At 60.0% G+C, this 55,782-nt stretch carries 57 protein-coding genes (2 of these 57 running past the window's edge); 20 read left to right on the top strand and 37 right to left on the bottom strand.

Going from position 1 to position 55,782, the window contains the following annotated elements:
- Both sfsA and map read left to right on the top strand, forming a co-directional pair.
- On the top strand, nucleotides 1-656 hold the 3' portion of the coding sequence (gene sfsA, locus MF268_RS16845) for a DNA/RNA nuclease SfsA (protein ID WP_238372032.1). 49 nt of this gene lie to the left of the window's left edge; only the last 656 of its 705 coding nucleotides appear in the window; its start codon lies off the left edge, out of view; its stop codon occupies nucleotides 654-656.
- Between the two features lie 65 nt (nucleotides 657-721).
- Nucleotides 722-1,534, top strand: coding sequence for a type I methionyl aminopeptidase (gene map / locus MF268_RS16840; protein ID WP_238372031.1), 813 nt, complete (start codon nucleotides 722-724; stop codon nucleotides 1,532-1,534).
- Nucleotides 1,535-1,555: 21 nt separating this feature from the next.
- Here the strand turns inward: map and rsmD are convergent, their stop codons facing one another.
- Nucleotides 1,556-2,110, bottom strand: a complete 555-nt coding sequence (gene rsmD, locus MF268_RS16835; RefSeq protein ID WP_238372030.1) for a 16S rRNA (guanine(966)-N(2))-methyltransferase RsmD — start codon at nucleotides 2,108-2,110, stop codon at nucleotides 1,556-1,558.
- Nucleotides 2,107-3,318, bottom strand: a complete 1,212-nt coding sequence (locus MF268_RS16830; protein WP_238372029.1) for an NAD(P)/FAD-dependent oxidoreductase — start codon at nucleotides 3,316-3,318, stop codon at nucleotides 2,107-2,109. Before MF268_RS16830 ends, rsmD begins: the two co-directional genes overlap by 4 nt.
- A 90-nt stretch (nucleotides 3,319-3,408) precedes the next feature.
- Between MF268_RS16830 and MF268_RS16825 the strand changes: the two genes are divergently transcribed.
- Entirely contained in the window at nucleotides 3,409-3,897 is a 489-nt protein-coding gene (locus MF268_RS16825) for a peroxiredoxin (protein ID WP_238372028.1), read from the top strand.
- Between the two features lie 60 nt (nucleotides 3,898-3,957).
- On the opposite strand, the gene MF268_RS16820 is transcribed toward MF268_RS16825, so the two are convergent.
- The 7 genes from MF268_RS16820 to MF268_RS16790 all read right to left on the bottom strand — a co-directional run bounded on the left by MF268_RS16820 (nucleotide 3,958) and on the right by MF268_RS16790 (nucleotide 10,639).
- Nucleotides 3,958-4,800 (bottom strand): mechanosensitive ion channel family protein, encoded by an 843-nt coding sequence (locus MF268_RS16820; protein WP_238372027.1) that lies wholly within the window; start codon nucleotides 4,798-4,800, stop codon nucleotides 3,958-3,960.
- Nucleotides 4,800-5,099 carry a 4a-hydroxytetrahydrobiopterin dehydratase gene (locus tag MF268_RS16815; protein WP_238372026.1) on the bottom strand — a complete coding sequence of 100 codons (300 nt, stop codon included), beginning with the start codon at nucleotides 5,097-5,099 and terminating at the stop codon, nucleotides 4,800-4,802. Before MF268_RS16815 ends, MF268_RS16820 begins: the two co-directional genes overlap by 1 nt.
- On the bottom strand, nucleotides 5,096-6,283 hold the full coding sequence (locus MF268_RS16810) for a GNAT family N-acetyltransferase (RefSeq protein ID WP_238372025.1): 1,188 nt from the start codon (nucleotides 6,281-6,283) through the stop codon (nucleotides 5,096-5,098). Before MF268_RS16810 ends, MF268_RS16815 begins: the two co-directional genes overlap by 4 nt.
- A gap of 50 nt (nucleotides 6,284-6,333) precedes the next feature.
- Complete coding sequence (locus MF268_RS16805; protein ID WP_238372024.1) at nucleotides 6,334-7,101, bottom strand: glycerophosphodiester phosphodiesterase family protein; 768 nt, start codon at nucleotides 7,099-7,101, stop codon at nucleotides 6,334-6,336.
- Nucleotides 7,098-7,556 carry a RidA family protein gene (locus MF268_RS16800; protein ID WP_238372023.1) on the bottom strand — a complete coding sequence of 153 codons (459 nt, stop codon included), beginning with the start codon at nucleotides 7,554-7,556 and terminating at the stop codon, nucleotides 7,098-7,100. The genes MF268_RS16805 and MF268_RS16800 overlap by 4 nt, the downstream gene beginning before the upstream one ends.
- 63 nt (nucleotides 7,557-7,619) lie before the next feature.
- Nucleotides 7,620-8,918 (bottom strand): HlyD family type I secretion periplasmic adaptor subunit, encoded by a 1,299-nt coding sequence (locus MF268_RS16795; protein WP_238372022.1) that lies wholly within the window; start codon nucleotides 8,916-8,918, stop codon nucleotides 7,620-7,622.
- A complete protein-coding gene (locus tag MF268_RS16790; RefSeq protein WP_337926814.1) occupies nucleotides 8,915-10,639 on the bottom strand; it encodes a type I secretion system permease/ATPase in 1,725 nt (574 codons plus the stop codon). The genes MF268_RS16795 and MF268_RS16790 overlap by 4 nt, the downstream gene beginning before the upstream one ends.
- A gap of 203 nt (nucleotides 10,640-10,842) precedes the next feature.
- Between MF268_RS16790 and MF268_RS16785 the strand changes: the two genes are divergently transcribed.
- Both MF268_RS16785 and MF268_RS16780 read left to right on the top strand, forming a co-directional pair.
- Nucleotides 10,843-11,658, top strand: a complete 816-nt coding sequence (locus tag MF268_RS16785; protein WP_238372021.1) for an MlaA family lipoprotein — start codon at nucleotides 10,843-10,845, stop codon at nucleotides 11,656-11,658.
- Nucleotides 11,651-12,259: an MlaC/ttg2D family ABC transporter substrate-binding protein gene (locus MF268_RS16780; RefSeq protein WP_238372020.1), complete on the top strand. Its 609-nt coding sequence runs from the start codon at nucleotides 11,651-11,653 to the stop codon at nucleotides 12,257-12,259. The genes MF268_RS16785 and MF268_RS16780 overlap by 8 nt, the downstream gene beginning before the upstream one ends.
- 60 nt (nucleotides 12,260-12,319) lie before the next feature.
- On the opposite strand, the gene MF268_RS16775 is transcribed toward MF268_RS16780, so the two are convergent.
- Nucleotides 12,320-14,551, bottom strand: a complete 2,232-nt coding sequence (locus tag MF268_RS16775) for a transglycosylase domain-containing protein (RefSeq protein ID WP_238372019.1) — start codon at nucleotides 14,549-14,551, stop codon at nucleotides 12,320-12,322.
- 252 nt (nucleotides 14,552-14,803) lie between these two features.
- On the opposite strand from MF268_RS16775, the gene MF268_RS16770 reads away from it, so the two are divergent.
- Entirely contained in the window at nucleotides 14,804-15,142 is a 339-nt protein-coding gene (locus MF268_RS16770) for a P-II family nitrogen regulator (RefSeq protein ID WP_088631613.1), read from the top strand.
- 29 nt (nucleotides 15,143-15,171) lie between these two features.
- The gene (locus tag MF268_RS16765) at nucleotides 15,172-16,500 is read left to right on the top strand and encodes an ammonium transporter (protein ID WP_238372018.1); all 1,329 of its coding nucleotides are present in this window, start codon (nucleotides 15,172-15,174) and stop codon (nucleotides 16,498-16,500) included.
- A gap of 220 nt (nucleotides 16,501-16,720) precedes the next feature.
- Here the strand turns inward: MF268_RS16765 and MF268_RS16760 are convergent, their stop codons facing one another.
- From MF268_RS16760 to MF268_RS16740, 5 genes are all read right to left on the bottom strand, one after another.
- Nucleotides 16,721-17,905 carry an amino acid aminotransferase gene (locus tag MF268_RS16760; protein WP_238372017.1) on the bottom strand — a complete coding sequence of 395 codons (1,185 nt, stop codon included), beginning with the start codon at nucleotides 17,903-17,905 and terminating at the stop codon, nucleotides 16,721-16,723.
- The gene (gene sseA, locus MF268_RS16755) at nucleotides 17,905-18,762 is read right to left on the bottom strand and encodes a 3-mercaptopyruvate sulfurtransferase (RefSeq protein WP_238372016.1); all 858 of its coding nucleotides are present in this window, start codon (nucleotides 18,760-18,762) and stop codon (nucleotides 17,905-17,907) included. The genes MF268_RS16760 and sseA overlap by 1 nt, the downstream gene beginning before the upstream one ends.
- Nucleotides 18,763-18,792: 30 nt before the next feature.
- Nucleotides 18,793-19,458, bottom strand: a complete 666-nt coding sequence (locus MF268_RS16750; protein WP_238372015.1) for a glutathione S-transferase family protein — start codon at nucleotides 19,456-19,458, stop codon at nucleotides 18,793-18,795.
- Entirely contained in the window at nucleotides 19,459-19,935 is a 477-nt protein-coding gene (gene smpB, locus MF268_RS16745; protein WP_238372014.1) for an SsrA-binding protein SmpB, read from the bottom strand.
- A 157-nt stretch (nucleotides 19,936-20,092) separates the two neighbouring features.
- Nucleotides 20,093-20,911 (bottom strand): sulfotransferase family protein, encoded by an 819-nt coding sequence (locus MF268_RS16740; protein ID WP_238372013.1) that lies wholly within the window; start codon nucleotides 20,909-20,911, stop codon nucleotides 20,093-20,095.
- A 241-nt stretch (nucleotides 20,912-21,152) separates the two neighbouring features.
- Between MF268_RS16740 and MF268_RS16735 the strand changes: the two genes are divergently transcribed.
- On the top strand, nucleotides 21,153-22,730 hold the full coding sequence (locus MF268_RS16735) for a DUF5928 domain-containing protein (RefSeq protein WP_238372012.1): 1,578 nt from the start codon (nucleotides 21,153-21,155) through the stop codon (nucleotides 22,728-22,730).
- 12 nt (nucleotides 22,731-22,742) lie between these two features.
- Here the strand turns inward: MF268_RS16735 and MF268_RS16730 are convergent, their stop codons facing one another.
- Complete coding sequence (locus MF268_RS16730; RefSeq protein WP_238372011.1) at nucleotides 22,743-22,916, bottom strand: hypothetical protein; 174 nt, start codon at nucleotides 22,914-22,916, stop codon at nucleotides 22,743-22,745.
- A 370-nt stretch (nucleotides 22,917-23,286) separates the two neighbouring features.
- Here MF268_RS16730 and MF268_RS16725 point away from each other — a divergent pair, with 370 nt between their 5' ends.
- Nucleotides 23,287-24,357 (top strand): NAD(P)H-dependent flavin oxidoreductase, encoded by a 1,071-nt coding sequence (locus tag MF268_RS16725; protein ID WP_238372010.1) that lies wholly within the window; start codon nucleotides 23,287-23,289, stop codon nucleotides 24,355-24,357.
- Between the two features lie 231 nt (nucleotides 24,358-24,588).
- Here the strand turns inward: MF268_RS16725 and MF268_RS16720 are convergent, their stop codons facing one another.
- From MF268_RS16720 to MF268_RS16685, 8 genes are all read right to left on the bottom strand, one after another.
- The gene (locus MF268_RS16720) at nucleotides 24,589-25,263 is read right to left on the bottom strand and encodes a DUF1523 family protein (protein WP_238372009.1); all 675 of its coding nucleotides are present in this window, start codon (nucleotides 25,261-25,263) and stop codon (nucleotides 24,589-24,591) included.
- A 9-nt stretch (nucleotides 25,264-25,272) separates the two neighbouring features.
- Nucleotides 25,273-25,548, bottom strand: a complete 276-nt coding sequence (locus MF268_RS16715) for a hypothetical protein (protein ID WP_238372008.1) — start codon at nucleotides 25,546-25,548, stop codon at nucleotides 25,273-25,275.
- Nucleotides 25,548-26,894, bottom strand: coding sequence for a DUF6638 family protein (locus MF268_RS16710; RefSeq protein ID WP_238372007.1), 1,347 nt, complete (start codon nucleotides 26,892-26,894; stop codon nucleotides 25,548-25,550). The genes MF268_RS16715 and MF268_RS16710 overlap by 1 nt, the downstream gene beginning before the upstream one ends.
- Nucleotides 26,891-27,802 carry a hypothetical protein gene (locus tag MF268_RS16705; RefSeq protein ID WP_238372006.1) on the bottom strand — a complete coding sequence of 304 codons (912 nt, stop codon included), beginning with the start codon at nucleotides 27,800-27,802 and terminating at the stop codon, nucleotides 26,891-26,893. Before MF268_RS16705 ends, MF268_RS16710 begins: the two co-directional genes overlap by 4 nt.
- Nucleotides 27,799-29,733, bottom strand: a complete 1,935-nt coding sequence (locus tag MF268_RS16700; RefSeq protein ID WP_238372005.1) for an ATP-binding protein — start codon at nucleotides 29,731-29,733, stop codon at nucleotides 27,799-27,801. The genes MF268_RS16705 and MF268_RS16700 overlap by 4 nt, the downstream gene beginning before the upstream one ends.
- 73 nt (nucleotides 29,734-29,806) lie before the next feature.
- A complete protein-coding gene (locus MF268_RS16695) occupies nucleotides 29,807-30,928 on the bottom strand; it encodes a hypothetical protein (protein ID WP_238372247.1) in 1,122 nt (373 codons plus the stop codon).
- Between the two features lie 38 nt (nucleotides 30,929-30,966).
- Nucleotides 30,967-32,043, bottom strand: a complete 1,077-nt coding sequence (locus MF268_RS16690) for a coiled-coil domain-containing protein (protein WP_238372004.1) — start codon at nucleotides 32,041-32,043, stop codon at nucleotides 30,967-30,969.
- A 116-nt stretch (nucleotides 32,044-32,159) separates the two neighbouring features.
- Complete coding sequence (locus tag MF268_RS16685) at nucleotides 32,160-32,612, bottom strand: MarR family winged helix-turn-helix transcriptional regulator (RefSeq protein WP_238372003.1); 453 nt, start codon at nucleotides 32,610-32,612, stop codon at nucleotides 32,160-32,162.
- A gap of 103 nt (nucleotides 32,613-32,715) precedes the next feature.
- On the opposite strand from MF268_RS16685, the gene MF268_RS16680 reads away from it, so the two are divergent.
- Nucleotides 32,716-33,144, top strand: coding sequence for an organic hydroperoxide resistance protein (locus MF268_RS16680; protein WP_238372002.1), 429 nt, complete (start codon nucleotides 32,716-32,718; stop codon nucleotides 33,142-33,144).
- A 174-nt stretch (nucleotides 33,145-33,318) separates the two neighbouring features.
- Here the strand turns inward: MF268_RS16680 and MF268_RS16675 are convergent, their stop codons facing one another.
- Together MF268_RS16675 and MF268_RS16670 are read right to left on the bottom strand one after the other, a co-directional pair.
- On the bottom strand, nucleotides 33,319-34,527 hold the full coding sequence (locus tag MF268_RS16675) for a M24 family metallopeptidase (RefSeq protein ID WP_238372001.1): 1,209 nt from the start codon (nucleotides 34,525-34,527) through the stop codon (nucleotides 33,319-33,321).
- A 182-nt stretch (nucleotides 34,528-34,709) separates the two neighbouring features.
- A complete protein-coding gene (locus tag MF268_RS16670; protein ID WP_238372000.1) occupies nucleotides 34,710-35,504 on the bottom strand; it encodes an alpha/beta hydrolase in 795 nt (264 codons plus the stop codon).
- Nucleotides 35,505-35,589: 85 nt separating this feature from the next.
- Between MF268_RS16670 and MF268_RS16665 the strand changes: the two genes are divergently transcribed.
- Nucleotides 35,590-37,065, top strand: a complete 1,476-nt coding sequence (locus tag MF268_RS16665; protein WP_238371999.1) for an NAD-dependent succinate-semialdehyde dehydrogenase — start codon at nucleotides 35,590-35,592, stop codon at nucleotides 37,063-37,065.
- Nucleotides 37,066-37,122: 57 nt separating this feature from the next.
- Here MF268_RS16665 and MF268_RS16660 read toward each other — a convergent pair whose 3' ends face one another.
- From MF268_RS16660 to MF268_RS16630, 7 genes are all read right to left on the bottom strand, one after another.
- Nucleotides 37,123-37,659: a PRC-barrel domain-containing protein gene (locus MF268_RS16660; RefSeq protein WP_238371998.1), complete on the bottom strand. Its 537-nt coding sequence runs from the start codon at nucleotides 37,657-37,659 to the stop codon at nucleotides 37,123-37,125.
- Between the two features lie 221 nt (nucleotides 37,660-37,880).
- A complete protein-coding gene (locus tag MF268_RS16655) occupies nucleotides 37,881-38,351 on the bottom strand; it encodes an Hsp20 family protein (RefSeq protein ID WP_238371997.1) in 471 nt (156 codons plus the stop codon).
- A gap of 150 nt (nucleotides 38,352-38,501) precedes the next feature.
- Entirely contained in the window at nucleotides 38,502-38,921 is a 420-nt protein-coding gene (locus MF268_RS16650; protein WP_238371996.1) for a hypothetical protein, read from the bottom strand.
- Nucleotides 38,918-39,730: a trypsin-like serine peptidase gene (locus tag MF268_RS16645; RefSeq protein ID WP_238371995.1), complete on the bottom strand. Its 813-nt coding sequence runs from the start codon at nucleotides 39,728-39,730 to the stop codon at nucleotides 38,918-38,920. Before MF268_RS16645 ends, MF268_RS16650 begins: the two co-directional genes overlap by 4 nt.
- Nucleotides 39,731-39,793: 63 nt before the next feature.
- Nucleotides 39,794-41,185 (bottom strand): glycolate oxidase subunit GlcF, encoded by a 1,392-nt coding sequence (gene glcF, locus MF268_RS16640; protein ID WP_238371994.1) that lies wholly within the window; start codon nucleotides 41,183-41,185, stop codon nucleotides 39,794-39,796.
- A gap of 72 nt (nucleotides 41,186-41,257) precedes the next feature.
- Nucleotides 41,258-42,379, bottom strand: a complete 1,122-nt coding sequence (locus MF268_RS16635) for an FAD-binding protein (RefSeq protein WP_238371993.1) — start codon at nucleotides 42,377-42,379, stop codon at nucleotides 41,258-41,260.
- 76 nt (nucleotides 42,380-42,455) lie between these two features.
- Complete coding sequence (locus MF268_RS16630; RefSeq protein ID WP_238371992.1) at nucleotides 42,456-43,904, bottom strand: FAD-linked oxidase C-terminal domain-containing protein; 1,449 nt, start codon at nucleotides 43,902-43,904, stop codon at nucleotides 42,456-42,458.
- Nucleotides 43,905-43,985: 81 nt separating this feature from the next.
- Between MF268_RS16630 and MF268_RS16625 the strand changes: the two genes are divergently transcribed.
- On the top strand, nucleotides 43,986-44,696 hold the full coding sequence (locus MF268_RS16625; protein WP_238371991.1) for a DUF599 domain-containing protein: 711 nt from the start codon (nucleotides 43,986-43,988) through the stop codon (nucleotides 44,694-44,696).
- A gap of 137 nt (nucleotides 44,697-44,833) precedes the next feature.
- Nucleotides 44,834-45,073 carry a hypothetical protein gene (locus MF268_RS16620; protein ID WP_337926813.1) on the top strand — a complete coding sequence of 80 codons (240 nt, stop codon included), beginning with the start codon at nucleotides 44,834-44,836 and terminating at the stop codon, nucleotides 45,071-45,073.
- Nucleotides 45,074-45,139: 66 nt separating this feature from the next.
- Here MF268_RS16620 and rlmH read toward each other — a convergent pair whose 3' ends face one another.
- The 3 genes from rlmH to MF268_RS16605 form a co-directional block, all read right to left on the bottom strand.
- Nucleotides 45,140-45,610, bottom strand: coding sequence for a 23S rRNA (pseudouridine(1915)-N(3))-methyltransferase RlmH (gene rlmH / locus MF268_RS16615; RefSeq protein WP_238371990.1), 471 nt, complete (start codon nucleotides 45,608-45,610; stop codon nucleotides 45,140-45,142).
- A 33-nt stretch (nucleotides 45,611-45,643) separates the two neighbouring features.
- A complete protein-coding gene (gene rsfS, locus MF268_RS16610) occupies nucleotides 45,644-45,997 on the bottom strand; it encodes a ribosome silencing factor (RefSeq protein ID WP_088631949.1) in 354 nt (117 codons plus the stop codon).
- Nucleotides 45,998-46,184: 187 nt separating this feature from the next.
- Nucleotides 46,185-47,558, bottom strand: a complete 1,374-nt coding sequence (locus tag MF268_RS16605) for a mechanosensitive ion channel family protein (protein ID WP_420485441.1) — start codon at nucleotides 47,556-47,558, stop codon at nucleotides 46,185-46,187.
- A gap of 340 nt (nucleotides 47,559-47,898) precedes the next feature.
- Between MF268_RS16605 and MF268_RS16600 the strand changes: the two genes are divergently transcribed.
- The 7 genes from MF268_RS16600 (at nucleotide 47,899) to MF268_RS16570 (ending at nucleotide 55,106) form a co-directional block, all read left to right on the top strand.
- Nucleotides 47,899-48,504, top strand: a complete 606-nt coding sequence (locus MF268_RS16600; protein WP_238371989.1) for a VPLPA-CTERM sorting domain-containing protein — start codon at nucleotides 47,899-47,901, stop codon at nucleotides 48,502-48,504.
- Nucleotides 48,505-48,762: 258 nt separating this feature from the next.
- Nucleotides 48,763-50,169 (top strand): 3-isopropylmalate dehydratase large subunit, encoded by a 1,407-nt coding sequence (leuC, locus tag MF268_RS16595; protein ID WP_238371988.1) that lies wholly within the window; start codon nucleotides 48,763-48,765, stop codon nucleotides 50,167-50,169.
- Between the two features lie 37 nt (nucleotides 50,170-50,206).
- Nucleotides 50,207-50,737 (top strand): HdeD family acid-resistance protein, encoded by a 531-nt coding sequence (locus MF268_RS16590; RefSeq protein ID WP_238371987.1) that lies wholly within the window; start codon nucleotides 50,207-50,209, stop codon nucleotides 50,735-50,737.
- Between the two features lie 321 nt (nucleotides 50,738-51,058).
- Entirely contained in the window at nucleotides 51,059-51,895 is an 837-nt protein-coding gene (locus MF268_RS16585) for a VPLPA-CTERM sorting domain-containing protein (protein WP_238371986.1), read from the top strand.
- 184 nt (nucleotides 51,896-52,079) lie between these two features.
- Nucleotides 52,080-52,685: a 3-isopropylmalate dehydratase small subunit gene (gene leuD / locus MF268_RS16580; protein ID WP_238371985.1), complete on the top strand. Its 606-nt coding sequence runs from the start codon at nucleotides 52,080-52,082 to the stop codon at nucleotides 52,683-52,685.
- A gap of 505 nt (nucleotides 52,686-53,190) precedes the next feature.
- The gene (locus MF268_RS16575; RefSeq protein ID WP_238371984.1) at nucleotides 53,191-54,024 is read left to right on the top strand and encodes a hypothetical protein; all 834 of its coding nucleotides are present in this window, start codon (nucleotides 53,191-53,193) and stop codon (nucleotides 54,022-54,024) included.
- Nucleotides 54,024-55,106: an endonuclease/exonuclease/phosphatase family protein gene (locus MF268_RS16570; protein WP_238371983.1), complete on the top strand. Its 1,083-nt coding sequence runs from the start codon at nucleotides 54,024-54,026 to the stop codon at nucleotides 55,104-55,106. The genes MF268_RS16575 and MF268_RS16570 overlap by 1 nt, the downstream gene beginning before the upstream one ends.
- Here MF268_RS16570 and MF268_RS16565 read toward each other — a convergent pair.
- On the bottom strand, nucleotides 55,059-55,782 hold the 3' portion of the coding sequence (locus MF268_RS16565) for a Rossmann-fold NAD(P)-binding domain-containing protein (protein ID WP_238371982.1). Its footprint extends 182 nt past the window's final position; 724 of the gene's 906 nt are visible here — the last part of the coding sequence; the start codon falls outside the window, past its right edge; its stop codon occupies nucleotides 55,059-55,061. The genes MF268_RS16570 and MF268_RS16565 overlap by 48 nt on opposite strands.

Here is a 55,782-nt window from a genome sequence, read left to right as displayed (position 1 = left end):
AACGCTTCCTTGCCGATTGCCAGCTTGAGGACGGGCGCGAGATCACGGCCCATTGCGCCAACCCCGGCTCTATGATGGGGCTGGCCGAGCCGGGCGTGAAAATCTGGCTCGAACCCAATGACGATCCGAAAAAAAAGCTGAAATACGGCTGGCGTCTGGTGGATCACGAAGACGGCAATTTCACCGGCGTCGATACATCCGTGCCGAACCGCGCCCTGCGCCACGCCCTTGAGGCGCGCGAAATCCCGGAACTGGCCGCCTACGAAACCGTCCGGCCCGAGGTGAAATACGGCAAATCCAGCCGCATCGATTTCCTGTTATCCGGCGCCGGCCTTCCCGATGCCTATGTCGAGGTGAAATCCGTAACGCTGTCGCGCCAGCTGGGACTTGCCGAATTCCCCGACAGCGTGACCGCGCGGGGCGCCAAACATCTGGCCGAACTTGCCGATATGGCGGCTGAGGGGCATCGCGCGATCATGTTCTACCTGATCCAGCGCACCGACTGCACGTCTTTCGATCTGGCCCGCGATATCGACCCTGCTTATGCAGCTGCTTTTACCGCTGCGCGTGCCTCGGGTGTTGAAATTCTTTGCTACGATTGCGATATCACGCCTCAACATGTGTCGCTTGGTCGCTCTGTGGCCGCCGTGACCTGACGGCCATTGGATTTTAAGGACGGGTCGTTATAATCGAAACTATCCAAAAGGATGGAGAGCCCTTGTTGAAGAACGAACATCGTGGCCGCCTGACCAAGGACGGGATCCGGATCTACGAAACCGCCGATTTCGCCGGAATGCATACGGCTGGCGCGCTTGCCGCGCAGATCCTTGACGACATTGCCGAGCATGTGACCGTTGGCCAGACGACCGAAGAGCTTGACCGCCTGATCACCAAGATGGTCGAGGACGCGGGCGCGACCTCGGCGACCATCGGCTACAAGGGCTATCAGCATGCAAGCTGCATTTCAGTAAACCACGTGGTCTGCCACGGTATCCCCGGCCCCAAGACACTGAAGGATGGCGATATTCTCAACATCGACGTGACCGTGATCGTCGATGGCTGGTACGGCGACACCAGCCGCATGTACGTGGCGGGCAAACTGCCGCGCAAAGCGGAACGTTTGATCGACGTCACCTACGAGGCGCTGATGCGCGGAATCGAGGTGGTCAAGCCAGGCAATACCTTTGGCGATATCGGTCACGCGATCCAGACCTTTGTCGAAGCCAACCGCATGAGCGTCGTTCGCGATTTCTGCGGTCACGGGCTTGGCCGCGTGTTCCACGCGCCGCCGAACGTGTTGCACTATGGCCGTCCCGGCAATGGCGCGGTTCTGGAACCCGGCATGTTCTTTACTATCGAACCGATGGTCAATCTGGGCCGCCCGGAAACCAAGACTCTGGCCGATGACTGGACTGCCGTGACTCGCGACAAATCGCTGTCGGCGCAGTTCGAGCATTCGATTGGCGTCACCGAGGACGGTTGTGAGATTTTCACAAACTCGCCGGGCAACAAGTTCCACCCGACCTACGGTTAAGCCGCTGACGGCGCGTCCGGTTCAGGCCGCGCCGTACCATAACAACGTGACATGTGTATCGCCGTATTTTCGGCGGTCATGCAGATCGAACCCCTCTGGGGCCTCCTGCGGGCTACTTTCTTCCCAGACAATCAGCGCGCCGTCGGCGATCCATCCACCGGCGCTCGCCGACGCCAGCGCCTTTGCTCCCAGTCCCTGACCATAGGGCGGATCGAGAAAGATCAGATCGCAAGGCGCATTGGCATCGGGCAGCTGTGTCGCATCCTGCCGGATCAGCCGCGTCTCTTCCCCGGCGCCGAGCAGGGCGATGTTCTTGCCAATCAACCCCTGACCGACCCGGCCTTTCTCTGCGAAAGTCACATGCTCCGCCCCCCGCGACAATGCCTCAAGCCCCAACGCCCCGGTCCCGGCAAAGAGGTCCAGCACCCAGGCACCGTCGAGCACGTCCAGCGAGGTCAGCACCGAGAACAGGCTTTCGCGCACCCGGTCGGTGGTCGGTCGCAGATGCGCCCCGGCATCGCCCTTGCCCACCGGGGTCAGCGCGCGGCCGCGATACCTGCCCGCGATGATCCTCACGCTTTCAACAGGGCCTTCATGTCGGTTGCCGGGTCGGCGATGACATCGGGCGAGGGTGATTTGCCCGCGTCGATCAACCGCTTGCCGATCATGTAATTGCGTGGGTCGTTCATCGCGTCCACGGCCAGCAATTCATCGCCATTGTAATACCAGAAGGACACGGTTTTACCGTCGCCTGCCCGCGTGATGATCCGGTCATAGCCTGTATTCAGCCCGGCAATCTGCAATTTGACGTCGTACTGGTCAGACCAGAACCACGGCTGTGGCACGTATTCAACTGTATTGCCCAGCAGGTTGCCCGCGACGCATTCCGCCTGATCGATGGCATTGGGCACGCTTTCCAGCCGGATACGCTCGCCCTTATAGGGAAAGGACGCGCAATCCCCGGCGGCCCAGATGCTTTCATCCGAGGTCCGGCCAAACGCATCGGTCTTGATCCCGTTGTCAAGGATCACCCCGGCCATCTCGGCAAGCTGGGTCGACGGCGCAATGCCGACACCCACAACCACGAAATCCACCTCGAGCGTGGTGCCATCGGCCAGCACCGCCCCGGTAACCTTGCCATTCTCGCCGGTCAGTTTTTCCAGCCCGACACCCTCGAGGATCTTCACGCCGTGTCCGGTGTGGAGATCGCGAAAAAAATTGCTCGTCTCGGGCGCGGCGACCCGTTGCAGGATACGGTCGGCCATCTCGACCAACGTGACCTGTACACCGAGCTTGGTCGCGACCGCCGCCGCCTCAAGCCCGATATAGCCGCCACCGACGATTAACGCGCGTTTGCCCTCGCTCACCATCGGCGCCATCGCATCGACATCGGCCAGCGTCCGCACGACAAAGACTCCGTCCAAGTCGCCGCCAATCGATGAGGGCAGGCGGCGCGGGTCCGATCCGGTGGTCAGCACCAACTGGTCATAGGGGATGACCTCGTCACCCAGATGCACGGTCTTCCCGTGTCGGTCGATGGCGGTAACCGGCTGACCCAGCTTCAGCGTCACCTTCTGGTCGTCGTAAAAGCTTTCGGGTCGCAGAAACAGCCGCTCAAGCGCCATGTCGCCCAGCAGATAGGCCTTGGAAAGCGGCGGGCGCTGATAGGGAACAACCGGTTCCGCCCCGATCAGGGTGATATCGCCGTCAAACCCGTCCTTGCGCAGCTTGGCCACCAGAGAGGACCCGGCCTGACCGGCTCCGATAACAACGATATGGGTCATGCGCCCGACCTTTCGATACTGCTTCGTCATCTTGTCGGCGCACCCTATATGGGCCACAAGGTAAATAGCAAATCCAACAGGGGAAACATCATGACCATTTCCAAAGGCGACAAACTTCCCGATGCAACGCTGACCCGGATCGGTGCCGAAGGCCCGGAGCAGATTCCGCTGGCCGACAAGGTAAAGGGGCGCAAGGTCGTGATCTTTGCGGTGCCCGGCGCGTTCACCCCGACCTGCCATTCCGCCCACGTGCCCAGCTTTATCCGCACCAAAGAACAGTTCGATTCCAAGGGTGTCGACGAGATCATCTGTGTCTCCGTCAACGACCCCTTCGTGATGAAAGCATGGGACGACGCCACTGGCGCAGGCTCGGCAGGGATCACCATGCTTGCCGACGGAACCGGCGAATTCACCAAGGCCCTCGGGATGAGCTTTGACGTCGCTGCGGTAGGTCTCATGGGCCGCTCAAAGCGCTACGCCATGCTGGTCGAAGACGGCACGGTCAGCATCCTGAACGAGGAACTCGGCACCGGATGCGAGATTTCAGCGGGCGAAGGTCTGCTGGATTCGATGCAGTAAGCAGCAAATGAAAAAGGCGCGTCCCTAACGGCGCGCCTTTCTTTATTCGGAAAGGGACTCTCAGCTTTCCTGAACGATCGTTCTTGTCGGGAACGGAATATCGACCCCGGCAGCATCCAGCGCCTCTTTGACCTTGCGTTTGATATCGGCCTGATACTGGAAATACACCGCGCTGTCGCACCATGCCCGGGCCAGGAAATCGACCGAGGAATCCCCAAGGTTGTTCACTTGAAGGAACATCTCGGGCGAATCATGGGTGCGTTCATCGCCCATGATGGTCTCGCGGATCACGGCTTCAGCCTGTTTCAGATCGGCGCCATAACCAACGCCGAACGTCCATTCGGCCCTTCGGGTTGGGTAGATCGAATAGTTGACGATGGTGCTGCCCCAGACCTCGGAGTTCGGCACGATGATCTGGACGTTTCCAAGGCTGGCCAGTTCCGTATAATTGAGGGTGATCGTCTTGACCGTCCCCATCTGGCCGTTGATCTCGACGAAATCGCCGGTCTTGATCGGGCGGAAAAAGATCAGCATCACACCCGCCGCCACGTTCGACAGCGTGCCCTGCAAGGCCAGACCGATGGCAAGACCGGCAGCACCGACTGCGGCCACGATAGAGGTGGTCTGCACGCCGAATGTGTTCAGCACGAAAATGAACGTAAAGGCGAGGATCGTGTAACGCAGGATCGACCCGAAGAAATCGAACAGGGTTACATCAAGATGCGCATAGCGCTCGCCGATCTTGCGGATGCGGGTATGCGCCCACGATGCAATGAACCAGCCAATGATCAGGATCACGACGGCAGACAGCACCGATCCCGCAATTGACGCCAGAAAATTAAGTGTCAGAACGTCACCCACGGTGGTGCCGTTCCAGATTTCAGTCCCAAGTATTTCTTCCATTAAACCTCTGCCAAGCTGTCCATTTTCCGCGCTAATTTCACGTCGAGCGAGCTTAGTCCCTCGACATCATGCGTGGTTAGTACAACTTCCACGGTCTTGTAAACATTGCGCCATTCCGGGTGGTGGTTCCACTTTTCCGCCCAGAAGGCGGCCTGGGTCATCCAGCCAAAAGCCCCGACAAAGTCATCGAAAGTGAAGGTTTTCTCGATGGCGTCCCGGTCTTCGCACATGGCCCAGCCCGTTTCGAACAAGGGGGTCAGCAAGGTTTTGCGGGTTTCTTCCGAAAGCTTTTCGGTCATTCCTGTTCTTCCACTTCTATCTTCCTGAACGGTCCGTAATCCGTCAGAATTTCGATCTCTTCGGCCACCGCTTCACGCTCGGCATCGAGATAGTCCTTGATGGCGCGGGCAAAGCCCGGATTGCCGACCCAGTGCAGCGAATGGGTCTCGCAGGGCAGATACCCGCGCGCCAGTTTATGCTCGCCCTGCGCGCCCGCCTCGACCCGTGGCAGCCCGTTCTCAAGGGCAAAGTCGATGGCGCGATAATAGCACAGTTCGAAATGCAGGCAGGGGTGATGCTCGACGCAGCCCCAGTAGCGGCCAAACAACGTCTTGCGCCCGATAAAGTTCAGCGCTCCCGCGACGTAACTTCCGTCACGCTCGGCCAGCACAAGGGCGATGTCATCGCGCAGGCTCTCCTGCGCGAGGGTGAAAAAGCGCCGCGTGAGGTAAGGAGAGCCCCATTTTCGGGCGCCGGTGTCCTGATAGAACTTCCAGAACGCGTCCCAGTGCTCGGGTTGGATCTCGTCGCCGGTATAGGTTCGGATCGTCCCGCCAAAGGCATTGGCCTGCGCGCGTTCCTTGCGGATGTTCTTGCGCTTGCGCGACGACAAACTTGCAAGAAAACCGTCGAAATCACCAAATCCCTGATCCAGCCAGTGGAACTGCTGGGTGCTCCGAGGCATCAGCCCCATCTGCTCACCGGCGTCGGCCTCGTCTGCGGTACAAAAGGTGACGTGCAGCGACGATACCTCGTTATTGTCGGCAAGCTGCACCGCGCCCTGCACAAGGGCGGACATGCCGACCTCGCGGTATTCGGGACGCACCAAAAACCGTCGCCCGGTCGCGGGGGTAAAGGGCACCGCGATCTGCAGCTTGGGGTAATACCGCCCGCCGGCGCGCTCATATGCATGCGCCCAATTGTGATCGAAGATATATTCGCCCTGGCTGTGTGACTTCAGGTACATCGGCGCGACCGCAATCAGCTCGCCATCCAGATGTGCGGCAAGGTAATGCGGCTGCCACCCCGTTCCGGTCCCGACCGAGCCGCTATCTTCCAGCGCCTTCAGAAATCGATAAGTCGTGAACGGATCGTCCGGCGCGCCGCCATCCGCCGCCTCGGGGCAGGCACAGGCATCCCAGTCCTCCGGCGCGATCTGCGCAAGGGAGTTCAGGACATGAATTTCGATTTGCGCCTGGTCCATGGTCTTTCCGTCGTTCCCCAGCTCCTAATGTGTAGCAGCGGCGCGGGGGATCAAGACGGCATCCGGGCCGCGTAGGTTTCAAAAGTGATGTTATCGGCACGCTTGCGCGCTTCTGCCTCCGCTTCGGGCGATCTGATGGTCCAGCACAGCACCGGCACCCCGGAGTCGTGCAGCGCCCCGACACGCGGACGGGACAGATCCTTGGCCTCGTGGCTGATGAAACAAGCCCCGACCCGATCAAAATCCGGGATCTCGCGCAAATGCGCGCAGGTTTCCGCCGTCAGCGGCCAGTCCTGCGGATCATAGCCCGAGGTCGTCAGCCCGCGCGGCACATCCGGCGCGAGCCGCGCCATTTCGGCCATGCTGTGCGGGTTGAACGACATCACTGCCAGCGGACCTTCATAGCCCTGCAATGCCTTTGCGGCTGCCGCTTCAAGGGCGCCGGTGTTGGGTCCCATCGCCCCATCCTGATCCTTCAGCTCGACCAGAAGCGGCACCTGACCTGCGACGATCTCAAGCACCTCGGCAAACCCGGGAACCGTCTCACCGTCGCCATTGCTAAGCGCAATCTGCGCCATTTCCTGGGCAGAGTGCTGGCGCACGGTGCCGGTCGCACAGGTCAGGCGCTTCAGCTCGTAGTCGTGAAAGACAACAGCCTGCCCGTCGGCGGTCAGTTGCAGGTCGATCTCGATCCCATAACCTGCGTCGATTGCGGCGCGAATGGCCGCACGGCTGTTTTCGGGCCGCCCTTGCGTCTTGTCATGATAGGCGCGGTGGGCGATGGGCAGGCGCAGGAACGCCTCTGGCAAGGTTGTCATTTGATCTGAAAGATGCCTTCGATTTCAACAGCCACGCCCAGCGGCAGGGAAGCGGCGGATACGGCGGAACGGGCATGTCGCCCGGCATCGCCCAGCGCTTCGACCATGAAATCGGAACAGCCGTTGATCACCTTGGGCTGATCGGTGAAATCTGCGGTCGAATTGACGAAACCAGTCAGTTTCACCACCCGTACCAGCCGGTCCAGATCGCCGCCACAGGCCGCCCGAACCTGCGCCAAAAGACTGATCGCGCAGAGTTTTGCCGCCGCGGCCCCTTCTTCGGCACCAAGATCCGCGCCCAGCTTGCCCTTCACCGGCCCGTTTGCATCCTGAGAGATCTGTCCCGAGACATAGACGATGTCACCGGTCTGAACGTAGGGCACGTAATTCGCTGCCGGGGCAGGGGCGTCGGGCAGGGTCACGCCCAGTTCTGCAAGTCTGCTTTCAATGCTCATCTCGGGTTCCTTTCAGGCGGTATTCGTCGCGCACGCTAACCGCAGCCCTGCGCGACGAAAAGCCTATTCTCGGAACGCCTTGATGAAATAATCCGCCAGCGGTTTGATGAAATACCACATGGGTGAGCGTTCCTCGGTACGGATAAAGGCCTCGACCGGCATGCCCGGCAAAAGGACCGTCCCGACCGGCAGCCGTTCCTGCTCGCCCTCGTTCAGCGCGATCTCGGTCCGGTAGAATGAAAACTGGCCGTTCTGATCTTCAAAGGCGTCGGCGGAAATCTTGGTGACCGTTCCGAAAACCTCGGGGGTTTCGCGCTGGTCCAGCGCCGAGAAACGCAGTGCCACTTCCTGCCCGACCGAGATCTTGTCGATATGGATTGGCTCGACCCGGGTTGCGATGACAAGAGGCCGGTCCTGTGGCACGAGATAGAGCACCGGATCGGCAGGCCGGATCACTGAACGTGGCGTATGCACCTGCATGCCGTAGACGATGCCCGAAACCGGTGCGGTGATATCCAGCCGTGCCAGCCGTTCCTTGAGCGAGCGCCGTTTTTCGGCCAGTTCCAGCTCCTGATATTGCAGGTCGCGCAAACGGGTGATCGCCTCTTCGCGCTGCTGGGTGCCCAGTTTGAGCACCTCGATGTCGATTTCGGTGATCCGGCCCTCAGCCTGTGCTTCGGAGGCTTTCAGCTCACCCAGCGTCCCGTCGAGGTTCGCGGCAGTCCGCTGCAGATTCAGCACTGTGCCTGCCTGCGCCAACCCGCGATCCAGCAGCGATTGCTGGTTGGTCAGCTCGGTATCGATCAGCTCTAGCTGGCGACCAAGCGAAACCTGCTGCGCGTCGATCCCCTCGATCTGGTTCTGGATCTGGCCCCGGCGCTTTTCAAGCTGGTCGGTCTCGTTTGCGACGGATTCGCGCCGTGCCTGAAACAGGCGCTGCTGGCCGTCGATCAGTTCGGCAACCGTCGGACGGTGTTTCGCCATCTCAAGCAATTCTTCGTCAAAATCAATCTCGGTGGCATCGTCCCGCTCGGCTTCAAGCCGACCCCGGCGAGCCATCAGCTCGAACAGCTGGCCCTCGGTGATCAAAAGTTCAGAGGCAAGGAATTCGGCATCGAGACGGATCAACGTCTCGCCCATTTCGACGGTATCGCCCTCTTCGACAAGGATTTCGGTCACCACCCCGCCGTCAGGGTGCTGTACCACCTGCCGGTTACGGTCGACTTCGATCCGGCCCGGCGCGATTACGGCGCCAGCGATATTGCTGACCACCGCCCATGTGCCGAACCCGCCGACCAGAGTCAGCAGGCCGATGAAACCGATGATCAGCGGCGTACGGGCAGACCATGAATTATCGCTCATCGGACACCTCCCATAGCGGCGGTCTTGGTCAGTTCTTCATGGTTGGATACCATTTCCTTGAGCACCTGCGCCTTGGGACCGAATGCCGCGCGTGTGCCCTGATCCAGCACCAGCAGCATATCGCATTCCTGGATCGCCGCGGGGCGGTGCGCCATGATCAGGCAGGACCGGCCCTCGGCCTTGAGCGACCGGATCGCCTGGTTCAGCGCCATCGAGCCTTCGTTGTCGAGGTTCGAGTTCGGCTCGTCCAGAATAACGATGACCGGATCATCGTAAAGCGCACGCGCCAGCGCGATACGCTGCATCTGCCCGCCGGACAGACGTCCGCCCCCGGCCGCAACCCGCGTATCGTAGCCATCAGGCAGGTGGACGATCATGTCATGCGCATCGGCCTTCTTGGCCGCCGCAACGACTTTATCCGCGTCGGGTTCGGTGCCCAGACGGGCGATATTCTCGGCGATGGTGCCGTCGAACAGCTGCACGCGCTGCGGCAGGTACCCGATATGCAGGCCCAGCACATCCGCGTCGTACTGGTCGAGCCCGGCCCCGTCGAGCCGGATCGTCCCGCCCGCCGGTTTCCAGACTCCGGTGAGCGCCCGGGCCAGCGTCGATTTACCAGCGCCCGAGGGTCCGATGACGCCAATCGCCTGACCCGGTTCCACCTTGAAGCTGATGGTGCGCAGCGAAGCGCGGGAATCACCCGGAGGAACCAGCGTCAGCGATTGCACGTCCAGCTTGGCGCGCGGCTTGGGCAGGGCGGTGCGCTCATGTTCCGGCGGCACCTTGTCGAGCAGTTCCGCAAGGCTGTTCCAGCCTTTCTGCGCCCGCTGCACCGCACTCCACTGACCGATGATCATCTCGATCGGGGCCAGCGCACGGCCCATCAGGATCGACCCGGCGATCATCGCCCCGGCGGTCATTTCGTTCTGCAACACGAGATAGGCGCCCAGACCCAGCATCGCGGATTGCAGGAACAGCCGCAGAGTCTTGGTCATGGTCGTAAAGGTACCGCCAACATCATTGGCCGAGATCGATTCCTTCAGCGAGGCATCGCGCGCCACCCGCCAGCGCCGGAATGCGGCACCGCGCATCCCCATGCTCTGGATCATCTCAGATTCGTTGCGGATTTCCTCGGACAGCAGGCCCGCCCGGTGGGACGAGCGGTTCGCCTGCATCATCGGTCCGCGCGAAAACAGCTGGTTCAGCAGGGTGATGCCGATCAGCACCGCGCCGCCGCCCATGGCAAGGAAGCCCAGCCATGGGTGGAACAGCATGATTCCGGCAAGGAACACGGGCGTCCACGGCAGGTCGAAAAGGCTCATGAGCACTGGCGAGGAAATCAGGCGCTGAATCGATTCAAGGTCCGACAACCCGGTCTGCGCCGCCGGATCGGGCGCGACGGCGGATCTGCGGATCATCGCATCAAAGACCCGTTGGTCCAGCGCGGCCTGAAATCGGGCGCCGACGCGTGCCATGATACGGCCGCGCGTATAATCGAGAATGCCCATCACGCCATAAAGAAAGACCACCAGCAGCGACAGCGCCACCAGCGTCGCTTCGGACCGGCTGCCAAGCACGCGGTCATAGACCTGCAGCATGTAGAGCGGCCCCGTCAGCATCAGCATATTCGCAAAAAAGCTGAAAAGACCGACGGCCCAGTATAGCCCACGACTTTGTCGCCGCGCCTCGCGTAGTTCCTCGCGGCCTGATTTGTGTCTCACTTGGTGCTCCGTCCTGCCCACCGTTTGGGGGTTATTGACAATTGCTATGCGTATATTGGCCTTACATCACCAATATGCGAACAGCCTGTTTCTTCTCGGCCACATATTGTTTAAGTGAACACCGATGATCTGTGAACTGCGCCTTATTATACTAAATAGTCGCATGAATACCGCTTCGCCTTTATAGATGGACTTCTGATCGAATGAACGCGCCGTTTCAAGCTGCCCGCCTCCTTATTCTGCTTGTTTTTGTCAGCTTCGTGTCTGCCTGTGCCGTTCCGAAGAATTCCGGTTCCTCCGGTGAGGTCGTAGATCCCTATGAAAAGACCAATAGAAGCATTCACCAGCTCAACCTCGGGTTGGACCGGGCCTTTTTCCGTCCGGCGTCCAAGGGATATGTCGCCATCGTGCCTCCGCCGATCGTGGACAGCTTCAGCTATTTCGCCGACAACGCTTCCGAGCCTAGCAACATGGTTAATGGCCTTTTGCAGGGCAACCCGAAACGTGCCGGGACGGCGCTTGCCCGCTTCTTGTTGAATTCAACCATCGGTTTTGCCGGTCTCGCCGACCCCGCAACCGAATTCGGACTTCCCGCGGATGAAACCGATTTCGGCGAAACCCTGCACATCTGGGGCGCGCCCGAAGGCGCCTATGTCGAACTGCCCGCTTTCGGGCCGTCGAACCAGCGTGACGCGGTTGGCCTCGTTGTCGATTTCTTTACCAACCCGATTGGCTATTCCCGGTCCAACCGCGTGGCCAACGTGACGCTGGTTTCCAAGGTCGTCCAGCAGCTCGGTAACCGTGGCCGCTACTCTGACACCATTGATTCGATTCTTTACGAAAGCGCCGACAGCTACGCTCAATCACGTATTATCTATCTCCAGAATCGCCGATTCGAACTGGCCGGGGCTGGCGGTGAAACCTATTCTGACCCATATGCAGAAGGAACCGACCCCTATGCGGTACCCGGTGCCGCGCCTGAATTGTACGCAGACCCTTATGAGGATCCCTATGAATAGTACCGTTTTCTCACGCCGCGGCTTCCTCGCCACCGCTTGCAGCTTTGCCGCGCTCGCAGCTATTCCTTCCCAGCTTCTCGCCCTGACCGAGGCTGGCGCGCGTCAGCTCGTTAATCGCGTCGTTGCCGACATCAACCGGGTTATCGCCAGTGGCGGCTCGGATGCGTCGAAGATTCGGGAATTCGAAAAGATTTTTTCGACCTATGCCGACACGGCAATCATGGCCCGCTATGCGCTGGGCGCCGACGCCCGCAGTGCAAGTGCGGGCCAGATGCGCGCCTTCACGGATGCGTTCGAGGTCTATATCGCCAACAAGTACGGCCGCCGTTTCCGGGAATTCGTCGGTGGCACCGTGACCGTGAAATCTGCGCGCCCGATCAAGGCCGGTTATGAAATTCGCGCTCAGGCCGATCTTCAGGGGCAGTCACCGTTCGACGTGACCTTCCTCGTCTCGGATAAATCGGGCCGCGACAAGTTCTTCAACATGTTCATCGAAGGTGTGAACCTGCTGCTGACCGAACGCACCGAAATCGGCGCGATGCTGGACCGCCGCAAGGGCAACATCGACCAGCTGATCGCCGATCTCAAGGCCATGGGGTGATCCGGCCACAAGCCACTTAGATAGAGAGACGGGCGGTCCCTTGGGCCGCCCGTTTTCGTTTCACCGGGTACCGCCGCTCGCCGGTTCCTGACTGCTGCCTTCGCCGCTGAAGATTCCGCGCAAGAGCCGTTCAATCGCCGAACCGGATCCCGAAACGGTGGTCGGTGCCATCCCGTCCCGGTTACGCGAACCGTCCTGCGGCGGCAGCGCGGGCAGGGGACGCGGCTCAAGCCCTTCATGGACCCGTACCATCGTCTCGCGCCAGATTTCGGCGGGCAACCCGCTGCCGGTGACCCCCTTGAGCGGCGTGTTGTCGTCATAGCCCATCCAGACCCCGGCGACATATTCGGATGTAAAGCCAACGAACCACGCATCCCGATAGCTCGAGGTCGTGCCGGTCTTGCCCGCTGCCTCCCATCCGGGGATCGCCGCGCGCCGCCCGGTGCCTTCGCTGATGACCTTTTCCATCATCCAGATCAGTTGCTGCGCCGCCTCGGCACGGATAACCCTTTCGCCAATCCCGCCATCCGCATCCATCAGCGACTGGTCATCGCCCAGTAGCCTCAGATCGATCAGGCCATAGGGTTTGACCGAGGAGCCGCCGTTCAGGATACCTGCATAAGCGCCTGTCATTTCGAGCAGCGTGCTTTCCGACGCGCCCAGCGCCAGCGACGGCCCTGCAGCCAGATCGCTCTTGATGCCGAAATCGTCCGCCACTTTGCGCACAAGGTCACGCCCCACCATTTCCGACACTTTGACCGCCGGGACGTTAAGCGAATCGCGCAGTGACCTCGCCAGTGTCACCTCGCCGTAATGCTTGTGGGTATAGTTCTCGGGGCACCACTGGCCCGAGCCGACCACGTTCATGCAGAACGGCTCGTCCATCACCGTATCCAGCGGTGAATACCCGGCCTCAAGCGCGGTCGCATAGACGAAGGGTTTGAACGAAGACCCGGTCTGTCGCTTGGCCTGGATTGCGCGGTTGAACGCGCCCGAGACCTTGGTGTTACGCCCGCCGACCATGGCGCGCACGGCACCATCGGCTGACATCACCACAATTGCGGCCTGCGCCTTGGAGCCTTCGCTCACCTTTTCATCGAACACGATCCGCATCGCGTCCTCGGCCGCCTGCTGCAAACGCCGGTCAAGCGTGGTGCGGATAATCACGTCTTCGGTGGTCTTGCGGGTAAAGAACTCGGGGCCGCTCGACATTACCCAGTCGGCGAAATAGCCGCCTGCCTTGGCCTCTGCCGCCTCGGACAGCTGCGCCGGGTTGTCCTGCGCATATTCGGCCTCTTCTGCGGTCAGATAATCCTGCTCTTCCATGAGACGCACGATGGTCGCCGCCCGCCCCTGCGAGCGTTCAAGATTGTTGGTCGGGGCATAGCGCGTCGGCGCCTTGAGCAACCCGGCCAGCATCGCCGCCTCGGCGGGACTGACCTCGGCTGCCGATTTGCCAAAATACCGCTGGCTCGCCGCTTCAAACCCCCGCGCCCCCGCGCCAAGGAAGGCCCGGTTCATGTAGATCGTCAGGATCTCGTCCTTGGTGTATTTTGCTTCCATCGCGAGGGCATAGATCGCCTCCTTGCCCTTGCGCCACAGCGATCCCTGACGGCAATCGTCCTCGTATTCGGTCTCATTCTTCCACTGGGTCGGGTCGTATTCGACACCAAGGCAGAGCAGCTTTGCCGTCTGCTGCGTGATCGTCGACCCGCCGTTACCGGAGAGCGGACCGCGCCCGGCACGCAGGTTGATCGCCACGGCGCTCGCGATCCCGCGCGGGCTGAGGCCGAAGTGTCGATAGAATCGCCGGTCTTCGGTCGCGATGATCGCATTGCGCAGGTTGGGGGAGACGGATTCGGCCGTCACCACCCCGGCAAACTGATCGCCCCGCCATGCAAAGACTTCGCCCTGATAGTCCTGCAACGTCACCGATCCCCGGGCGCGCCCGTCAAGCAGCGCGGACATTTCGGGCAGACCGGAGTAGACATATGCAACGGCCATCCCGACCAGAAGCGCCACGACCATCGCTAGGCGCGAGGTCACGCGCCAGATCAGGCGCATGATCCAGCCGAACACCGCGCGGAAAAAGCCGCCGATGCCGCCGCCGCCCTTGCGCCGCGTGGTCTTGCGCGCCGGTTTGCGGCTGCTCTTGCGGGTCGATTTCGCGGCTTTCGGTTTGGCGGTTCCCGGTTTGGGCGGCACTTTCAGTCCCACCTTCGGCGGCTGCCCGTTCGCAGCCCTTTTCCGGTCCGCCACCATTGGCGGTTTACGTTTATTTCCTGATGCCATGTTCAGCCCTGCCCGGCCTCTGTTGTTGCGCCCATGATACGCGGTGCCGGCGGGATTGTAGAGACCCTGCCTGCACAGACCCGCTTAACAATGAGATCAAAAATTGGGCACTTCCTGAATTTTCAAAGAATTTTGCTCGTTTTTTGTGCAAATGTGCGCAGCCTTGGGCCCGCAATATTGGAATTTCAAGTGCCTCGCCGCCTTGTTGGACGCGTATTTGCAGGGAGGCCTGCCAATTTTAAGGGGACAGAGGTGAAACTCATCATTGCTACAATCAAGCCGTTCAAGCTGGAAGAGGTCCGCGAAGCGCTGACCGCAGCCGGCGTGCGCGGCATGATGGTGACTGAAATAAAAGGCTTCGGATCGCAGTCCGGACATACCGAAATCTATCGCGGTGCGGAATACGAAGTGAATTTCGTGCCCAAGATCAAGCTCGAGATCGTCGTATCGGCGGCGATGGTCGACCAGGTGGTCGAGACCATCACCAAGACTGCCCAGACCGGCAAGATCGGCGACGGCAAGATCTTTGTACTGGACGTGCTGCAGGCAATCCGCGTGCGTACCGGCGAAACCAACGAAGACGCGCTGTAAATCGGCCAATTCAAGGGACACTATCCGAAATGAAAAATCTGAAACTCATTCCTGTGGCCGCGGCGCTTATCGGGCTGCCGACACTGGGTCTGGCGCAAGAAACCGAGGCCGCGCCCGGCTTTGACGAAATCGGCCCCTATATCATGACCACGCTCCTGTTCTTGATGGCAGGCTTCCTCGTTTTCTTCATGGCAGCCGGTTTTGCCATGCTCGAAGGCGGGCTTGTGCGCTCCAAGAACGTTGCGATGCAGATGACCAAGAATATCGCGCTCTATTCGGTCGCGGCGATCATGTACTGGCTCATCGGCTTCAACCTGATGTACCCCGGCGATGGCTGGATCATGGCAGGCTGGGTCGGTCCGTTCTTCAGCCAGACCGTTCTCGACCCGGTCGGCATTTCCGCAGCCGACGCCGCGCTCGACTATGCGTCGATCGGTTCGGACTTCTTCTTCCAGCTCGTCTTTGTTGCCGCGACCGCCTCGATCGTGTCCGGTGCGCTGGCCGAGCGGATCAAGCTGTGGCCCTTCCTTGTCTTCGTCGTGCTTCTGACCGGTGTCATGTATCCGATCTCGGGTTCCTGGCAGTGGGGCGGCGGCTGGCTGTCCGAAATGGGCTTCTCCGACTTCGCCGGTTCGACCATCGTGCACTCCGTGGGTGGCTGGGCCGCTCTTGCCGGTGCCATCGTTCTGGGTCCGCGTATCGGCAAGTACTCTGCCGATGGCAAAGTGATCCCGATGCCGGGTTCGAACCTTGCCCTCGCCACGCTGGGTACGTTCATCCTGTGGCTCGGCTGGTTCGGCTTCAACGGCGGTTCGCAGCTGGCAATGGGGACGGTCGGTGACGTGTCCGACGTGTCGCGTATCTTTGCGAACACCAACATGGCTGCCGCAGCCGGTGCCGTGACCGCGCTGATCCTAACGCAGATCATGTACAAGAAGCCTGACCTGACCATGGTGCTGAACGGCGCGCTGGCCGGTCTTGTGTCGATCACTGCCGAACCGCTGGCGCCCACGCTCTTCGGCGCGCTGTGGATCGGTGCTATCGGCGGTGTGATCGTTGTCTTCGCTGTGCCGATGCTCGACAAGTTCAAGATCGACGACGTTGTCGGCGCAATCCCGGTTCACCTCTGCGCCGGTATCTGGGGCACCATCGCCGTGATCTTCTACGGTGAGGCAAGCCTCGGCACCCAGCTGACCGGTATCGTCGCCTACGGTGTGTTCACCTTCGTGGTCTCGCTCATCGTGTGGTTCATCCTCAAGGCTGTCATGGGCATCCGGGTTTCCGAAGAAGACGAGATCACCGGCCTCGACATGGCGGAACTCGGCATGGAAGCCTATCCTGAATTTTCCAAAGGCTAACTCCTCCGGCTTTTGAGAAAGCAGGGCCCCGGTGCGACCGCACCGGGGCCCTGTCTTTTTGGAGAGGTCGCATTCGTCGCGACAGTTACATCGGAATGTCTGCAAGAATTTGGAGTCATCTATCGTGTATCGCGCGCAGATGGGAGGCGGGGGGCTCTGCCCCCGACCGAAATCTGGCGATTTCGCTCTCCCCCGGGATATTTTAGACCCAAAGAAGGGGTCAGATTCCGGTGTCGATGATCGCTTTTGCAAGGAGCGGGACGGTTTTTGCGTTCAGACCGGCAATGTTCATCCGGCTGTCGCCGACCATGTAGACCCCGTGTTTTTCCCGCAGGGCCTTGACCTGATCCGGCGTGGCGCCGAGCCGCGAGAACATGCCGCGGTGCTGGCCGAGAAAGGCAAAGCGATCCGATCCGGAGAGCTCTTGCAGCTCGGCCGCGAGCTGCTGGCGCAGATCGAGCATGGAAAGGCGCGTTGCCTCAAGCTCGGCCTGCCAGTCGTCACGCAGGGCCGGGTCGTCGAGGATCATGGTCACGACCCTTGCCCCGTGATCAGGCGGGAAGGAATAGTTCTGCCGGTTGAGAAAGGCGAGCGTGTCGCGCGCCAGCGGCGTGTTCGACGCATCCTGTGAAACCGCGATGAGCAGACCTGCGCGTTCGCGGTAGATACCGAAGTTCTTGGAGCAGCTTGCGGCGATCAGACATTCGGGCAGGGCGGCGGCCACCGCCCGGGTCGGCGCGGCGTCTTCGTCAAGCCCATCCCCGAACCCCTGGTAGGCGAGGTCGATCATCGGCAGGGCACCGGTTTTTCGCATCACTTCGATGACGTCATGCCACTGTGGCAGGGTCAGGTTGGCGCCCGTCGGATTGTGACAGCAGCCGTGCAGCAGGATCACGTCACCGGGGCGCGCCTGTTCGAGGTCGGCCAGCATGCCTGGAAAATCGACGCCGCCCGTGTTCACGTCGAAATACCGGTAGGTGACGGTTTCGATGCCCAGGTAGTTCAGGATCGAGATGTGGTTGGGCCATGTCGGGTCCGAGACAAAGACCCGGACACTCGGATTGCCATAGCGCACCATTTCAAAGCCCTGACGGACCGCGCCGGTCCCGCCCGGTGTGGCAGCGGCGGCAATCGAGTCCTGCGAAACGGCATCACCCAGCACAAGGCCGCACATGGCCGTGGCATAAGCGGGATCGCCCAGCAGCCCGGTATAGGCCTTGGTTTCCTGTTCCGACCAGAGCCGCTGCTCGGCGGATTTGACCGCGCGCATTACCGGCGTCACGCCCTCGGCATTACGGTAGACGCCGACGCCGAGGTCGATCTTGCCGTCGCGCGGATCGTCGCGGAAAAGCTGCATCAATTCGAGGATCTTGTCGGCCGGCTGGGCCTTGAAGTCGGCAAACATCAGGCATCCCCCGTCGCGACGGGCAAGGTTGGGAAGGCGCCCCATTCGGCCCAGGAGCCGTCATAGAGCGAATGGTCGGTTTTGCCGATCCTCTCGAGCGCAAGGCTCAGCACCGCGGCTGTCACGCCGGATCCGCAGGTGGTTATGGCGGGTTTGGAGAGATCGACCCCCGCCCCCTCGAAAACGCTGCGCAATTCGGCAACCGGCTTCATGGTCTGGTCATCCCTGAGCAGGTTGTTGAACGGCACATTGCGCGCGCCGGGAATATGCCCGCTGCGCAGCCCCTGCCGGGGTTCTGCGGCCTCGCCACGGAAACGGGGGGCAGAGCGTGCGTCGATGATTTCGTGGTCGTTCAACTTGGCGGCGGCTGACACTTGTGTCACGTCGCGCACCAACTGGTTCTGAACCCGTACCGTCATGTGACGGTCGCGCACCACCGGCGCCATATCCTCGACTTCGCGGCCCTCGGCCTGCCATTTCGGAAATCCACCATCCAGAACGGCGATGTCCTGATGCCCCATCAGGCGGAACAGCCACCAGACACGGGCCGCAGACATCAGCCCGGCCCCGTCATAGACGATGATCTGGTGCCCGTCGCCCACGCCCATCGCCCGCACCCGGCTCATGAATTTCTCGACCGGCGGCGCCATATGCGGCAGATCCGAGCGGTGATCCGAAATCTCGTCGATATCGAAGAAGCGGGCGCCGGGGATGTGCCCGGCCTCGTATTCGGCCCGCGGATCGCGACCGGCATCCGGCAGGTACCACGATCCATCAAGCACCCGCAGGTCGGGATCTTTCATATGGGCTGCCAGCCATTCGGTGGAAACAAGGGTCTTGGGGTCGTCCTGTGCCATTGCGCCTGCCTCTTTCAGATCAATCCTGACCTACAACCGCTTAGGGGGCGAAGCAAGACCGCCGGGCCCCACCGGCCTGTCGACAGCCTGAAAGGCAGGCCTTTCGCGGAACCATCCCCACCAGTTCGACAGGGCTTTGTGCTGCGCCAGCATCTCCTGCCCCTCGGGAGCCTGCTGGAAATAGCCGACCATCGGCCCAAGATGCAGATCGGCCAGGGTCACACTGCCACCGTTCAGAGCAAGCCCCTCACCCGCAATCCGCTCCAGCGACTGCAATACAGGGGCCACCCGACGCAGCCCCTCCGCGATCATCTCTTCATTGACCGGTTCGCCATGAAGCGGCGCAAAGATCCGCTGGGCGAATACCTGCCGCACCATCGGCCAGTAGCCATGAGAATCGACGATCGAAATTACCTGAGCCATCCGCGCGAGCGGTTTCGCCCCATTCGGCACCATCGACACGCCATCAAAGGCCGTTTCAAGATAGCGCAGGATCGCCGATGTCTCGTGCAGGATAAATCCGTCATGGTTCAGCACCGGCACCGTATGCAGCGGATTCAGATCCAGAAGCGTCGCATCGGTCCCGGCAAAAGGATCGATCTCGACTAATTCATAATCGATCCCCCGCTCCGCCAGCATCAGCCGCGCGATCCGCGTGTAAACGCTGACACTCAGTCCCGTCAGCCGGACCGCCACTCAGCCGTGATCTTTCAGCAGGCGCTGCTTCTGCCGCGACCAATCCCGCTTGGCCTGGGTCTCGCGCTTGTCATGCAGCTTCTTGCCCTTGGCGATGCCGATCTTGATCTTGGCGATGCCCCTGTGATTGAAATAGGCCACCATCGGCACCAGCGTCATGCCCTTGCGCTGGGTCTCGTTCCAGAGCCGTGACAGCTCTTTCCGGCTTACAAGCAACTTCCGAGGACGCCGCTCTTCGTGCCGAAACGTCTTCGCCTGCTCATAGGGCGCGACATAGGAATTGATCAGCCAAAGCTCGCCATCTTCCACCGCCGCATAGCTCTCGGCGATATTCGCGCCGCCCTGCCGCAGCGATTTCACCTCGGACCCTTCCAGCAGGATCCCGCATTCGAGATCCTCCTCGATGGCATAGTCAAACCGTGCCCGCCGGTTCTCGGCGATCACCTTGTAATTCGAATTTTCTTTATCCTTGGCCATGACAAGCGGATGTAGGCGCGCGACACCGTCATGGCAAGTCACCTCGGTGGCCTATATCCCTTCTTTGGGTCATCAAATATCCCGGGGGAGAGCGAAATCCCCGGATTTCGGTCGGGGGCAGAGCCCCCATGCGCCGATATCGCCGCTCGTGACGCCGTTACTGGCCCAGTTTGGCATGCACCTCGTCGAGGTCGATCTCGCCCAGCGGCATCTTGTTGCCGGGGTTCTCGAAATCATAGCGGAACAGCTCGAAATCCTTCTTGTAGATCTCGTAGACCAGATGCATCGACAGGTCGTCAAAATAGTCCTCGACAGGGTGCGCGCGTTTCGGACCGTGGCCTTCGCTTTCGTTGAAACGCGGGATCGCGTTCAGATCTACCGGGACCGGAGTCTCGATGGCATCCAGCACCTCGCCCATGCCCTCGTTGAAAGCCTCGGTCCAGATGATCTTGTCATAGCGCCCGCCATTCACGACAAAGGTACTCACATGGCCCGACATGGCCGACCAGTGAATGTCCGGCTCCATCGGTTTGCGCCAGCGGATGGTATCTCGTGCAAACAGCAAGAACCGGCGAAAACTTCGGATCTGGTCAAATTCGTCCTTGCCGTCGTCGCCGCCGACCTCGATGCCATAGTTATAGATCAGCGAGGGCACCAGGTTGCCGCGGTAGCGATTACCGTTGCGCTGGATGCCGCAGATCTTGTCGAAAAACGATGACAGGATCCGCGCATAAGGGTTTCGCACACAGGTAAAGGCATAGGTTGCGTGGCCCTGCACATTGCGGGTGATCGGTTCCTGGCTATGCTCCTGCGCCCATTTGTGCAGCCCGGTCTGGGCGTCATGAATATCGCCGTCATAGAAGCGGCCGTGATCCGAATAATACATGATCTGGCCGATGGTCGAGCAGGCGCATTTCGGCACCACGCGATAAATCACGCTTTCACTTTCCGTCATCCAGGTCCCAGGGAACCCCATGCCTGCTGCCTCCGGCTCTCTTCTTTGCTCTTATATCAACGCGAATTTCTTAAATAAAAGATATTTCTGCATGTAATTCCGAAGGTTAATTCATGGTTAAATCTTCGGAACTCATCAGCCACCTATAAACATCATGCAAAGCAACATGGTTCCAAAAGACAGACAGACAGTGTTTATTCAAATTTGATTCACCTTTACCACGTTATGAATTCGGAACGCGAACAGGTAGCTTGACCGCCAGATGGCACAAATCGCTTATATTCTCCTGTGCCACAAGGACCCGGATGCCGTGGTCCAGCAGGCGCGCCGTCTGACAGCGGCGGGCGACTGCATGTCGATCCATTTTGATGCCCGCGCCCGTCAGCAGGATTTCGACGCGATCGCCACCGCGCTGCGCGACAATCCGAATGTCACGATCGCCGCGAAACGGGTAAAATGCGGCTGGGGGGAATGGTCGCTGGTGCAGGCAACGCTCAACGCGATCCGCGCCGCGCTCGATGCTTTTCCGCGCGCCACACATTTCTACATGCTCTCCGGCGATTGCATGGCGATCAAGACAGCGGAATACGCCCACCGCTTCCTTGACGAACATGACAAGGACTTCATCGAAAGCTTCGATTTCTTCGACAGCAACTGGATCAAGACCGGGATGAAGGAAGACCGGCTGGTCTATCGCCACTGGTTCAACGAACGCCGTCACAAGCAGCTTTTCGATCTTTCGCACAGCCTGCAGAAACGGCTTGGCCTGACCCGCAAGATTCCTGCCGACCTTCAGATCCAGATTGGCAGCCAGTGGTGGTGCCTGCGCCGACGCACCATCGAATGGATCCTCGACATGACACGCACCCGCCGCGATGTCATGCGGTTCTTCCGAACCACCTGGATTCCCGACGAAACCTTTTTTCAGACCCTTGTGCGCCATCTCGTGCCGGAATCCGAAATCGAAAGCCGCACGCTGACCTTCCTGATGTTTACCGACTACGGCATGCCGGTGAATTTCTACAACGACCACTACGATCTGCTGCTCTCGCAGAACGCGCTATTCGCGCGCAAGATCAGCCCCGAGGCGACCGAGCTCAAGACACGGCTGGGTGAGTTGTATGCTGAAACCGGTGTCACCTTCCAGATCTCGGACGAAGGTCGCAACCTGCATGCCTTCCTCACCGGCAAGGGCCGCGTCGGTCGTCGCTTCGGTCGCCGCTTCTGGGAAACCGAAAGCTCCCTTGGCCGCGACCGGGAACTGATGATCGTGATCTGCAAGAAATGGCACGTAGCCAAACGTCTGCTGGCGCGGATCCGGCAGGTCACCAATATGCCCGCCATCGAATATCTCTTCAACGAAGAGGATACCGACCTCCCCGATCTCGGCGGTATCGAGGGCAGCGTCGAAAAGCGTGCCCGCCACCGCCGCGCCATGATGCGGATGCTGTTTGATCACTACGATACAGAGCGGCTGATCGTCTGTATCGACCCGGCCAATATCGACCTGCTGCATGATTTCGTCTCCGACCGCTCGACCACGCGCCTGCTCAAGATCGATTGCCGGTTCAGCGACGATTACCTGATGGGCCACGCGCGTCGCGTCGGGCTCGCCGGGGAGCAGACCAGCACGGCGATGCTGGCGGGCCTGCTCCCGACCCTGCGCAACGAAATCGCCTATGAAACCGACCGCATCCGCGATGCGGAATTCCCCGGCTATTCCTGTATCGCCGAAACCGCCACGGTCGACCGCAATGCTGCGGAACTGGCCACCTTCCTTACCATCTCTGGCGAAGCGGCCCGCGAAATCGCAGGCTCCCGCAACCTTTTTGCCGACTGACCAGCGCCTGCCTCAGAACTCGCGCCGATACCCGATGGTCAATTTCTCTTCCTCACCAAAGGTATTGTCGACATAGGTGGCAAAGGCCGAAACAGTGTCCCTCTCGCTCAGGTGATACGAAAGCCCCGCACCAACGGAATAACCCGAATAGTCCTCCGACCCCTTGGTGCCCAGACCCACGGTCATGAAGGTCAGCCGAATATTGCGCGCCGATCCGCGTGACCACCTTTGTCGGATCCTCTGCCAGCGTCTCCTGTGCGTCGGCAGGCAGCGGCAGGACAAGCCCAACAAGCGGGGCAAGTTTGCCGATGTAGTCACCAGGTCGGAAAATTCTTCGCGTTTTCGGGCAGTTAAACCCGTCTGGCATCATAGCGCTCCGCTCCGAAAAACTCTCCTTAATTGCTATTCGAATGTTAGCTCAACCTAAACGAGAGCTCAGGCTTTCACCAAAATGCCCGAATTGCGCCCAAACACGTGGGGGCAAAGACCACCAAGGCAGACAGGTCGGTGTTCCTTCGTTAACCTCTGGGCAGGAAACCCGAGTTGGAGGCGCGTGATGTGGCCGAACAGACGTCTGTTGGACCTCTTTGGAATTGAGCATCCGATCGTACAGGCGCCGATGGTGGGCAGCTGCACGCCCGACCTCGCGGGTGCAGTCGCCAATGCCGGGGGGCTGGGGTCAATCGGCTGCGGGGGCAAGACCGTTGATCTCGTTCGGCAAGAGGCCGAGGCTATCCGCGCGCGCACCAACCGCCCCTTCAACATGAATTTCTTCATCACCACCGGTGAAACCACCGAAGCTCCGGTGCTCGATAGTGCACGGGAAAGGCTGAAGCCCTGGTATCAAGACCTCGGATTGGGCGAACCGCCGGTCGACCTGCCGGACCCCGCCATCGGTTTTGATAAAGATCGGCTGGAGCTTGTCCTGTCGCTCAGACCCAAGGTCGTGAGTTTCCACTTCGGCGTCCCCGAAGCGCCCTTTATCGAGGAAATGAAAAGCGCCGGCATTCTCCTTATCAGTTCAGCCACCAATGTGGACGAAGCGCAGGCGCTGGAGAACGCTGGCATGGATGCGATCATCGCGCAGGGGTGGGAGGCAGGCGGTCATCGCGGCTCGCATGTTCCGACCGCGCCAATCGACGGCGTGGGGACCATGGCGCTTGTCCCGCAGATTGTCGATGCAGTCTCGGTCCCGGTGATTGCCGCAGGCGGCATTGGCGATGGAAGGGGCATCGCGGCGGCGCTGGCACTTGGTGCGTCAGGCGTTCAGATGGGCACGGCCTTTCTCAATTGTCCCGAGGCCGCAACCGAACCCGCCCGCCGCGAAAGGCTGCGGCACGCGACCGAGCGCGACACTATGGTGACAGATGCCTTTTCCGGCCGGTCGGCGCGGGCTGTGCGGTCGCGTTATGCCGAAGAGATGGAGCGCACCCGTCAGGAACTGCCCAAGTTCCCGCAGATGTACGCGCTGAGCGCGCCAATTAAGGACGCGGCCGACGACGATGAGGCATCTTTCCTGCTCTACGGTCAGGCCGCTGCTCTGTCACAGGAAATTCCGGCAGCCGATCTTGTCGCTCAGCTTGCGGGGGACGCGTATAGGGTCATGAAGAGAATGGGCTCCCGATAGGTCCAGCACACTAATTCGAACGCGTTCTTCTGCCGCTGCCGGAACGAATGTTGCACCAGATAGGTATGCCGGAAAAGTTTGCGCCTGCTCCCTGAAATAAGGGGGCAGGCGCGTCCGGGTTGGGGGGCCCGGAAGGGACGGATGAAGAACTGGGCAGGGACATGCCGTCTTCACATCATCATAACACCCGTCAAAGGATCGGGTTCCCGACAAGTGAACATTTTTTTGAATTTATCTGCTGCGCCATGAATCGACCCAGCGGCTGAACCGGTTCCGGCGCTGGGTCATCCCGTCACCGACCGCATCCCATGTGTCCTCGGCGCTTTCAAGTGCGGGGTCCACCGTCCGCTGGCGGAACTGCCGCCAGACCGCGCGCATAAAGCCGAAACAGAACAGCAGAAAGGCAAAAAAGACGATGTTGAACCATGGGATCACGGTGACATCCGGCCCCTCGACCGGGCGAATGCCGATGGCATTGGGATAGATCGACAGGTACTTGTTGCGCCAGCCGTAATGGGTCACCACCACCCAGCGATCCTGCCCCGGCGCGATATTCGCCGCCGCCTCGGCCTGAAGATCGGCGCTGTCGAACTTGAAGTAAGGCGGCCAGATCCAGCCCGTATCCTCGTTGCGGTAAACCATCACGCCGATCTTGTCGCGCGGGTAGAACCCCAGCAGCCATGTCTTTTTCTTCTGCGTATTGATCAGCCGCAGGTCGCGTGTCTCCGAGGCCGCCGACCCGCTGTCCGCCTGAGCGTAAAAGATCCGGTTCAGCGACGAGAAATCGGTGCGGATGATCTCGGTCGAGGTGATCTTGACGATGTCATGCTGCGGCAGAACGTAATGCAGCAGCGCTCCGAACAGGATCAGGACCAGCGTGATGAAGATCTGTTTGATACGGCGCATGGGCGCTCCTCAGTAATAGGTGGTGACGATATGAATGGCGGCGATCAGCACCACGGGGATAACATAGACCAGCAGGATCAGTTTCGGACGCAGACTGGAATGATAGGCCGCCATGCCGCGCTCGATAAAGACCGCGCGTTGCCGGGCATCCCCCCCGTCGGGATGTTTCTCGGCCCAGCGGTTTTCAAGCTTCTCCCGTCGCACAGAGCGCGAGTAGATGGAAATCACGAAATAGGCAATCGTCATGCCGATAAAGCCAAAGATGATAAGTCGGAGCAATCCCATCACGACCTCCTGACCGCGCCCCAGGGGCCGACCCTGTCGACGATATCGCGCACCGGTTCCGGCGGCAGTTCGTTCTTCATATCCGGCTCATGCCCAAACAAGGCCTCGCGCGCTCCGACCTTGTCGACCATGTATTCCCGCGCAAGAAAGTCGGCCACATAGGCGCGTTTCGCGTCCGGCCAGCCAGCATAGCTGCGATAGAACAGCTCCTTATGGCAGATGAACATCTGCCGCACATCCATCGGGCACAGCTCGGCCAGCAGCATGTTCACCAGATCCCTCCACTCGGTATCCGCTGCCCGCAGGCTATAGAAATACCCCTCGTCGTCGGAAACGATCCGCGGCCATTTCCCGCCCTCCTCGGCCCAGCGCCATTGCGCGCGCAGCTCGTGATAGGCGCGGGGCAGGGCATCGCTGTGCTGGCGCGCCAGCCGCCGCATGTCTGACCGTGTCAGCCCGGTCAGGTCGATCCCCTGATCCGCCGCCGCGTCGATCACGATGAAATCCATCTTTTGCTGAAGGATCGCCGCCCCGTCCACGCCCCGCGCCTTGACCACTGGTTCTACCAGCTCGTTCAGCGACAGGAACTTGGCAATCCGATTGCGCTCTTCCAGCCCAAAGACGAACTGGATCGGCACCTCGCCGACCTGCCGCTTGTCGGCACAGATCAGCGCCGGATGCGGCACCGAACGGAACAGGTAACAACCGCCGAAATGCGCGGTCCAGAAATCCGGCTGCTCATAGACCTTCTGGTTCAGCTTCACCGGATTGCGCGAAATATCCCCCGATTTCCCGGCAAGCTCGATCATATCCGCGATCAGCACATCATCGAACCAGCCGTCTTCCTCGTTGCGGAACCGGTCCGCCAGCTCATGCAACTTGCCCGCATGGCGCAAGGTCCCGCTTGTCGTATCCGCCTCGATCGTCACCCGCGTCACGTCGAACAGCCGCGCGGGCGAAGAGATATCGAACACCGAATTCACCAGCTCTCCCGCCACCGCATCCCGCGCCGTCAGCGCAAATAACTGCGCCTCGTTATCCGCGATAAAGCTTTTGATGATCTCGCGGCTGGTCGAGAATTTCACGTTCAAAAGCGGGCAGCGTTTCTGCTCGGTGCTCAGCAGGATAAACTGCCGGTTCACGCCCCGGTGGTTGAGATAGAGATGATCCTCGAACTCATCCCCGATCTCGGGGCTGTAGCCGGAAATATCCACGTGGAAATCCGTCAGCCCCGACCGCTTCCCCGTAAGATGCGCCAACGCCCGGTTATACCGCTCTACCATCGCCGAGCCGGAGACATGGTAGAGATTGCCAAACATCAGGCCGGATTGGATGAGGCGTTTCATTTTTGCGATCCAGACTGTTCGGATACAGACCAGAACCTCCGATCTTCATGAAATTCGAGCAGCTCTTCTAAGAAAAGGCTAATCTGTAGCCTGTTCACTCTAATCCTTTCAGCTTCGGATAACTTATCTTTTTCCACAACGGCAGCTAGAAGTGGTTCAATGATTGACAATTTGAATTCGATCCGGGCGGGGAATTTAACTAATACTCTGTAGTTCAAATCGCTATTCAGCTCGGATAAAAATTTTTTAAAGCGCTCTCGGGCCTGCAAAATCTCATTTTCGATGCTGTTTCCCTCGCGCAGCCGATAGGCTATCGAGACTCGACTTGTTCCCGGCTCCTCGAGTTGGCTTGGAAGTTTGAAATGCCATTCCTCATCCTTGAACTTAGAAAGGTTAAGGCAGAAACTCCGCAGTAATTCGTCCAGATTGTTTTTAGCAAGGATCTGTCTTCGTTGAGATTGCTCCTCTTGAAAAATCTCACCTTGCATAGTTAGTAGATGAACCTGTTCATCTTGAGCTTTTGACATCTTCTTAAACTCTTTACGCGTTCGTTTTAGCTCTTTCCTCTGTTCAGAGAGTTCCTTGCTTTGGAGTATTACCGTTATGATAATCCACAAGAACGCTAATGCCCCCGCCAAACCTGCCAGAGTATCGCCGATTTCATTGGGCGGATCGTTCAGAAAAGCCTGGAATTTTGTCGTACAGTCAGGCGCTGCTTGTGGATCGCAGTATTCCAGATTCCCCAGGAGGGAGACACCCAAAATGAATAGAAAGGTAATAATAAATCCTACAATAACGAGAGCGTTCAGTTCAGGTTTATTTCTCTGTGATTTTTGAGAAAAATCGGTTGCTTTATACGTCAGTAAAATGAGTAATGAAATTAGGACTAAGACAGAAATCGTGGTCACCCTCTCCCCTCCAGATACCGCTTCTTCGCCACCTCCGTGCGCTCAAACTCTCGCACCATGTCCTCAATCGCCGCCTCGTCCGATTTATCCGCATAGCGGAACTCGGAATCCGCATAGCGGTTGATCTCCTGAAGCACCATTTCCGCGGTCACCGGCACCCGCAGCTCTTCGATCATCGCTTTCTTTGCGTCATAACCCTTGAACAGAAACAGCTCCGGATTCTCCATCCATTCATCGGGCAGCTCGAAATCCATCGCGCGCACCTTCACCGCATCGGTGATGTTCTTGATTGCCCGCCCGGTGAACCGCGCATCCGCCTGCTGGATCGCCTTGAGATAGCTGCCCATCTTGGCAATCGTATTCAGCTCGCCCACCTCGGCTCGCACCCGGTCGAACACCTCAAGCAAACCGGCCTCTCGCGGTCGCGCATGTTGCGCGAAACTCTCGCTCACCGCTTTCCGGATCTCCTGCGCGGCAAAGGCCTCGTGATCGCCCAGCGGAATCTCATGCCCGCGCCCAAGCAGAAGGTGCAGGATATCCACGTAATCCTCGCGCGTCTGCGGCCCGTCGACAAGGAACCGCGCCCCGGCCCGCTGGCGCAGCGCATCGTCGACGTTTTCGGGAAAATTCGAGAACATGCCGAATGTGCAATTGCCCCGCACCACCGTATTCGCCCCGGCAAAGCTCTCCATCAGCACGGCGGTGATTTCCAGCTGCCCGGCCGAGCTTTGCCGATCACCGCGCTTCCCCGCCAACTGGTCAATGTCGTCGATGGTGCCGAAACCGATGACGCCGGGATCGAGGATGCCGTTCACGAAATCCTTGGCATTCTGCCCCGATTTGCCCTGGTAGCTGTCGATATTCTCGGTCGAAAGGTTCTGGTAGCGGAACGGATAGCCCGCGACAGCGCAATACTCGTTGATCAGCCCCGCCATCATCTGGATCAGCGTGGTCTTGCCCGTCCCAGGCATCCCGTCGCCCATAAAGGTAAAGATGAACCCGCCCAATTCGGCAAAGGGATTGAGCCGCCGGTCGAAATCAAAGGCCATCAGCATCTTGGCCAGCTTCATCGACTGGTACTTGGCGATATGGTTGCCGATCACCTCTTCGGGTTTCTTGAAACTCATGGAAAGGCTGGTCGAGCGCGCCTTGCTTGCGGGTGTAAACCCGCGGATCACCAGATCGTCGGCCTCCACCTTCCACACCGCCCCGGTAAAGGCACCAAGATGGGCGGCGCTCTGCGCGCGCAGGGCCACCTTCTCCATCAACTGCTCCGCATAGGCGGAAATGACCGCCACCATCCGCGTCTCATCCTGCGCCATCGCCGCCAGCTTCTGGTCCAGCTCCCACAAGGCGCCATGCAGCGCCAGCTGACCATTGTCGCTCAGCACTTCCTCCACATCGCCAACCTCGACGGACACTTCGGTCACGTGTGGCGACAAAAGATAAGCCAGCGCATTGCCGAAGACATGCAGCGAGATCAGCGCCTCCGCCGCCAGCAGCTCGGAAAACTCCCCCTTGCGCCCGGCTGGCAGATCCCCCGCCAGGTTGGCCCGTTTCAGCCCGGCCAGCGCCGTCGCCTCGCCAAATCCTTCCGCCAGCGCCAGCGATATCGCCAGCGCCCGCCGCACCGCATTCATCGCCACCGCCTGCAAGGGCGACACCAGCGCCTCGCCCTCATCCGCCGCCTCGATCCGCTCCAGCAGTCGCACCCCCTCGGGCCGCACCGTCGATCGCGTCACCAGCCCCGGCGTGGTTGACCGGAACCGCCGCTGCGTCCCCACGCCAGAAGACCGCTCCACGGCCACCGGCCCCCCCGCCCGCGCGATACGCGGCGCATGATCGAACCCTTCCAGCATGCCCAGCGCTGCCGGGTAATGCTTGCGGATATCCTCTTCCCGCAGCTCCATCTGATCGCCGATCAGGCTCATGCCCACCCCCTGCTTCTTCTCGTTTCAAATACGACCGCCGGAGGCGGTCCCGTCCTCTCCGCAGGCCTGCCCCTCAGTACCGAAGCACCCGGCCACCCGCGCCCACCACGTATTTCCGCACCCCGTCGAACCCCGGCGGCGCCTGCTCGCTCAGCACTTGGAACGGCCGTTGCGGCAGTATGATCGACCGCTCGCTCGCGGTGGTCCCGGTCTCGGCCCCGCGCCCCGCGAACGGGTCCAGCGCGAACACCTCCCGCTCCACGGTCGAAAACCACCCGGCCCGTTCCTCGATGACCCGCTCGCTCTCGAGATCCTCACGGCTCCAGACCAGCGCCCAGTCCTGACCCTCCGGCGCCTCCGCATCCGCCAGAACCTGCCGCAGCGGACCATGCTGATGGGTATAGGCATGGGAATACATCGGCCCGATGTGGAACCGCTTCAGCCGCTTGGGGTGCAGATCGTCGAAATCCGTGTCGAACCCCTTGGCAATGGTCAGCAGTTTCAACCCGCCCAGCGACTGCGCCATCAGATGCGCCTGCACCTCGGGCCAGCGATACTGATCCTTGGGCAGCGCCACCCTCCCGGTATCCTCCACCTCCATCAGGTAGACCACCGGCAGGTTCGTCTCGCTGTCATAAACCGCCCAGTGCAGCAGGAACCGCCGCCGTGTCTCGCCCAGATTGCGCAGCCAGATGCTTTCCGGATCGTTGCGCAGCCAGAACAGGTGCCCGCGCAGCAGTTCCTCGTAGTAATTTCGCTGCGACAGCGCGAATTGCAGCTTCGTCGGCACCGACCGCTCGCCGATGATCTCGCGCAGCATCTGGTCCTTCAGCGCCGCCTCCGAGGGCATGTTCGCCAGATGCGCCTGCGCCTGCTGGGCATCGTTCGCCATGGTCATCAATTCGGTCGCGACCGGAAAGCCGCTATCGGTGGTGTCGATGGTCAGCGAGCCAAAGAACCGCCCCGTATCGCGCCCCACCATCAGGTACTTCATCGACAGCGCCCGAAAGGTATAGGTCAGCGCCGTCACATACCCGGTGAGCACCTTCACCTCTTCCCGGCTCAACTCACCCTCGGCGGCCATCACACCGGCAACCCTCCCAAGATGCGCGGTGATTTCTGAAAATTTCCGGAAATAGCGGCGCGAGGCGAAGCCATCAGAGATGCCGAACCGCTCTGCCGTGGTCTCAGCCATGCTCATGCCCGCCGCCCTGTCAGCCCGCTCCGCACTACTCAGCCTCCGTAGAGGTTCTTGTCATGTTTTTCGACGATCTTCTGGAACCGCCGGGCAAAGCGTTCATCGGCGCGGGCCTTGGCTTCCTGCACCTTGCGCGCGAAAACCATGTGGTCCTCGTGGGCTTCCAGCATATCGGCCATCTTCTGGTTCGTCGCCGTCCCGATCGACGCCATGGCGGTCTGCGCTTCCTGGTCGGTCTTCACCCCGATCTCGTTGATCCGGTGTGCCACATCCTGCTGCTGCGCCGTCTTCAGCGATTTGGACAGGGCATCGTAAAGCACCACGCGCTGTTGCGTGTCGGTCTCCAGCTTGTTGATCAGCACCATCTGCGTCGCCGCCTGGTTCTGAAGCGAATCGACCCAGGTCTTGCCCTTCTCTATGTATCGCTCCAGCGTCTGCGACCTCGCCAGCTTGACCTGCTCTTCCTGCACCATCGCGTTATACTGCTTGTTCAGATCGGCCAGCTCGGTTTCCAGCTTGGTGCGCGCGGCGGCATCCTGCTCCACGCTGATCTTGTTCTCAAGCGCGATGATCTTGGGATCCATCGCCAGAATATCGGCCCGCACCGTCTCAAGCTCCTGCACCGTAAATTCGCGGTCATCCAGCGTCTGGCTCAGGTTGCCTTCCACCTTGGTCTTCTGTTCCTCTAGCAGCGAAAGCTGGTTCTGGAGCAGTTTCACGATGGTATCGGACTTGGAAATCAGGTCCTGCAGCTTGTCGTCGATATTGGCGGCCCGGACCCGTTCCTGCCGCATCGAATCCGATTTCCCGCGCGAGAAGATCCCGACAAAGCTCTCCCAGCCGGTCTTGTTGCGCATCTCGTCGAAGTCACGCGAAAACCCCGAGGTCACATCGTCCAGTCCCATGATCAGCTCGGCGATATTGGCGTTCATCACCTCGGTATGGGCGTGCACATCCTCCAGCGTCGCATTCTCGATATCGATGCCCGAGGCCTCGCCTGCCTCGATCTTGGCGCGGGCGGCTTCGATCCGTCCGGTCACCGCCTGGATCTCGGCCTGGTTCTTCGCCACCTTCTCCTGGGATTCGCGCACCAGCGCGTCAAAATCGGCCATCGAAAACTCCTGCTGAATGAATGGTTTCAACGTATCTAGGTAATGTTACGGGAATTTACATCCCCAGACATAGAATTCCCGTCAACAGTTGCAAATCCGGCCCGCCAAGCAAAGCCTTAACCGTCGTCGGCTGCCCGTCTCACATTGCCGATCAGCCCGCGCAGATCCTCCTGAAAGCGCAGCAGCTCTGCCTCGCTGCGCCCGGTCGCCTCCATCAGGCAGCGCTGTATCTCTCCCGCCGCGGCGCGCATCTCGTCGCCTTCCGTTGTCAGCGAAATGTTCACCCGCCGCTCGTCGCCCGGATCGCGCCGCCGTGTGATCAGCCCGGCAGCTTCCATCCGCTTCAGCATCGGTGTCAGCGTATTGCTCTCCAGCCCCAGCCGCGCCCCGATCTCGCTGACGCTCAGCGGGTCCTTTTCCCACAGCCCGACCATTACGAGGTACTGCAGATAGGTAAGCCCAAGCGGCGCCAGCAGTGGCTTATATACCCGGTGCACGGCCTGGTTCGCCGCGTAGAGATCCAAGCAGAGCATGTGCTGCAAAAGAGGCTGCATCGTTTTATCATCCATCCGGAAAACCTATCCGAGGCCAGGGTTTCACGCAAGTTTGACTTTATAATCTTACGATTATATCGTATACGATCTAAAGGCTGATCCAATAAAGGAACCACCCATGCCCGATAAGATTCTCTACAAGACAGCCGCAACCGCGTCCGGCGATGGCCGCAACGGCACGGTCGCACTTGACGATTCGTCCTTCACCGCCGATCTCGCCACGCCAAAGGAACTCGGCGGCGCCGGCGGCGACCAGCTCAATCCAGAAAAAATGTTCGCGATGGGATACGCTGCCTGCTTCCTGAGCGCCCTGCGCCATGTCGCCAGCGCCAAGAAGGTCAAAGTTCCGGATGAAGCCACCGTAAACACCGAGGTCGGCATCGGCCCGAACGGCTCCGGCGGCTTCGGCCTGGATGTCTCGATCAGCGTCTCCCTCCCCGGGCTGGACGCGGATGTCGCGCAGGATCTGATCGATACCGCCCACGCGGTCTGCCCCTATTCCAACGCGACCCGCAACAATCTCGACATCAAACCGGTCCTCGCCTGAAACCGGCCAGGGGTGGCGCAATAATCCGCGCCGCCCCCGATGCTGCACCGCGGCGGTGTACAGGGGGTGTACAGCCTGTGTACGGATATCACCCCCCGAATTCTGTCGCACGCCCCGCTTCTTCTCGGTTCAAATACGGCCGCCGGAGGCATGGCCGCAAAGCGGCCATTTCGCTCACCCCACCACGTTGGACTCCGGCCCATAGGGAAAGCCGGTGATGTCCTCACTGCCATCCTCGGTGATGACGAGAATATCGTGCTCGCGGTACCCGCCCGCGCCGGGCTGACCCTCGGGAATGGTCAGCATCGGCTCCATGGAAATCACCATGCCCGGCTCCAGCACCGTGTCGATATCCTCGCGCAACTCCAGACCCGCCTCGCGCCCATAGAAATGGCTGAGCACCCCAAAGGAATGTCCATAGCCAAAGGTCCGGTATTGCAGCAGGTCTCGCTCGGCCAGAAACGCGTTGATCTGCCCGGTAATCGCGGCGCAGCTCACCCCCGGCTTCAAAAGGCTCATCCCGAGTTCATGGGCCGCCACATTGGCCTCCCAGATCTTCAGCGAGGCTTCGTCGACCTCGCCAAGGAACAGGGTCCGTTCCAGCGCCGTGTAATAGCCCGAGATCATCGGGAAGGTATTCAGCGACAGGATATCGCCCCGTTGCAAGACCCGCCCGGTCACCGGGTTATGCGCCCCGTCCGTGTTCAGCCCAGACTGGAACCAGACCCATGTGTCGCGATATTCCGCATCGGGAAACCGGGTTGCGATCTCAAGCTCCATCGCGTCTCGTCCGGCCATCGCCACGTCGATCTCACGAACGCCTTCGCGGATCGCATCGCGGATGGCATAGCCGCCCACATCCGCCACCGCCGCCCCGGCGCGGATCAGCTCGATCTCGGCCGGAGACTTGTACATCCGCTGGTTCATCGTCGTATAGCTGAGGTCCAGCATGGTCAGCGGCTGCAGGAAATCCTCGAGTTTGTCGCGCTGCATCAGCGTCAGGTGGTCGCCCTCACAGCCCACGATCGCGCTGGTCCCTGTGACTGACAGCACCGCGCGCCAGAAATTGTCGCGGGTCCAGTCCGTATAGGTGATGTTATCGCAGAAGGACCGCCGCCACGGCTGGCCCGCGTCGATCCCGGCGCTGATCGTGACACAGTCGGTCTCGGTCACGACCAGCCCGTATGGCCGCCCGAAGGAGCAATAGAGAAACCCCGAATAATAGGCGATGTTATGCATCGAGGTGAAAACCGCGACCGTGGCCCCGGCGCTTTCCATGCGCTCGCGCAGCTCTTCAAGACGGTCTTCATATTCTTCCACGGCAAACGGCAGCGCAGCCTTTTCGCCATTGTGAAAGCGGTGAAATTCCGGACGTGTGGTCACAGCGACCCTCCTTTTCAGAAAGGTCCCGGCGTGCAGGACAGGGAAAACCGGGCCCATCGTTTCGATGTGGCGACGCCATCGCCTTGGCCGGTCAAGCTATAGCCACGCGCGGCCCCGGCAGGCAAGCCCGGATGCCGGGGCCGACGCATTTTCAGATCGTTCTACCGGGGCTTTGCACGGGATCAGGCCGGTGTCGTCAGCGTCGTGACCAGCGCATCCTGCGGATCGGCCAGCGCGTCGATCACGTCAAAATGATGTTTGCCCGGCACGATGACATTATCGCAGGCCCACGCCTCGGCAAGCCAGCGGGCCTGATCGAGAAATGCGGGCCGTTCGTCAGCCCCGACCCAGACGGTCGCGGGCACTTCCGGCACGGGCTGGGAAATCGGGCTTTCCGCCCATGCCTCGGCCTCGTCCAGACGCAGGTTTTCATTCATCGACGTCCTGAGCAGGGGCCGCAGATCCGCCAGCGGCGAAATCGGCACCACATGGGCGATCCGCTCGGCAACATCGGGCTGCAGCATTTCCGGGGCCAGCATCCGCGCGACAAGGTGTCCGCCGGCGGAATGCCCCGTCAGCGCAATCGGACCCTGAACCGTTTCTGCAATCTTCTGAACAACTTGGGCGATCTGAAGAGTAATCTCTGAAATCCGGACCGACGGGCACAGATCGTAGGAGGGCAGGGCGACCGCCCATCCCTTGGCCAGCGGACCGACGGCCAGATGCGACCACGTGGAGGCGTCGAAATTCAGCCAGTACCCGCCGTGCACGAAGATCACGATGCCCTTAGGCGTGCCCTCTGGCAGGAACAGATCGAACCGGTTGCGGTCGCCGGTGCCATAAGCCTCGCCGAGCCGCGCACGGCCCTGCGCCTCCATACTGTCGCGAAACGCTTGCGCGGCCTCGTTCCAGCGCGGCGGATAGGTTTCCGCCCCCGCGATATGAGCGCCATTTGCATAGGCGTCGTCGAGTTCCATCTGTACTTCCTTTGCTGTTCGTCTGGACAATTCATGCCGCAGATGCTTCAGCTTCGCGAGTAATTATTGTCTGATGGAGGCTCTCATGCTCGACACGACCACTGATCTCAAATCCCTCTTGAAAGACCCCGACCTGCTGGTGACCAAGGCTTATGTCGGCGGCAAGTGGATCGACGGCGCCGATGGCACGTTCGACGTGTATAACCCGGCGCGCGGGGATGTCATTGCGCAGGTTGCCGACCTGAGCCGGGAACAGGTCGCCGAAGCCATCGACACTGCCTATGCCGCGCAAAAGGAATGGGCTGCGATGACAGGTAAGGAACGCGCCGGTATCCTGCGCAAATGGTTCGACCTGATGATGGAGAACCAGGACGATCTGGGCACCATCCTGACCGCCGAGCAGGGCAAGCCGCTGGCCGAGGCCAAAGGTGAAATCGCCTATGGCGCGTCCTTCATTGAATTTTTCGGCGAAGAGGCCAAGCGGGTTTATGGTGAAACCATCCCCGGCCACCAGCGCGACAAGCGCATCACCGTGATCAAGCAGCCCATTGGCGTGGCCGCCTCGATCACGCCCTGGAACTTTCCGAACGCAATGATCACCCGCAAGGCTGCTCCGGCGTTGGCTGCGGGTTGTTCCTTTGTCGCCCGTCCTGCGGCGGAAACCCCGCTGAGCGCGCTGGTCATGGGGGTGCTGGCCGAACGGGCCGGTATCCCCGCTGGCGTGTTCAACGTGGTGCCCTCGTCGTCTTCCTCGGCCGTCGGCAAGGAATTCTGCGAGAACGGCAAGGTGCGCAAGCTGACCTTTACCGGTTCGACCGAGGTGGGTCGCATCCTGCTGAAGCAGGCGGCGGACAACGTAATGAAATGCTCGATGGAATTGGGCGGCAACGCGCCCTTTATCGTGTTCGACGACGCCGATCTGGATGCGGCGGTCGAAGGCGCGATCATGTGCAAGTTCCGCAACAACGGCCAGACCTGCGTCTGCGCCAACCGGATCTATGTGCAGTCGGGCATCTACGATGCTTTTGCCGCCAAGCTGAAAGAACGCGTCAGCCAGATGAAGGTTGGCGACGGTCTTGAGGATGGGACGGACCTTGGTCCGCTGATCACCCCGGCAGCTGGTGAAAAGGTGCAGGAGCACATCAAGGACGCGCTGGCCAAAGGCGCGCAGATCCTGCTCGGCAGCGAAGAAAAGAACATGGATGGCAACTTCCTCGCGCCGACAATCGTTACCGGTGTCACGCAAGAGATGAAGGTTGCAACCGAGGAAACCTTTGGCCCCCTCGCGCCACTCTTCAAGTTCGATGATGTGGATGACGTGATCGAGATGGCGAATGACACGATCTTTGGTCTGGCGAGCTATTTCTACGCCAAGGATCTGAGCCGCGTCTATAAGGTCGCCGAAGCGCTGGAATACGGGATCGTCGGTGTGAATACCGGCATCATATCGACCGAGGTCGCGCCGTTTGGGGGCGTCAAGCAATCGGGTCTTGGCCGCGAAGGCAGCCATCATGGGATCGAGGATTACCTCGAGATGAAATACATCTGCATGAGCGTTTGATCGCACAAAAAAAAGGGGCCGAGAGGCCCCTTTTTTCTTAGAAGTAGCTAGAAAGAGTTAATCCCAGAAGCCTTCGTCAACTTCGGGCAGCTCTTCCAGTTGCTCTTCGTTCAGACGCGTCACGAAAGCGTAGGTCTTGTCATCGACAGGGACGAGGTTCACGTCGTCAATCGAGATCAGGACGTGCTTGTCACCAATGTCGAGGAAACCGCCTACTTCGCCAACGATACCAATCATTTGGCCGTCCTTGGAGAGAATGATGTCTTCGATTTCGCCGATTTCATTCCAGTCAGCGCCAACTTCGTTGTAGCGCATGTCGGGATCCCAGCCTTCATCATCGGCTTCGTTCATCGTATAGATGTTGCCGCCAGTGATGTCGCGGGTACGGATCAAGTTGCCCTTCATCGATTCCAGATCGACATTTTGCATCGAATCGCGGTGCATCGGGCTGTTCGACATTTCCGTTTCAGCGGCATTCGGTTCCGCTTCGTTCATCGTGCTCGTGCTGGTCGTCGTGGTTTCGGCGATGGCGCCGGCGGCAGCCAGAGTCAGAGCAAGCGTGCTGGCGGTAAGGGTTTTGTAATTGAAGTTCATTTTGAAACTCCTCCTTTGTATTTCCATTGGGGTAACAACGTGAGCCACCCGCAAGTGTTCCAAAATTAAAGCTATTTTATTGAACCTGCCTTCTGGCGATCCTCAAAGCGTGCCGGAAAAGCTTTCGAAAACAAAAAGCGCCCGCCCGGTCTCTGGGCCGTTGTTGGCGGACAGAAACCGGGCGGGCGCCGAGGGTTCAACGGGCTAGATCAGCCCGATATTCAGTTCACCGATTTAGATTCGATGACGTCGGTTTTCTTTTCCGTCGAGGACGCGATCTGGATGCGGCGCGGTTTCAGCGCCTCGGGCACTTCGCGTTCCAGATCGATATGCAGCATGCCGTTGGCATGGGTCGCGCCGGTGACGCGTACATGATCGGCGAGGTGGAACCGGCGTTCGAACGCGCGGGTGGCGATGCCGCGATGCAGGTAGGTGCGGTTCTCGCTGTCTTCATCGGCTTTCTTGGCCGAGACGACCAGCGCGTTTTCCTTGACCTCGACCATCAGGTCCTCGTCGGTGAAACCGGCAACGGCGATCGAGATTCGATAGGCGTCGTCAGCGGTTTTTTCAATGTTGTAAGGGGGGTAGGTGGACTGACCTACGTCATTGGTGACGAGACGGTCCATCAGGTCGGCCAGTTGGTCAAAGCCGACGGTTGCACGGTGAAGCGGTGCAAAATCAAACGTACGCATAGGTATAATCCTCATCTTTGAGCGATTTCTTCATTGCCCTCCACTGGGGACGGGCGATTCGACTTTTATCGGAACCCTTTTAGGCATCCCGACAAGGCTCAGATGGGAATTGAGGAATTTTCTGTCAAGACCTCTGCTGGGCAGATTTCTTCAGCGCGTTCCCTTGCGTGTCCTGTCCTTGTCCGACCGGTCGCTGTGCGTTTGCGCGTTGAGTTCATTCAAGCGACGCATATCCACGTGGATGTAATAACCGGCATTGGTGTCTGCCTCTTCGAAGGAAAACAGGTCGGACACACCGGATTCGCCGAACTTGGCATAATCGAATGACTTTGCGGGCAGGCAGTTTGCGCCCGGCCGCGATCCCTGTCCGACCTGAATGCAGAGACTGCCCATGCGTGACGGCACAGCTTTGCCACCACCGGAAATCGCGCTCAGCCCGCCCCATGCGCCCTCGACCGGCGAGCTCACCGGTATGGCCCGGCGGATGTCGATTTGGTCCATGTCCTCGGCCAGCGAGGGTGTCACAAATGAAACGGCAAGGGCGCAGGCGGCTAGCAGGGGATATTTCATGGTTTGACGAATTTCGCTCCGGTCTGGTTTTTATCATCGCCCACGCGGATCCGGCCGATCCGGGGTGCATTCGGGACGTCAAAGCCTGCACCGGAGGCCAGATCGGCCAGCAAAACGGTGAGGGGACCTTCGAGGTCAGTCCCCAGTGCGACGCGCTGATCGCCGACTTCGGCTTTGGCCGAGACTACCGAAACAATGCGCGGCGTGCCATCAGAAAAGGAAAAAATCGGCGCGCCGGAAGACCCGTAATCGACGTCGCAGGACATGATCAGCATCCCCTGCTGACGCGCCATGACATGGCAGACATCCTGCAGGGACGGCGCTTCGGAGCGGTCATGGGCGTAGGACACAATCCCGATCTCTTCGCCGGTGCGCGGCCGGGTGGCGGTGCGGAATGGCGTTACCGTCGTGTTCCTGATCGGGTGCTGCAGTTCGAGCAGGGCCAGATCGTTCCGAACCCGTTCCGGCGACACATCGCCGGCGAATACGTAATCCGGGTGGACGATGGCGCGGCGCACATGCCGGTAGGCCGAGGCCCGCCCGTTGCGCCAGCCTGCCATGAATTCGATGGTTTCCGCAGCAATCCGGTTTCGCGAGGTCTTGTCGAACAGGCAATGCGCGGCGGTCAGCACAAGATCGGGCGCGATCAGCGCACCGGTACAAAAGCCCGCGCCATTGACATCAAGCCGTCCGACCGCTTCCCAAGCGCGTCCATCCTCGGTCGTGTCGAGCCGGTGCAGGGCGGAATCCTCGGCCGTGGCGGCCAGTGGCAGTGAAAACGCAAACAGAAATCCGATCCAGCGGCGCACGCGGTACTCCCATACTCGTCAGTGATTCCGATTACCCGTGTCTTAAGGCGAAAATACGGCGCATCAACGAAGTATCGGCGGGCCCGATGGGGCTGTTGCATTTCTGCTGAGCGCGGGCGGTTTCGGCCCACCGCTTGCCCAGTCTAAAAGCTCTACCGTATGCACGACCGGAATCCCCGTGCCCGACCCGATCTGCATCATACAGCCAATGTTGCCAGCCGCGATGATGTCGGGGTTTCGCGCCTCGAGCGTGCGGATCTTGCGCTCTTTCAACTGACCCGAAATCTCCGGCTGCATAAGGTTGTAGGTGCCCGCGGACCCGCAGCACAGGTGACTGTCGGCAGGTTCGACCACGGTAAAGCCCGCGTTCTTCAACAGGGTCTTGGGGTGGGCCTTGATCTTTTGCCCATGCTGGAGAGAGCAGGCCGCGTGATAGGCGACGACCATACCGTGATGCGGGGCTTCCGGTTTGTCCGGGCGATCGGTTCCGGCAATCAGCGACTTGGCGGTCGAGTGCTTTTCGCCAGGGTCTTCATCCAGCAGCCGGACCAGTAGCTCGCTGATGTCGCAGGCGAGATCCGATACCTGCGCGGCGCAGACGGCAAGGTCGTCATTTTCGCGGAACATATGGCCGTAATCTTTCACGGTCGTGCCGCAGCCCGAAGTGTTGATGACGATGGCATCAAGCCCGCCATTATGAATCTCTTTATGCCAAGCCCGGATATTGCGCGCGGCAGAGGCGTGGCTTTCATCGGTTTTGCCCATGTGGTGTGTCAGCGCCCCGCAGCAGCCCGCGCCTTCGGCGACGACAACCTCGCATCCCAGCCGCGTCAGCAGCCGGATGGTGGCGTCGTTGATATCGGTGTTCAGCGCCTTTTGCGCACAGCCGGTCATCAGCGCGACCCGTTTGCACCGCTTGCCCTCCGGCGCAAAGCTCTGCGCGTCGTCGTTGCGGCTGACCGGCGGGATATCGCGCGGTGCCATGTCCAGCATCGCCCTGAGCCGCGCATCGGGCAGCAGCCGCTTGAACGGTCTGCCGATCTTGGCCGCAAGAAGCGCAAGGCGAAAGCGATTGGGGTAGGGCAGAATACGCGCCAGCACCCAGCGCAGCGCCCGGTCGGACGGCGGACGCTGGTAGTTTTCCTCGATATAGCTGCGGGCATGATCCACCAGATGCATGTAATGCACGCCCGAGGGGCAGGTCGTCATGCAGGCAAGGCAAGACAGGCAGCGGTCGATATGCCGGACTGTCTTTTCATCCGGCACCCGGTTGTTTTCCAACATGTCCTTGATCAGGTAGATCCGGCCGCGGGGGCTGTCGAGCTCATCCCCCAGCACCTGATAAGTCGGACAGGTCGCCGTGCAGAACCCGCAATGGACACAGGCCCGCAGGATCTCGTTCGACCGCTTGACGTTAGGGTCGGCAAGCTGTGCATCGGTAAAATGGGTCTGCATCAGCGTCTCTCTCTTTCGCACCGTGTGCCATCGCTGCCTGCCCGGATGCGACCGGGCACGGGTTGTTCGCAGTCAAGCATGGGCAGGGGTCTTCATCAGGCCGGGGTTGAGAATGCCGCGCGGATCGAACCTCTCGCGCAATCCGGCGCTTATCGCGACCAGCGGCGCGGGTTCCGGCTGGAACATGCCAAACCGCGTGCGGGTATCGGTGGGCGCTCGTACGAGTGTCGCATGACCGCTGATTGGGCCGATCCGCTGGCGCAGATCGGAGCCTTCACCCACCAGCGCCCAGATCAGCCCGCCGCCCCAGTCAAAGGACAGCGCCTCCGCCTCGAGCCGCGACGAAACTTCCGCTGCATCGCCCGGTTTGACGGAAATGCGCCAGACATCGCCGGTGGTCCCGTGAAAGGCCGAAACATCGCGGATCTCCCGCCATATCCGCCGCGATTCATCTCGATCCGACACCAGAGATACATCGCCAAGCTGATCCGCCAGACGCTGTGCGCGATAGGCGACGGACTCTTCGAACCCCTCCAGCCGGAGCATCACCGTAAGCGTCCCCTCGCGCGGCGCACAGGCCGCCCCGGTCACCTCAAAGGGCGATCCCAGCGCGGCGGACATGCGCGAAATAGCCGTCGCCACATCGGGGCAGGGCAGCAAAAGCGTCGCCTCGGTCTCGCTTTCGGGCAAGACCTTGAGCGAGACCTGGCTCAACACGCCCAGCGTCCCCCAGCTCCCCGCCATCAGCTTGACCAGATCATAACCGGTCACGTTCTTCATCACGCGCCCTCCGTTCTTGATGATGCTGCCGCTACCATCAACAAAGCGTACCCCAAGCAGATGATCCCGGCAGGCCCCGACCTGTATCCGTCGCGGGCCCGAGATATTGGCGGCCACGATCCCGCCGATGGTAGGCTCTCCCTCACTCCCTAAAAGGCCGCGATGATCCATCGGCTCGAATGCCAGCCGTTGATTGCCATCGGCCAGCGCTTTCTCGATCTCTGCCAGCGGCGTGCCCGCACCGGCAACCAGCGTCAGCGCGCCGGGTTCATAAAGTTCGATACCGCTCAGACGCCCGGTTTCCAGAACAGATGCCTCCATGCCGATACCGCGCGTGCCGCCGCCCCGGATCAAAACGGGATCCCGGCGTTCGGCCAGCACTGCCGACAGTTCCTCTTCGCTTTCTGGAGTCATCCTGACCTTCTTTGGGTTTCAAATATCCCGGGGAGTCGCCCGCAAGGGCGACGGGGCTGGCCCCAAAAAGGCCATCTCACGCCACATCCGCCAGATCTCCCCGCCGTGCCTCGGAAACCGACAGCGGAAAGACCTTGGCCGGATTAAGCAGCCAGCTTGGATCAAACACATCCTTTACCCGCATCTGCGCCTCAAGGTCCGCCTCGGCATACTGATAGAGCATCAGGTCACGCTTCTCGATCCCGACACCATGTTCCCCGGTCAGGCAACCGCCCACATCGACACAAAGCTTGAGGATATCGGCCCCGAAGTTCTCGCAGAGGTCAAGGTCGCCAGGCTTGTTCGCATCGAACAGGATCAGAGGGTGCATGTTGCCATCCCCGGCGTGAAACACATTCGCCACGTCCAACCCGTATTCCTTCGACATCTCTCCGATCCGGCGCAGCACCTGCGGCAGTGCCGAGACCGGGATCGTGCCGTCGAGGCACATGTAATCGTTGATCTGGCCCATCGCGCCAAAGGCGCTCTTGCGGCCAAGCCAGATTCGCCCGGCCTCATCCGCATCCTTCGCCTCGCGCAGTTCAACGGGATCATGCGGCTGTGCGATCTCGGTGATCAGACCAAGCTGGTGGTCGATCTCGGCCTCCGAGCCTTCGACCTCAACGATCAGCAGCGCCTCGCACATGGGATACCCGGCCTTGGCAAATGCTTCACAGGCCTGGATGCAGGGGCGGTCCATGAATTCGATGGCCACCGGCAGCACCCCGGCCTGGATGATGTCGCTGACACAGGCTCCGGCGACTTCATTACTGTCAAACCCCATGAGCACCGGGCGCGCGCCCTCCGGTTTGCGCAGGATCCGCAGGGTCGCTTCCGTGACCACGCCAAGCTGCCCTTCCGAGCCGCAGATCACTCCCAAAAGGTCCAGGCCTCCGGAATCGAGGTAACCGCCGCCGATCTCGACAACCGTGCCATCCATCATCACAAGCGTGACGCCCAGCAGGTTGTTGGTTGTCACCCCGTATTTCAGGCAATGCGCCCCGCCCGAATTCATTGCGATATTGCCGGCGATGGCACAGGCAAGCTGGCTCGACGGGTCCGGCGCGTAAAAGAATTCTTTTTCTTCGACAGCCCCCGTCACGCTCAGATTGGTGCGCCCGGTCTGGACCCGGATCAGGCGGTTGTCGTAATCGGTTTCGAGAACATCGTTCATCCGCGCCACCCCAAGAATGACGCAATCCGCCGTCGGCAGCGCGCCCCCGGCAAGCGACGTGCCCGATCCGCGCGGCACCACCGGCACGCCCATCTCGTGGCAGATCGCCAATATGTCGGAAACCTCCTGCGTCGAGCCCGGCAAAACGGCCAGCATCGGCGGGCAGGCATAGGCGGTCAGCGCGTCACATTCATAGGCGCGTGTCTCGGCGGGGTCGGAAATCAGCGCTTCTTCCGGCAAAACCGCGCGCAGACGCTCGACCAAAGCCGCCTTTCGGGCCAGAATGGCCGGGTTGGCAACAGGCATGTCCATGATAACTCTCCGATCTGGTAAAGAAATATTTCCAATTCTCGACCCGGGCAAGGTTTTTCCCGCCCGAAAGGGAATTCCTGCATGAGCTGGCAGGATCGCATCGCCCTGTTTTCCTATCTGGACGGGGCCGCCGTGCTCTGCCTGCTCATCTGCTGGCTCGGCATCGGCTGGCGGATCGAGAACCCGGCCAACTCGCGGATTTCCGTCAGCCTCCTGATGCAGGGGTTCCGCCGTGACTGGATGGTGCATATGCTTACCCGTCAACCCCGTCTCTTCGACGGTCAGGTGCTAAGCAGTCTGCGTCAGGGCACCACCTTCTTTGCCTCCGCCTCGATGATCGCAATCGGGGGCGGGCTTGCCCTGATCGGCAATGCCGACCAGCTCGCCGGTCTCGCCCGGGACTTGACCCTCGACAGCGCGCCGACCGTGGTCTGGGAGGTCAAAATCCTTGCAGTGCTTCTGTTTCAGGCCAATGCCTTCCTGAAATATGTCTGGGTGCACCGGCTCTTCGGCTATTGCGCCGTGCTGATGGCTGCCGTGCCGAATGACCCCGAGGACCCCGTCGCGCAACCCCGCGCCCGGCAGGCCGCCGAAATCAACATCACCGCCGCGCGCAGCTTCAACCAAGGCATGCGCTCCACTTATTTCGCCCTTGCGGCACTGGCCTGGCTGCTGGGTCCCGTTGCGCTGATCGTCGCCGCCCTGCTCACTACCGGAATCCTCTGGCGCAGGGAGTTCGCCTCCCGCTCGCGCCGCTACCTGTTGCAGACGCCGCCCTCCTCGCAGCAATAACCAAATCCCTTAAAGCGGGAGACTGCCCATTACCTTGAAATACCTGCTGCCGCTGATCTGCAGCCCCTCTACAAGCTGAAGAACCCGTCATCGAAAACATCACTGCGACGAAACAGGCATCCGGCTGGCAGATATCGGTGACCCTCTCGCATGCCGACACGGGATGGGAACATTATGCCGATGGCTGGCGCGTTCTGGACGCAAAGGGGACCGAACTGGCTCGCCGTGATCTCCTTCATCCGCATGTGCACGAACAACCCTTCACCCGCAGCCTGTCCGGCGTCAAAATACCCGACGGGCTAGATACAATCCATATCCAGTCCAGATGCATCGTCGACGGCTGGTCCGAAACACTGGTGGTTTACAGGTTTCCCTGACACTTTCTTTGGGTCATAAAATATCCCGGGGTTTGGGGCAGCGCCCCAATCCGGCGCTATCGCCTTTCAAACCCGGTGATAAGGACTTCCCGCGAGGATCGTCGCCGCGCGGTAGAGCTGCTCGCTCAGCATGACCCGCGCCAGCATATGTGGCCAGACCATTGCACCCAGCGAGAGCAGCATATCCGACTCACTTCGCAGGACTGGATCGATTCCGTCTGCGCCCCCAATGACCAGCGCAAGATCGGAGCGGCCATTATCACGCCACCCGGCAAGCCGTTCGGAGAAGGACGGAGAGGACAGCGACTTGCCGCGCTCGTCCATGCAGCACAAAACAGCGCCCTTGGGAATTGCCCGCCGCAGCAGCTCTGCCTCGGCTGCCATGCCGCCGCCCTTGCGGTCTTCGACCTCGACCACCTGCGCCGGGCCAAGCCCAAGCGCACGCCCGGTCCGGTCGAACCGGGTGAGGTAATCGTCAATAAGTGTCTTCTCGGGCCCGGACCGTAACCGACCGACCGCGCAGATATGCACGCGCATATTCGTTCCGTTCCTGCCGCGCCCGTTGGGCGATCAGTTGGCGGCGCCGCTCGGCATCCACATCTTCTCGAGCTGATAGAACTCGCGGACTTCGGGTCGGAAGATATGAACGATCACGTCGCCCGTATCGATCAGCACCCAGTCGCCCGTGTCCTTGCCCTCGATCCGGGCAAGCCGTCCGAAATCATGCTTGAGACGGTCGATAAGCTTCTCCGCCATCGCCGAAACCTGCCGGGTCGAACGACCGCTGGCAATGACCATGTAATCGCCCATCGCTGTCTTGCCGCGCAGATCGATCTGCACGACATCCTCGGCCTTGTCGTCTTCGAGCGAAGTCAGGATACGCGCCAGCAGCTCCTCGCTGTCCGGCTGGGGTTGGGCCATCATCATACTGGCCCGGTCATCAGCGGAAGTTTCCGCTTCTGCAAAGGTTGTCAGGACGTCGTCCTCCGTTTTGCGCGCCGACAGCCCCCGGCGCATGGGGTAGCCTTAATTTAACAGCGCCTTAATGACTTTTCAATGAAAGCGGCGCATTCGGCGGCTGATGGCCGAAATCGCGTCCGCTTGCAATGGCTCAGCTGGCTCTTCCGGCATCGTCGGAGTCCGGAATGACACCCGTGCGCGCGTTCATTTCCACCGTGGATCCATCGAGCAGGCGAACCTCGCGCTGCGGGAAGGGGAAGGAAATATCGTTCTCCTTGAAGGCATCCCACAGGGCCAGCAGAACCTGGCCCTTGATGTTGGTCAGCCCGCCGGCAGGGTCTGTGATCCAGAAGCGCAGTATATAATCCACGCTGCTGTCGCCGAACCCGACCATATGACAGACGGGCCGGTTGGGATGCGTCAGCACCCGCTCGACGCTTTCGCTGGCCTCGACGGCCACCTTGCGCACCTTGTGCGGATCATCCCCGTAGGACACGCCAAAGAAGATATCGAGCCGGACGAACTTGTTGGTATGGGACCAGTTGACCACTTGGCTGGTGATCAGGTCCTCGTTCGGGATCAGGTATTCCTTGCCATCCCGGGTGACGACAGAAACATATCGCGCGCCCAGACTGTCGATCCAGCCAAAGGTCTCGCCGAGCGAGATCACGTCGCCGGGCTTGATGGATTTGTCGAGCAGGATGATCAGGCCGGAGATCAGGTTGGACACCACCTTTTGCAGGCCGAACCCGATCCCGACGCCAATCGCACCGGACACGACGGCAAGGCCGGTCAGGTCGAAGCCCAGCGAGCGGATGGCGACGATGAAGACGATCCCGTAGGCCAGCAATTGCACAGCCTTGGTGCCGAGAACCCGCATCGACGGCGACATGTCCTCGTTCCGCGACAGCGCTATTCCCGCTTTTTGTGTCGCCAGCCGGGCCAGCGTCAGCATCAGCGTAATGATCACCAAGGCCTTGATAACGGTCAGCATGGAAAGCCGGACGTTGCCTAGGCTGAAGGCGAGTTCGTCCAAGAGCGCTTCTGTCTCGTCGATGAGACCTAGCGCGAGCAGCGTACCGTATATCCAAAGGAACCACGCAACCAGCCGTCGCAGGGTCGGGTTTCGGATCAACCGCGTTGTAAAGCCTATGACGACCCAGACTGTGACCAGCGTGGCCACGACGCCGATCAGGTAACTGCGCGACGGCCATGTCAGCTGCTGCATCAACCCGTAAACCGCCGAGGCCAGTACCGCATAGCAGATCAGGCCAAGGTTCTTGCGAACATGCACAAGCTGACGCAGCTGCCATTTTTCCCAGCCAGACCGCTTGCGCGACCAGTTGTCGAGCGGCCCTTCCAGCAGTTTCCGCAGGGCGTAGGCCACGAAGATAAGGCCCAGAACGATCAGAATCTGGTTCTGCCGCCAGCCGGGTTCTATGACCATCTGAAGATAGCGCAGCGCATCTGCCCAGATCGATTGACCCGTTTCCGCCAGCGTGTTCAGCGTTTCAAATTCTTCCATGACACCTCTTCTGCGAACAGGATGCACGAATTTTCGAGCGTGTCACAGACGATGTAGAACAAATCATGCCCGGGGCGTCCCAAGCGGCACTTCGAATTTGCCGGGTTTGTCGCGAGACGTTGGCGCCAAGTCCCTAACGCGGGCCATGATTCGGACGATTTATTGTTGAAATTAAACGCGGATTCCTTTCGCGAGGGGTGAAAATCCAAGGATGATTGTTTCGATCTGCAACCCCGAATTGAAAAGGGACAAAATTGTGGCAAATTTGGGGTTTATGTTTGAATCCGGTAGGTTGAGCCGATAGCCGTGTAGAGCCAATTCAAGCTCAATAGGGGTAAATATGAACTTCAAGACAATTCTGGGCGCCATCGCATTGATCGGCGGGATTGCAACTCAATCGAGCGCCTCCATCGTTAGTGTGTCCAAAGAGAACTACGGTGCGACGGATGCCAACATCAATTTTACGAGCGCCTCCACAGCGACCTTTTCCTGGGATAGCACGCCGGTAAACCTGAGCGTGGATTTTAAAAGCGACACCGCTTTTTCGCTTTCCCTGCTGGATTACACTGGCTTGGCGCGCAATGACGATGTCACCGGTATTACGCTTGACCTGATCGACGGAATGGGCGGCGCTGCGCTTCAGCGTTTCTCGTTGGACACCGACTTTTGCTTTACTGCCGTCGCCGAGATCGCAGGCAAATGCAACCTGATCGCCCAAACCGGCGCGTCGGGCGGGAATGCCACCAACGCATCCAAACCGGGTGATGTGCTGTTCGCCAATTTGGCTGCCGGTACTTACCGCCTGGGCCTGAAGGACAGCGCGACGCCGGTTTCGGCCGAAGTAAGCTTTGGCTATTCGGAAGTTGCCTCCGTACCGCTGCCGGCGGGCGGTCTTCTGCTGCTGTCGGGCCTCGGTGTCATGGCGCTGCGTCGTCGTCGCGGCTGATACGGTCCAACTCGGATCGACTTTGATAAGGGCGCCTGATCGGGCGCCCTTTTTCGTGAGGCATCGCTGGTATGCTGCCTCTTGCGGGACTCGGGGCTAAGTAGTATCTGCCCAGAATGACACGCGTATTCGACATGGATGACCGCGCCCGCCTGCCGTGGCGCTTTTTCGGGGCAACCCGCACCATTCTCGCGCGCCTATAAGCCATCCGCGCCGGAACTCCATTCGCTGACAGCTACTTAATACGGGAGAGGACCGATGTCCCCCAAGACACTCTACGACAAGATCTGGGATGCTCACCTGGCCGATGAGGCCGACGACGGCACCTGCTTGCTTTATATCGACCGTCACCTCGTTCACGAGGTTACCAGCCCGCAAGCTTTCGAAGGGTTGCGGATGACGGGCCGCAAAGTGCGTGCGCCGGAAAAGACCATCGCCGTACCGGACCATAACGTGCCGACCACGCTGGATCGCGCCAATGCCGCGACCATGACCGAGGACAGCCGTATCCAGGTCGAGGCGCTGGACACCAACGCCAAGGAATTCGGTCTGAACTATTACCCGGTGTCGGATGTTCGTCAGGGCATCGTTCATATCGTCGGCCCCGAACAGGGCTGGACTCTGCCGGGCATGACCGTCGTCTGTGGTGACAGCCATACAGCGACACACGGTGCCTTCGGGGCGCTTGCGCATGGGATCGGCACCTCCGAGGTCGAGCATGTTCTGGCCACACAGACGCTGATCCAGAAGAAATCCAAGAACATGAAGGTCGAGATCACCGGCAAGCTGCGCCCGGGAGTGACCGCCAAGGACATCACGCTGTCGGTGATCGGCGCGACCGGTACCGCCGGCGGCACCGGCTATGTCATCGAATATTGCGGCGAAGCGATCCGCGAGCTTTCGATGGAAGGTCGCATGACCGTTTGCAACATGGCGATTGAAGGCGGCGCGCGCGCCGGTCTGATCGCGCCGGACGAAAAGACCTTTGAATACTGCAAGGGCCGTCCCCACGCGCCGAAGGGTGCCCAGTGGGAGGCCGCGCTTGACTGGTGGAAAACGCTTTATTCCGATGACGACGCGCATTGGGACAAGGTCATCACACTCAAGGCCGAGGATATCGCGCCGGTCGTAACATGGGGCACGTCGCCCGAGGATGTGCTGCCGATCACCGCCAATGTGCCGGACCCTTCGGATTTTAAAGGCGGCAAGGTCGGCGCGGTAGAGCGCTCGCTCGATTACATGGGTCTCAAGCCGGGCATGCCGCTTTCGGACGTCGAGATCGATACGGTCTTTATCGGCTCCTGCACCAATGGCCGGATCGAAGACCTTCGCGCCGCTGCTGCGATCCTGAAGGGCAAGAAGATCAAGGACGGGCTTCGCGCGATGATCGTGCCGGGTTCCGGTCTTGTCCGTGCGCAGGCCGAGGAAGAAGGGCTTGCTGATATCTTCAAGGATGCCGGTTTCGAGTGGCGCATGGCCGGTTGTTCCATGTGTCTTGCGATGAACCCCGACCAGTTGAGCCCCGGCGAACGCTGTGCGGCAACCTCGAATCGCAACTTCGAGGGGCGTCAGGGCTACAAGGGCCGGACACACCTGATGTCGCCTGCAATGGCGGCGGCAGCTGCGATCACAGGAAAGCTGACAGACGTGCGGGAGATGATGTAGGCTCCGAAAGAATCGTTTAGATTGAGGGGGAAGCCTGATGAAGACGTGGGTCAAATGGTTGATCGTTGGGATCTTGTCGATTGTTTTCGGCTTGTTCGTTCTGGCCAATCCGGTCGCAGCATCGCTCGCTGTCACAACCCTCGCGGGTATCCTCTTTGCCGTAACGGGCGTATTTCAGGTTATCGCCGGGTTCAGTGAACCCGGCGGTTTCGGCAAGTTCGCCGGGATCGCGCTGGGCGTTCTCCTCGTGCTTCTCGGGTTGTCGCTGCTGTTCAATCCGTTCGAGGGCGTCATCTCACTGACCCTGATGGTGTTAATCCTTTTTGCCGCGAACGGCGTGATGCGCCTGATCGCAGCCTTTCAGATGAAGCAGACGGCGTTTTTCTGGCCGATGCTCATTTCCGGCGCGCTTTCGGTGCTCTTGGCCGGTTACGTCTTTGCCAATTTCGCCGAAGTTGCGCCCAGCCTGCTTGGTATTTTGCTCGGGATCGAACTGCTGTTTAACGGCGCGGGGCTGATCGTTCTTGCCTTCTTCCTCAAGACTGTCCGGAACAAGATCACCAAGTGACAAGCCGGATGGCCCGGTCATTGCCGCCGGGCCGACTCTCTATCGCGTTGGTCATCCAAGCGAATCCCGGTGGAATTTGTGGGCTTCTTCTGCCTCGATCCGAGGGGCGGATGAGGTCGAATCCGGGTAGATTCTCTTCGCATCTCTCGCCGAAATGCTCAAATTGTAGTCGGCTTTGACTGGAAAATGTGCTGGTTTTCGGCCCGATTTTTCCTGCGCATCGTCGGAGGAGTGGCGATTTTCTCCCGTCGTTAACCTTTTCCTTGATTTCGAAACAATGGGGAGAGATGATAACCGTATTTTAAAATTTAGAGGTCTATTATGTTAAAAAACCTTATTCTGGCTTCGGCCGTGGCATTGGCAACGACAGCAGCGGTAGACGCCGCACCGGTTGACGTCGATATCGTATTCGTCATCGACCAGTCCGGATCGATGAGCAACGAATTCTCAACTCTGGGTGCTAATATTTCGACTTTCGTCAGCGGTCTGGCTGGCGACGCGAATGTGTCTTCCGTTCAGGCGGGGCTCGTGACCTATGAACAGGCGCGTCTTGGGCCTACGGGTAACTGCGGCGCAGGCAACTCTTGCCTCAACGTCAGCCAGGCGCTGACCTCGAACGTTACGACCCTTGGCAATGCACTGGCAGCCGAGGCTTCGCAAACGTTCGGTGGTACTGAAGATGCGCTTGCCGCCGTGGATTCGGTCCTGCCGGGCGGTTCACTGTTCACGTCCGTCGGTTGGCGCAGCAACACAGTGAAATCGATTGTCCTTATCACCGATGAGGACGCAGATGATGAAAATTCCTATACCAACAGCTTTGGTACCGGTTATGCGGCACTTGGGCAAAAACTGGATAGCGTGAACTATCTTAACAACATCATCACCATTACCAACCTGTTCTCTGAGTTCGAACCTGCGTCGCGTCCGAATGACTCGCTGAATCAAGCCCTCTTCGATCTGAACAGCTTTACCGGCGCCGGTGCTGACCCTGCGGCCTTCCTTGCGCAGTTCGCGGCTGCCAAGCTTCAGGAGATCACAACCGGCGGTGTCCCGACCGGTGGTTCGACCAACGTGGTCCCGCTGCCTGCTTCGGGCTGGCTGGTCATGGCGGGTCTTGGCGCCCTATTTGCAGCGCGTCGCCGCAAAAGCGCGTCCTGACCGATCCTGCTTACTGAAAACCAAGGCGGTCCCGACAGGGGCCGCCTTTTTCTATGCAGCCAGAGCGCCCGCCATAGATTGCAACCGCCATTAAAATAGGGCATCACGCCCTTGTATTTATGGCCGCGCCGCAAGGCGTTGCCAAGGTCGCCCCCAGGGCTCTTGCCGTTCAAGGAAACCGACGATGGATAAATTCGAAAAACTCACGGGAATTGCTGCGCCCATGCCGATGGTCAACATCGACACGGACATGATCATTCCGAAACAGTTCCTCAAGACGATCAAGCGTTCCGGGCTGGGTGTGAACCTGTTCGACGAAATGCGCTATGACCGTGAGGGCAACGAGGTTGAAGATTTCGTCTTGAACAAGCCCGCCTATCGCGAGGCCGAGATCCTTGTCGCTGGTGACAACTTTGGCTGCGGCTCTTCCCGCGAGCACGCACCTTGGGCGATCAAGGATTTTGGCATTCGTTGCGTCATCGCGCCAAGCTTTGCTGACATCTTTTACAACAACTGCTTCAAGAACGGCATCCTGCCCATCGCGCTGCCACAAGAGCAGGTCGATGTATTGATGAAGGACGCCGAGAAAGGCGCGAACGCACGAATGACCGTGGATCTCGAAGCACAGACCGTCACGACATCGGATGGCGAAAGCTTTTCCTTCGAAGTTGATTCGTTCAAAAAGCACTGCCTGATGGAAGGACTCGACGATATCGGGCTGACAATGGCTAAAGAAGCATCAATTGACGCCTTCGAGGCAAAAGCCGCCCAAGCGCGTCCCTGGGTCTGATCGCTGCCTTAAAAAATCCAGATTTTTGAAAGGGGTCGGTCATTTCCGGCCCCTTTTTAGTTGCAAGGATAGAGGAGTTTACCTTGGGGAAGGGGGCCAACTAGAAGTTTAGCAAATGAATTATTTTCAGCCCATGAGTGCATTATTGTTTGTGTTGACGTGACAATTAAGCCATATATGGAGTTGTATTTAAGGGACGTTTAACTGACTTTAACCGCCTATTCGTAACGAGGAAGCCACGGTTCGGCCGCGTAATTTTAACGCCGCTAGATCTTGTGTGACGTGTCGACTGTTGCCCTGTGGGCAACAGATTTGATGCAAAGTCGCACCAGTTTCTTCATGATTTTGCCGCAAATCTTCGCTCTCGTGCTTGCACGGCTTGAGCGGCATGATGAATTGCGGCACGAATATGGCAAAAATGGGGCGCGCCACTCGGATCGAGTGGACTCAAGTTGGGCAATCGGCGGCAATCCACCGAACCTGTCCAAGTTGAAAGGATCGGACAGTGATTGCACGCATAGCGGGCGCAGTAACACGCGGGACATTGGTGGCTTTGGTCGTGGCGATGCCATCGCTGCTGCTTGCGGGCTACATGTCGGATACCAGCGAGATGGTCGTGTTGATCGCAATCCTCGCAGGCGTGCTTACCTTCGCTGAATACAACACAGATTTCCCAAGCTTCATCGAATTTCGCGACGCGCCGCCGGTAAACCGGATCAGGTTCATAGCACTGTTCGTGATGTTTGCCTCGCTCTCGCTGGCCGCCAAACACCAATTTGAACCGACAGCGATCACCGGGCTGGTGCACCATATCGGCGGTCTTATAGGGCGCTTTGCCGATTTTCCATTCTCGCCTGTGCGCCTTGTGCTGTTGCTGTTGCCCGAGGGAACAGCCGAACAAACCATCAATTCGGTCCGTATCGCTGCCGGTGTTACCTATACAACAGCGGTTGTCTCTGTCCTGTTCTTCCTGTTCAGCGTTCGAGTGCTGGGATGGCCGATCAGCAGTGGTGCCTTTAACGTCTGGGTGAACCTGCCGCTTTTTGACCCGACCACCGGCGGCGATGTCGTGCATCGCCTGCAGCGGGACGGGCGTATCAATATCATTGTGGGCTTTCTGCTGCCCTTCATCTTTCCCGCCCTCATCAAGATCGCGTCCGAAATCGTCGATCCGATTTCGCTCGACAGTCCGTTGACGGTGATCTGGTGTCTGAGCGCATGGGCGTTTCTACCCGCCAGCATGGTCATGCGTGGCATTGCGATTTCGAGGATATCTGACCTGATCCGGGAAAAGCGCCGCCGCGTCTATGCCAGCGCAGAGTCCATGCAGGCCGCCTGATGCTCCGGTCGTCGCTGACCGCAATTCTCATATTCTGTGCGACACAACTGGTAGCTGACACGATCCGCGTCGCCAGTTTCAATACCGAGCTTGAACGCAGAGGCCCCGGTTTGCTGCTGCGCGATATTGCGTCTGGCAAGGACCCGCAGGTCGCCGCCGTAGTCAAGGTCATCGCGCTTGGTGATGCCGATATCATTGCCCTGCAAAGCATCGACTGGGATCTTGAAGGCGCGACGCTGCGGGCGTTGATGGCTGAGCTGGAAAAGGCTGGCGCGCCTTATCCCTACTTCTATGCGGCGCAGCCGAATTCGGGCCGGCCGAGCGGGTATGATCTGGACGGCGACGGCAGGCTCGGAGAGCCTGAGGATTCATGGGGGTTTGGCGCTTTTACCGGCCAGGGTGGGATTGCGGTATTGTCTCGATTTCCCATCCACATCGAAGAGGTCAGGGATTTCTCTGGGTTGCTCTGGCGCGATCTGCCCGACGCCCTTCTGCCGGTGAATGAAGATGGCACCCCGTTCCCCTCAGATCAGGTATATCTCGATAAGCCCCTGTCGAGCACTGCCCATTGGGCGGTTCCGATCGACCTGCCCAATGGCGAAACGCTTACGCTTCTCACGTTCAAGGCAACCCCTCCGGTGTTCGACGGGCCGGAAGACCGCAATGGGCGTCGCAACCACGACGAGATCGTCTTTTGGCAGGCCTATTTCGACGGCGACTTTGGCCCGGTGCCAGACTCCCGCTTTGTCATAGCCGGGGACAGCAATCTTGATCCCCATGACAGCGAGGGGCGGCGCGAGGCGATGCGGGCGCTTCTTTCGGATGCCCGGATCGTCGATCCGGCGCCGACAAGCGCAGGTGGCACGGCGGCTGGGGGGCAGGGACACTCTGGGCCCGATGCGCTGGACACTGTGGACTGGGATGGTCCGGGACGTTTGCGGGTGGATTATGTCCTGCCCTCGCGCGACTGGACGGTGATGGACGCCGGGGTGCTCTGGCCCGGGATTGATGCGCCAGAGCATGAGACGGTGGTCTCAGCCAGCCGCCATCGCCTTGTCTGGGTCGATCTCGCCCTCGACTGAATTCGGCTTAATCGCCGATGACAGCGCGATTTCAAGCGGCGTGTCCCTGAACTCGGGCAGGATTTCGTGCAAACGCTCGCCTGTCAGCCAGTGCGGCGTCGACCAGAGATAGCGCATTTCCAGCAGCATTGCTCCCAATGGCCAAAAAGGACGGGCGAGATGAAACGGCAGGTACGAGAAACGCCGCATTTTCAGGGAACTGCCCGTCACGCGTTCAAGAGCTTGCCGCATCTCATGGCCGGTCAGCGTGTAACCCGGGAAATGAACATTGGCGAAGGTGGGTAGTTGGTCGCCCTGCTCGGCTAGGCCGACAGCCGCACGGGCAAGGTCGGGCAGATAGGCCCAAGCATGCGGGATATCGGGGTTGCCTGGGTAGGTGAAAATGCCCTTGTCCAGTTTCTTGATCAGCGCCAGGTCGAACCAGTTGCCGGATGGCTGCGTGTCGATGAAATCGCCCGCTCTCAGGATGATCGTGCGCACGCCGCTGTCCTTGTAGGCCTGTTCCATGTCGATCCGGATACGGCCCAGCGGATTTCTGGCCATCTGTCTGGACACCTCACCCCATGGCGGCGGCGCGTCTGCTCCAAAGTTATAGACGTTTCCCGGGATCAGGACGGTTGCACCTGTCTTGCGGGCGACATCTATTACCTGCCGCGTCAAACGCGGTACATCTTTC

The sequence above is a fragment of the Heliomarina baculiformis genome, from assembly GCF_019966545.1.
Lineage (GTDB): Bacteria > Pseudomonadota > Alphaproteobacteria > Rhodobacterales > Rhodobacteraceae > Heliomarina > Heliomarina baculiformis.
The sequence above is the reverse complement of the archived record's forward strand: the minus strand, read 5'-3'. Positions and strand labels throughout refer to the sequence as shown.

What these genes read in the sequence shown, in the direction of transcription:
- smpB (WP_238372014.1), bottom strand. Translation starts at nt 19,935, where the DNA reads ATGGCCAAGGATAAAGAAAATTCGAATTACAAGGTGATCGCCGAGAAC.
- leuD (WP_238371985.1), top strand. Translation starts at nt 52,080, where the DNA reads ATGGATAAATTCGAAAAACTCACGGGAATTGCTGCGCCCATGCCGATG.
- glcF (WP_238371994.1), bottom strand. Translation starts at nt 41,185, where the DNA reads ATGCAGACCCATTTTACCGATGCACAGCTTGCCGACCCTAACGTCAAG.
- MF268_RS16700 (WP_238372005.1), bottom strand. Translation starts at nt 29,733, where the DNA reads ATGAGCCTGATCGGCGATCAGATGGAGCTGCGGGAAGAGGATATCCGC.
- MF268_RS16785 (WP_238372021.1), top strand. Translation starts at nt 10,843, where the DNA reads ATGAACGCGCCGTTTCAAGCTGCCCGCCTCCTTATTCTGCTTGTTTTT.
- MF268_RS16710 (WP_238372007.1), bottom strand. Translation starts at nt 26,894, where the DNA reads ATGAAACGCCTCATCCAATCCGGCCTGATGTTTGGCAATCTCTACCAT.
- leuC (WP_238371988.1), top strand. Translation starts at nt 48,763, where the DNA reads ATGTCCCCCAAGACACTCTACGACAAGATCTGGGATGCTCACCTGGCC.
- MF268_RS16695 (WP_238372247.1), bottom strand. Translation starts at nt 30,928, where the DNA reads ATGGCTGAGACCACGGCAGAGCGGTTCGGCATCTCTGATGGCTTCGCC.
- MF268_RS16830 (WP_238372029.1), bottom strand. Translation starts at nt 3,318, where the DNA reads ATGACCCATATCGTTGTTATCGGAGCCGGTCAGGCCGGGTCCTCTCTG.
- rlmH (WP_238371990.1), bottom strand. Translation starts at nt 45,610, where the DNA reads ATGCGCGTGCATATCTGCGCGGTCGGTCGGTTACGGTCCGGGCCCGAG.
- MF268_RS16650 (WP_238371996.1), bottom strand. Translation starts at nt 38,921, where the DNA reads ATGAAATATCCCCTGCTAGCCGCCTGCGCCCTTGCCGTTTCATTTGTG.
- MF268_RS16805 (WP_238372024.1), bottom strand. Translation starts at nt 7,101, where the DNA reads ATGACAACCTTGCCAGAGGCGTTCCTGCGCCTGCCCATCGCCCACCGC.
- MF268_RS16685 (WP_238372003.1), bottom strand. Translation starts at nt 32,612, where the DNA reads ATGGATGATAAAACGATGCAGCCTCTTTTGCAGCACATGCTCTGCTTG.
- MF268_RS16765 (WP_238372018.1), top strand. Translation starts at nt 15,172, where the DNA reads ATGAAAAATCTGAAACTCATTCCTGTGGCCGCGGCGCTTATCGGGCTG.
- sseA (WP_238372016.1), bottom strand. Translation starts at nt 18,762, where the DNA reads ATGGCACAGGACGACCCCAAGACCCTTGTTTCCACCGAATGGCTGGCA.
- MF268_RS16590 (WP_238371987.1), top strand. Translation starts at nt 50,207, where the DNA reads ATGAAGACGTGGGTCAAATGGTTGATCGTTGGGATCTTGTCGATTGTT.
- MF268_RS16825 (WP_238372028.1), top strand. Translation starts at nt 3,409, where the DNA reads ATGACCATTTCCAAAGGCGACAAACTTCCCGATGCAACGCTGACCCGG.
- MF268_RS16730 (WP_238372011.1), bottom strand. Translation starts at nt 22,916, where the DNA reads ATGACCGTGGGTCTGGGCACCAAGGGGTCGGAGGACTATTCGGGTTAT.
- MF268_RS16625 (WP_238371991.1), top strand. Translation starts at nt 43,986, where the DNA reads ATGAGCTGGCAGGATCGCATCGCCCTGTTTTCCTATCTGGACGGGGCC.
- MF268_RS16780 (WP_238372020.1), top strand. Translation starts at nt 11,651, where the DNA reads ATGAATAGTACCGTTTTCTCACGCCGCGGCTTCCTCGCCACCGCTTGC.
- MF268_RS16655 (WP_238371997.1), bottom strand. Translation starts at nt 38,351, where the DNA reads ATGCGTACGTTTGATTTTGCACCGCTTCACCGTGCAACCGTCGGCTTT.
- MF268_RS16815 (WP_238372026.1), bottom strand. Translation starts at nt 5,099, where the DNA reads ATGACCGAAAAGCTTTCGGAAGAAACCCGCAAAACCTTGCTGACCCCC.
- MF268_RS16740 (WP_238372013.1), bottom strand. Translation starts at nt 20,911, where the DNA reads ATGGGGTTCCCTGGGACCTGGATGACGGAAAGTGAAAGCGTGATTTAT.
- MF268_RS16715 (WP_238372008.1), bottom strand. Translation starts at nt 25,548, where the DNA reads ATGGGATTGCTCCGACTTATCATCTTTGGCTTTATCGGCATGACGATT.
- MF268_RS16635 (WP_238371993.1), bottom strand. Translation starts at nt 42,379, where the DNA reads ATGACTCCAGAAAGCGAAGAGGAACTGTCGGCAGTGCTGGCCGAACGC.
- MF268_RS16585 (WP_238371986.1), top strand. Translation starts at nt 51,059, where the DNA reads ATGTTAAAAAACCTTATTCTGGCTTCGGCCGTGGCATTGGCAACGACA.
- MF268_RS16820 (WP_238372027.1), bottom strand. Translation starts at nt 4,800, where the DNA reads ATGGAAGAAATACTTGGGACTGAAATCTGGAACGGCACCACCGTGGGT.
- MF268_RS16600 (WP_238371989.1), top strand. Translation starts at nt 47,899, where the DNA reads ATGAACTTCAAGACAATTCTGGGCGCCATCGCATTGATCGGCGGGATT.
- MF268_RS16720 (WP_238372009.1), bottom strand. Translation starts at nt 25,263, where the DNA reads ATGCGCCGTATCAAACAGATCTTCATCACGCTGGTCCTGATCCTGTTC.
- MF268_RS16735 (WP_238372012.1), top strand. Translation starts at nt 21,153, where the DNA reads ATGGCACAAATCGCTTATATTCTCCTGTGCCACAAGGACCCGGATGCC.
- MF268_RS16810 (WP_238372025.1), bottom strand. Translation starts at nt 6,283, where the DNA reads ATGGACCAGGCGCAAATCGAAATTCATGTCCTGAACTCCCTTGCGCAG.
- rsfS (WP_088631949.1), bottom strand. Translation starts at nt 45,997, where the DNA reads ATGATGGCCCAACCCCAGCCGGACAGCGAGGAGCTGCTGGCGCGTATC.
- MF268_RS16725 (WP_238372010.1), top strand. Translation starts at nt 23,287, where the DNA reads ATGTGGCCGAACAGACGTCTGTTGGACCTCTTTGGAATTGAGCATCCG.
- MF268_RS16775 (WP_238372019.1), bottom strand. Translation starts at nt 14,551, where the DNA reads ATGGCATCAGGAAATAAACGTAAACCGCCAATGGTGGCGGACCGGAAA.
- MF268_RS16680 (WP_238372002.1), top strand. Translation starts at nt 32,716, where the DNA reads ATGCCCGATAAGATTCTCTACAAGACAGCCGCAACCGCGTCCGGCGAT.
- MF268_RS16795 (WP_238372022.1), bottom strand. Translation starts at nt 8,918, where the DNA reads ATGAGCGATAATTCATGGTCTGCCCGTACGCCGCTGATCATCGGTTTC.
- MF268_RS16665 (WP_238371999.1), top strand. Translation starts at nt 35,590, where the DNA reads ATGCTCGACACGACCACTGATCTCAAATCCCTCTTGAAAGACCCCGAC.
- MF268_RS16660 (WP_238371998.1), bottom strand. Translation starts at nt 37,659, where the DNA reads ATGAACTTCAATTACAAAACCCTTACCGCCAGCACGCTTGCTCTGACT.
- MF268_RS16760 (WP_238372017.1), bottom strand. Translation starts at nt 17,905, where the DNA reads ATGTTTGCCGACTTCAAGGCCCAGCCGGCCGACAAGATCCTCGAATTG.
- MF268_RS16605 (WP_420485441.1), bottom strand. Translation starts at nt 47,558, where the DNA reads ATGGAAGAATTTGAAACGCTGAACACGCTGGCGGAAACGGGTCAATCG.
- MF268_RS16690 (WP_238372004.1), bottom strand. Translation starts at nt 32,043, where the DNA reads ATGGCCGATTTTGACGCGCTGGTGCGCGAATCCCAGGAGAAGGTGGCG.
- MF268_RS16630 (WP_238371992.1), bottom strand. Translation starts at nt 43,904, where the DNA reads ATGGACATGCCTGTTGCCAACCCGGCCATTCTGGCCCGAAAGGCGGCT.
- MF268_RS16670 (WP_238372000.1), bottom strand. Translation starts at nt 35,504, where the DNA reads ATGGAACTCGACGACGCCTATGCAAATGGCGCTCATATCGCGGGGGCG.
- MF268_RS16800 (WP_238372023.1), bottom strand. Translation starts at nt 7,556, where the DNA reads ATGAGCATTGAAAGCAGACTTGCAGAACTGGGCGTGACCCTGCCCGAC.
- MF268_RS16570 (WP_238371983.1), top strand. Translation starts at nt 54,024, where the DNA reads ATGCTCCGGTCGTCGCTGACCGCAATTCTCATATTCTGTGCGACACAA.